Raw genomic sequence first — 44,893 nt, 5'->3', positions numbered from 1 at the left:
TGACGGTGCCGGTCAGGGTATAGCGGTTAGGGTTGCTTCCCCGCCACGACGGCAGAGAGATATCAATACGGCCATCACCCGCTGGAGTGATGATGCCGCCTGCCGCAATCAGCGCCGGGGATGCCCAACTAATATTTTGCACCGGGTAGGTATTTTTCAGCGTATAGCTGAGCGCCAGCACGCCGAGGCCCTTACCGGTGGCATTTTCCGGCAGCCCCAGCGTCAGGGTCTCCTGCTTGCGGTAGTCGAGCACGATGCTGTTATTACGCTCGACCAGGTCGTGGCGACTGCCGCTCAGCAGGCGGGAGGCACCGACATTATCCGGGTTGATCTGCTTGTGCCACGGCTCGCCGGGGCGGTAGCTCAGCGCGAGGGTGATTTGTGAGTCCTGTTGGCCATTTTTGCCCGCACGGTGTTCAGCACCGAGTGTCAGCAGCGGGATCGGCGTGTAGCTGACGCCGCCGGTAAACGCCCATGGATCCTTCTGACGCTGGTCCTTGCCGAACAGCGCCACTTCATCGCCCTGATACTGCTCAAACATCAGTTTTGCGCCAAGCTGCGGATACGCCGGCAGCCAGCCTTCGACGCGGATATCATAGCCGTTGGCCGGGCGTTCATCGTAGTCAGCGAAGTCGCGCGACGGGTGCCAGTTACTCAGGCGGAAGTAGCTGTTGCCGGAAAGGTGCAGGTAGTCGCGCCACGCCTCGACGCCAACGCCCGCCCGGCGATTGTCGCCAGTAAAGTCGTTATCATAGAAGGTATTAACGCCGAACATCCAGTCGCCGGTAAAGGCACGCGCGCCGAGGCCGAGGTTACCGGTGGTGCGTTGCTCGAGGCGGCGCAGGCCGAGCTGGGTGAACAGCAGGGCGCTGTCGTTTTCATACAGCGGCAGCAGCACATCGGCCTGGCTGCCGTTAAGAGTAAATTTATCATCGAGATTCAGCTGGATGCGGGCGGTGCCAAACTGGTTCAGCCAGCCCGAGACTTCGTTGTTCAGTGCTCCGGTGGCGGCGGAGCGCGCCATGCCGGACACGGCCGCGGTGGAATCCTGCTCACTCAGCAGCGCGGCGGCGCTGGCGAGGTGACCGGTCTGCTGCTGATAACGCGCCTGTTCTTCCGGCGTCAGGTTGCCGGACTGGTACCACTTAAGCGCGTTGTCGTCCGGTGCGGCAACAGCACTGTGGGCATAAAAGGGGGCGGTGGCGAGGGAGACCTGGATTGCCAGCTGGGAAAGAACCATAAACTTGCCGATCCCGCTGCGCGGATTTTTTGCAAAACCTGAAAGCGTGCGCTTTTTCATTTGTCTGCTCTGCATAAGATATGTCGTTAATACCCGGTGAAATAGCCGTCCGATAGCACTGGAGCGGGTTTCGCCCTGAAAATTCCGTTTAACCCCGTTCTGGCCGAACAAGGTGGACAGCAGGAAGAAGCGACACATCAGTAGCTTGGAATTAAAAATTAAAATTTATTTATGCGAGCTGACGGGTAATCTCAGGATCGTGGCTGGCAGAGGGCGAAGGGTTGGCAGGCGGCAGAGTGGCGAGCAGCAATATCAGCAGGGCGATAACATCGCCCTGCATGGAGACCGCAGTTTAACGCCAGCTATTAACGCCGCTGGCATAAAGATCGACCACCGGCATAACGGCAACTTTGTCATCATAAAAGAATACTGAGTTACTGAATGAGTAAATCTTTCCCGTTATTCTGACCGTTACCTTATTAGCGAGAGCGTTAACAATAGCATCTGGTCGATCGGCAGTCATAAAGGGGGACGTCTGGGTTAATGCTTTCAGTGGGTCGCCGGTAATATTGTGGTTAAGGTAATAACGATAGACATCGGTATCAGTGGCACCCGCATGCTGATATTGCGTGATATAGAGCCATACACTGTCGGAAAGCTGTTGCTTACGGTATAGCCGATCATCATAAGGTTTGTGGGTAAGGTAGAAGTTTATAGCCATTGCCGTAATGATAATAACAAGAATGGCGGTGATGCTCCTGTGCGCCCACTTAATAACCATGCCGGTTTGCATAATCTGGTCCTTGCTGTATCCAGAACTGATCCTGTGGATCATCACCGTATGGAGATTGTTGATACCAGTAATTCCATTCGGGTCTTGATGTACCTGCCTGAGTTTGAGCATATCCGCCAGCCATAAGAAGTATATCTGGTGGAATACCGACGGTTGTACCCGTAGCACCATAGTTGAAATTACCAAAGTTAGCCAAGGAACGATCTCGCTGTTTATAATCCCAGGGGCCACGATTTCGGACTTTTTTAAAGAACCACAGGTAGGTATGCGGTAGCGCCATACCGCGAGGTTGCCGCTTTTCTTTCGCCTCTTGTAAATTACTAAACAGTTCATCGAAACTATCGGATGGCATTCGTGGGATAATGGCCATAAATCAATCCATGATTAAAAGCTGTTGGTTGTAAGGGGTCGGAGAGCTGAGAGTAAATAAATATCATTATTATAACGATATTTAAATAGTTTATTTTATTACCATGATTATGGTTTTTTATAAAATTATTTATACGACATATATTATGTCCAGACCATGCATTTGCTTACTGCACAAAGGTCACGCCGGTAAATCCCACCAGAATGCCGAAAATGGCCGTTTAAGCCAGCACAGAGCGAGCGGGAGTTATCTATTCACCGATCAGCATCGTTGACATGGCCTGGCGCGCATGCCCCGGTGAGAGGGGTGTCAGCAAATCTGGCTTGAAACAGACAGCAATACGCGGGTACGAGCTAACGGATTCTGCCGCCATACCTGGCTGGACTGGAAACAATATACCTCCTGATGGGCAGGTTAAGTTCGTTAAAAATTTACGTTAAAAAATTGCATGATTGCTGCTTAGTGATTAATTGCCGGGTGATCCCGGCACAGTTTCAACCGTAACAGATTTACCAGTTATCAATAACACGTTGCCGTATTTCCGGCGGATAACCTTGCGCAAAAGAGGCATGCAGTTGGCGCTTGCTTTGCAGGGTATCGAAGACCACTTTTGCACCTTTGCTGGCAATATACTCTTCTTCTTCGTAGCATTGAGGCAGTCGAATAACCCGCTGATGGTCAAAGATGGCGCGACGGCCAACCGGGTGCACTCGGGTGGAAAGTGCCCAGACGACTTCATGAAGGTTAGTGGGATCGAAATCGTCATCCACCAGGTAAACGTTTGCTGAGTAAGCTGGGTGGATTGCAGGAACCGGATGAACATGGAACAACCGATAGCCGCTGAACATCACTCTGGACCGTCCCCCGATCTGACCGTCGGTTTTCTGCTAATGAACCAGTTTACTCTGGTTTCTGTCGCCGGGCTGGTTGAGTCACTGCGTTTTGCCGCGGACGAGTCTTTCAGCAGCCGGCAAATTTTCTGCCGTTGGGAATGGATGACCTGCGATAACCAGCCGGTGACAGCCAGTTGCGGCTTGACGGTGTCGCCTACCGCAGCACTGGATTTCTCCAGGCCGTGGGATTACTTTGTAGTGGCCGGAGGTTTACTGGAAGAGACACGTCAGCCGCCGCAGTGGCTGTTGCAGGCGCTGCGTGAGCTACACGCGCGCAATATACCGATTATTACGCTGTGCAGTGGCGCGTTTGTAGCGGGCAACGCCGGTATGCTTGATGGTCGGCATTGTGCGATTCATTTTACTACACGTGATGAGTTTCGATTACGTTTTCCTGAGTCTATTCCGGTTATCGACAAAGCCTATATTAAAGACGGTGGTATTATTTCCTGTCCGGGTGGCACGGCCATCGATCTGGCCGCGGATTTGATCCGTTATCACTGTGGTCTGGTGCGCTCGCAGAAAGTGTTAAAATATCTGCTGGTGGAAGAACCTGCCGCGCCAGTGAAATAAACGCAGAAAAAAACAGTGTTAACGAACCGGATGTGTATGAAAACGAACGGGTAAGTAAAGTGATCGAGTTTATGAAGCATCATCTGGATGCGCCGATGCCGCTGGCAGAAGTGGCGTCATTCGCCGGGAACACTGTTCGTTAGAGGGGATTAATAAGCAAAATTAGCGATGGATGCTTAAAGCAGCCATAGCGGCTCTGACGCCTGATATTCATTATCCCGGTGAAGTTAAGGTCAGTCTGTAGGGTTATAAAAAGTCCATCGGCAGATAAAGACTGTTAATTAACTGATGATTTATTTTGGCTATTTTAAATGGTTCATAAGGGATATTCCTCCGGTGCAGACGGTTCGGATAAAATATTGCTTTCTTTTTTATAATTGATGTAATCAGTTTTTTGGGGAGGCAGAGACGCCTCCCAACAGGGTTATACTGAAACTTTGTTTGTCACCTTTTTCGTTGTCAGAGTACGGGTTGACCACCAGCAGACCAGCGAACCGAGACTGACCATTGCCGTGCCTTGCCAGAACGACACCGTAAGCTGCGAGCTAAGGATAAAGGCGGCCAGAATCGCCGATATTATCGGGATAAAGTAGGATGCGGCAGCCAGAACGGTGACATTACCGTGCAGAATACCAATATTCCAGGCAGCATAACCAAAACCCATTGCCATTGCTGCCAGCGCCAGACTGATCCACACCTGCGGGGATAACACGAAGGGCGGCTGCGGCGAAAGCAAGAATTTTGCCCATAAGGTTAATGCCGTCAAAATAAAGAACAGCGTAATGCCGTTATTACCCTGAGCAATTTTTTTAGTTACTACACAATATATTGACCAAATCAGCGCGCCGCTAAATGCCAGTCCATAACTTAGCGGGTTATCCATAACATTTCGGGTAATTTCATCCAGTGAAAAGCCTTGCTCACCACCCAATACGCGACAAATACCGGCTACAGCGAGAATGACGCCAGGGATAATTAACAGGCTGGTTTTCTGGCGGTTAACAATAACCGCTAAAACAATGGTCATACTCGGCCAGAGATAATTCACCATGCCGACTTCAATTGCCTGACGACTGTTGTGCGTGAAGCCCAGTGACAGCGACAGACAAATTTCGTAGCAGACAAAGAGCACACTGCCGATAAGCAAATAATTGCGGGGAAATTTGCGCAGATTGGGAAAGCCGACGGTGAACAGCAGTAATACTGAGCTACAGCTGTAAATTAACGCCGCGCCGCCAATCGGGCCGAAGCCTTCACTGACGCTTTTAATTAATCCGACAATGGCGCTCCATAACAGAATGGCGATCAAACCGATGAGCGTCGCTTTTTTTTGGGGCATATCCCGCTACCTCTGTACACGTAATCTCAATTCGCATTGCTGGCGCAAACCTTATCACAATACAGACTGCTGCCATGACAAACTAAGGGATGACAGTAATAAAAGAGGTGAGGGAATCATGGTGGAGAGTAAACATACCGGGATCACAGATGGACGCGCTGCGGTAAAAGGGCGATAAAATCGCCCTTTGCAGAATAACAGCTTAACGCAGATTTAACCGATAATACGCCTCATTCCAGCGCAGCGCATCGCGGAATGACGGGATGGTGGTGTCGTTATCAATCACCAGTACCTCAATACCGTTCATTTCCGCATACAGACGCATATCGTCAACATCCAGTGCCTGACTGAACACCGTATGGTGCGCACCGCCACCGAGGATCCACGCTTCGGCGGCGGTCGGCAGTGACGGCTGGGCGCGCCAGATAGCACGGGCGACCGGCAGTTTGGGCAACGGCTGCGGTTGTTCGATGGCATCCACCACATTCACCAGCAGGCGGAAACGGTCGCCAATATCAATCACGCTGGCGTTAACCGCGCGTCCGGCAGGCGCGGAGAAGATCAGACGCGCCGGGTCGGCTTTGTCACCGATGCCAAGATACTGCACATCAATCAACGGTTTCTCTTCACGCGCAATCGACGGACACACTTCCAGCATATGCGAGCCGAGCACCAGGTCATTATTCGGCGAGAAGTGATAGGTGTAATCTTCCATAAACGACGTTCCGCCCGGCTGGCCGTGCGCCATCACTTTGAAAATATGCAGCAGCGCGGCGGTTTTCCAGTCGCCTTCACCGGCAAAGCCGTAACCTTGCGCCATCAGGCGCTGAACGGCCAGACCCGGCAACTGCGTCATACCATGCAGCGTCTGGAAATTGGTGGTGAACGCTTTACAGCCTTCGGCTTCGAGGAAGCGTTTTAATCCCAGTTCGATGCGCGCGGCATCCAGCACATTCTGGCGCTTCTCACCGTTGACGGCGGCGGCAGCACTAAATTCATACTGGCTTTCATATTCATCGATCAGCGCGTTCAGATCGCCTTCGCTGACCTGGTTAATCACCTCGACCAGATCGCCGACGCCCCAGCCGTTGACCGCATAGCCAAACTGAATCTGCGCGCCGACTTTATCGCCGTCGGTGACCGCCACTTCGCGCATATTGTCACCAAAGCGCGCCACTTTCAGCTGCTGACTGGCGTGTCTGGCCGCCGCGCCGCGCATCCATTTGCCGATACGCTGGTGGCTGACCGGATCCTGCCAGTGACCGGTGATCACGCTGTGTTGCAGATTCATGCGTGCGCCAATAAATCCGAACTCGCGGCCGCCGTGCGCGGTCTGGTTCAGGTTCATAAAGTCCATATCCATGCTGTCCCACGGGATCTCAGCATTGAACTGGGTATGGAACTGCATCAGCGGCTTATTCAGAATCGACAGGCCGCCAATCCACATTTTGGCCGGAGAAAAGGTATGCAGCCAGGTAATAATCCCGAGACAGTTCTGATCGTAATTAGCCTGGCGGCACAGCGCCAGCGCTTCGTCAGGGCTTTTTACCAGCGGTTTCAGCTGCAATGTAAACGGTAAGCTGGCTTCGCGATTCAACCCGTCAACCACCTGCTGCGCGTTCTGCTCAACCTGGCGCAATGTCTCCGCGCCATACAGATGCTGCGTGCCAATCACAAACCACACGCTGAGCGCGTTTAACTGTTCCATAAAACCACTCCTTACTTAACGGATGAAGTGCGCGGGGCATACTGCGGTTCAGCAGCCTCACACCAGTGTTGATAGCGTTGATAAAGTTGCTGAAAACGCGCCACGCGGGCGTCGTCAGGTTGCAGAGTTTCCGCGACCGGGCTGGCCATTTGCTGTTGTGCAGCGGGAATATCGTGATAAACACCGGCGGCGACGGCGGCAAAAATCGCCGCGCCCAGCGCACAGCATTCGTCGGAGGCGACAATATCCAGTGGACGATTCATCACATCGCAGCACACCTGCATAATCGCCGGGGATTTACGCGCGATACCGCCCAGCGCCAGAATATTTTCTACCGGGATTTGCTGCTGCTCGAAGCACTCCATAATCGCGCGCGCGCCAAACGCGGTGGCGGCGATAAAACCGCCAAACAGCGTCGGCGCATCGGTGCCAAGATTCAAATCGGTAATCACGCCTTTCAGTCGCTGATTGGCGAACGGAGTACGACGGCCGTTAAACCAGTCGAGCACCACCGGCAAATGATCCAGCTGTGGGTTGGCGACCCAGGCATCGGTCAGCTGACGCAGCAAATCTTGCTGGATATCCTCGAGCTGCGCTTTCAGTTGCGGATGCTGACGGGACGCTTCAATCAGTGGCCAGCTCAGTAAGCGACTGAACCAGGCATACATATCGCCAAACGCCGACTGACCGGCCTCCAGGCCGATCATGCCCGGCGTCACGCTGCCATCGACCTGACCACAAATGCCTTTGATATCGCGCTGACCGACGCGATCGCCATCGGCGATTAAGATGTCGCAGGTGGAGGTCCCGATCACCTTCACCAGCGTATACGGCTGTGCACCGGCACCGACCGCGCCCATATGGCAGTCAAAAGCGCCGCCGGACAGCGTCACGCGGGTGGGTAAACCGAGTCGTTCAGCCCATTCGGCGGTCAGTGTTCCCACCGGGATATCGGCTGTCCAGGTATCAGTAAACAGCGGGAAGTCGAGATCGTGGGTCAGCAGCGGATCGAGCGCATTAAGAAAACCGGCGTCGGGTAAGCCTTGCCACTGCGGATGCCACAACGATTTATGTCCCGCCGCGCAACGCCCGCGCCGGATATCGGCCGGAGCGGTCGTCCCACTGAGCAATGCCGGCACCCAGTCGCACAGTTCAATCCACGACACGGCGGCTTCGCGTACCGCCGCATCTTCACGCGAGACATGTAAGATTTTCGCCCAGAACCATTCTGAGGAGTAAACGCCGCCGATATAGCGCGAGTAGTCCGGGAAGTCGCCGCTGCGGCACAGTTGAGTGATGGCTTCGGCTTCTTCAATTGCCGTATGATCTTTCCATAACACAAACATCGCGTTCGGGTTGTCGGCAAACTCCGGACGCAGCGCCAGCACCCGGCCTTCGCGGTCAATTGGCGCGGGCGTCGAGCCGGTGGAATCGACGCCAATCCCGACCACGCTGGCGCGCTGTTGTTCGCTTAAGCGCGACACTACCGCGGTAATCGCCTGCTCCAGCGCATCAATATAGTCCTGCGGGTGATGACGGAAGCGGCTGGCGTTCGGGTCGCAATATTTTCCCTCTTTCCAGCGCGCATAGGCGACTACCTGTTTCTGTAACTCCGTACCGCTCTGACAATCCACCGCCAGCGCGCGAACTGAATCACTCCCAAAATCCAAGCCAATTGTAATGGCACCAGCACGCATGAGGCTCTCCTGTTAATCCCCGAACACTGCTGATTACCCTAAGAAGCTGGCGCAAAAGCAGTTAGTCATCTGCGGCTGCATATATGCACTTTTCTGTCATCCTCCGGCGTTCTGTGATTGACCTCAAAAGTTAACTGACGGTTAAAATAGCTGAATGTATGGACATTTCTGCTGTAATTCCACGATGTGATAACGCTCTACAATTTTTGCTTCTTTTCTCGCTACAACTAGCCCAGCGGTTGTTCAGCTATTGTGCGATTACTCTGCTAATTAGCTGATTTAACGTTGATGACAGCGGTATGTCATCAACTGGAATCGTTTACACCGATTCGCTTACCTCATGCAAAAAACATTATCGAGCCGGAGAGCATCATGCATAAATTCACTAAAGCGTTAGCCGCCGTTGGACTGGCTGCCGTTATGTCACAATCAGCTATCGCCGAGACCATGAAACTGGGTTTTCTGGTCAAGCAGCCTGAGGAACCCTGGTTCCAGACCGAATGGAAATTCGCCGATAAAGCCGGCAAAGATCTCGGTTTTGAAGTGATCAAAATTGCCGTGCCGGACGGTGAGAAAACCCTTAATGCCATTGACAGCCTGGCAGCCAGCGGCGCAAAAGGTTTTGTGATCTGTACGCCGGATCCGAAACTCGGGGCGGCGATTGTCGCCAAGGCGCGCAGTTATGACCTGAAAGTGATTGCAGTGGACGATCAGTTTGTGACCGCTAAAGGCAAACCGATGGACACGGTGCCCCTGGTGATGATGGCGGCGACCAAAATCGGCGAGCGTCAGGGTGAAGAGCTGTACAAAGAGATGCAGAAACGCGGCTGGGATGTCAAAGAGACCGGCGTGATGGCGATTACCGCCAACGAACTGGATACCGCACGTCGTCGTACCGGTGGTTCGATGGACGCCTTGAAAGCCGCCGGTTTCCCGGAAAAACAGATTTATCAGGTGCCAACCAAATCCAATGATATCCCTGGCGCGTTTGATGCCGGTAACTCATTGCTGGTGCAGCATCCGGAAGTGAAAAACTGGTTAATCGTCGGTATGAACGATAACACCGTGCTGGGTGGCGTGCGTGCGACGGAAGGACAGGGCTTTAAAGCGCCCAATGTGATTGGTATCGGCATTAATGGTGTGGATGCGGTGAGCGAGCTGTCGAAAGGCGCGGCCACCGGGTTCTTCGGCTCATTGCTGCCAAGCCCGGATGTGCACGGCTACAAGAGCAGCCAGATGCTGTATGAGTGGGTGACCAAAGGGGTCGAGCCAGCAAAATTCACCGAAGTAACGGATGTGGTGCTGATTACCCGTGACAACTTTAAAACCGAACTGGCGAAAAAAGGGCTGATGTAATTCCGTCAGGGTTATGCGGGCCTGCCTGTCAGGCCCTTAGCGATCCGCTTAGTTATTAACAGGGAGAATACCATGAACACTGAACCCGCCTTTCTGTCGTTTCATGGCATCAGTAAAACCTTTCCGGGCGTCAAAGCGCTGCAGGATATCGGTTTCGCGTGTCATGCCGGTCAGGTCCATGCCCTGATGGGCGAAAACGGCGCGGGCAAATCGACATTATTAAAAATTCTCAGTGGCAGTTATCAGCCGAGCGGCGGTGAGATCCGGATTAAAGGTCAGCCAATGCGCTTCGGCCATACCACCGACGCGCTGGATGCCGGGGTAGCGATTATCTATCAGGAGCTGCATCTGGTGCCGGAGATGACGATTGCCGAGAATATCTATCTCGGCCAGCTGCCGCAGCGTGGTGGCTGGGTGAATCGTAAGTTGCTGCGCTATGAAGCCGGGCAACAGCTGAAAAATTTGGGGATGGATATCGACCCGGATACGCCGCTGAAGTATCTCTCGCTGGGTCAGTGGCAGATGGTGGAAATTGCCAAAGCGCTGGCGCGTAACGCCAAAATTATTGCGTTTGATGAGCCGACCAGTTCGCTGTCGGCGCGTGAAATTGAACAGCTGTTTCGCGTTATCCGCAATCTGCGTGAACAGGGACGGGTGGTGCTGTATGTCTCGCACCGCATGGAGGAGATCTTTGCGCTGAGCGATGCGATTACGGTGTTTAAAGATGGCCGCTATGTGCGCACCTTTACCGATGTGGCAAATACCGATCATGACCAGCTGGTGCAGGCGATGGTCGGGCGCGATATCGGTGATATCTATGGCTACACGCCGCGTACTCGCGGTGCGGTGCGTCTGCAACTGAACCAGGTACATGCGAAGGGCGTACGCACACCCATTTCACTTAGCGTGCGCGCCGGGGAGATTGTCGGCTTATTCGGGCTGGTGGGCGCCGGGCGCAGTGAACTGATGAAAGGGCTGTTTGGTGCCACTCGCCTGAAGTCGGGTGAAGTCAGCCTCGACGGCGAAACGCTGAATATCCGTCAGCCGTCTGATGCGATCCGCGCCGGATTGATGTTATGCCCGGAAGATCGTAAAGCCGACGGTATTATTCCGGTGCACTCGGTGCGCGACAATATCAATATCAGCGCCCGCCGCCATAACCTGACTGCCGGTTGTCTGATCGACCGCGCGTGGGAGGCGAAAAATGCGGAGGCGCATATCCGCTCGCTGAATATCAAAACGCCGTCCGCCGATCAGCTGATTATGAACCTCTCCGGGGGGAATCAGCAGAAAGCGATTCTGGGTCGCTGGCTGTCGGAAGAGATGAAGGTGATTTTGCTGGATGAACCGACGCGCGGCATTGATGTCGGGGCGAAACATGAAATTTATAACCTGATTTATGCACTGGCAGAGAAGGGCATCGCGGTGCTGTTTGCCTCCAGCGATCTGCCGGAAGTGATGGGGCTGGCCGACCGCATTATCGTGATGCGTGAAGGTGAAATTGCCGGCGAACTTAGCCATGACCAGGCGACCGAGCAGAAAACCCTGCATCTCGCGATGCCGAAAACCTCTCAAGCGGCCGCTGTGGCCTGAATCCAGGAGTGCTGTTATGTCTTCATCAACCACCTCGAACACCACGCCATCGGCAGCGCGCAGCGGGATCAATCTCGGGCGCATCTGGGATAATTTCGGCATGCTGGTGGTATTTGCCGTGCTGTTTATCGGCTGCCTGATTTTTGTGCCGAACTTTGGCAGCTTTATCAATATGAAAGGTCTGGGGCTGGCGATGTCAATGTCCGGCATGGTGGCCTGCGGGATGTTGTTCTGTCTGGCGTCCGGTGATTTTGACCTGTCGGTCGCCTCGGTGATCGCCTGTGCCGGAGTGACCACGGCGGTGGTGATCAATCTCAGTGAAAGCCTGTGGATTGGCATTGGTGCCGGCCTGCTGCTGGGTGTTGCCTGCGGCTTTGTGAATGGTTTTGTGATTGCCAAACTGAAAATTAACGCGCTGATTACCACGCTGGCGACGATGCAGATTGTGCGCGGCCTGGCGTATATCTTCTCCGACGGTAAAGCGGTCGGGATTGAAGATGAGCGTTTCTTCGCATTGGGTTATACCAACTGGCTGGGTATTCCGGCACCGATCTGGCTGACTATTGCCACCATGATTGTGTTTGGTTTTCTGCTGAATAAAACCACCTTTGGCCGCAATACGCTGGCCATCGGCGGTAATGAAGAGGCCGCGCGTCTTGCCGGAGTACCGGTGGTGCGTACCCGCATTATTATTTTTATTCTCTCCGGGCTGGTTTCCGCTGCGGCGGGAATTATTCTTGCCTCACGGATGACCAGCGGCCAGCCGATGACGTCGCTGGGTTACGAGCTGATTGTGATCTCCGCTTGTGTGCTGGGCGGCGTTTCGCTGAAAGGCGGCATCGGCAAAATTTCCTATGTGGTGGCCGGGGTATTGATTCTCGGAACGGTCGAGAATGCGATGAATTTATTGAATATCTCGCCATTCTCACAGTATGTGGTACGCGGTTTGATATTGTTAGCGGCGGTAATTTTTGACCGCTACAAACAGAAAGCGAAAACTCATTAACCTGATGCTACCGGGAGGCAGGTCTGTCTTCCGGTTAGATTATCGCCGGAGGGGCTATGTATCATCGTCTGCCTGGATCTATTCAGTCGAATCCATTGTTGCCGGGCTATCCATTTAATGCCTGGCTGGTGGCGGGGCTGACGCCGATTACCGCTAACGGGCCGCTGGACTTTTTTATCGACCGACCGCTCGGCATGAAAGGTTTTATTCTTAATCTGACGATCAAAGGCAGCGGCCGGGTATTTGATGGCGAAGCGGCCTTTGACTGCGAGCCGGGCGACCTGCTGCTGTTTCAGCCGAAAACACCACATTATTATGGCCGTTCATCAGAAAGTGATTGCTGGTTCCATCGCTGGATTTACTTCCGCCCGCGTGCTTACTGGAGTGACTGGTTGCAGTGGCAGGATCAAAATCAGGGCGTGGGCCGGCTGCGACTGCCGGAGGCGTTGCGCGGTGAGTTTGACCGGCTGATGGCTAATATTGAGCAGACGCATAATTCCGGACGGCGCTTTGCCGAGGAGCTGGCGATGAACCTGCTGGAACGCTTGCTGCTGCGTGCGGTGGAAGAGGATCCGCGTTCTCATCAGCAGGTGCGTGACCCGCGGGTTATCGAAGCCTGCCAGTACGTCACCGGCAACCTGGCAGGAGAAGTGAAAATTGAAGAGGTGGCGAAATTTGTTTGTCTGTCGCCATCGCGGCTGGCGCATCTGTTCCGTGAGCAGATGGGCGTCAATCTGTTGCGCTGGCGTGAGGATCAGCGGGTGATCCGCGCCAAACTGTTGTTGCAGACCACGCAGGAACCGATTGCGACCGTGGGGCGTGAAGTGGGCTACGACGACCAGCTCTATTTCTCGCGCGTGTTCCGTAAACGCGTCGGCGTCAGCCCGAGTGACTTCCGTCGCCGCAGCCAGGATGCCCATGACGCGCTGGTGGCACAGGAGATCTGGGAAATGCCGCGTTCCGGTACTAACCGTTAATTCAGCACAATCCGGCTTGTTCTCCTCAACTTATTGGTTTTAAATCATTGGGTAAAGCCGGGTCGGTGAAGGCATATCGCTGCACCGGTCAGGCTTTGGCTGAACAAGAGGAATGCTAATGAGTGATAAAGTCCGTGTTGGTCTGGTGGGCTATGGCTTCGCCAGCAAAACATTTCATGCCCCGCTAATTGCCGGTACTTCAGAAATGGAGCTGGCGGCGGTTTCCAGCAGCGACGCAGCGAAAGTTCACGCCGACTGGCCTGCCATGCAGGTGGTATCCGACCCGCAGGCGCTTTTTGACGATCCGACTATCCAGGTGATTGTCATTCCCACGCCAAATGATACCCATTTCCCGCTGGCAAAAGCCGCGCTGAATGCCGGTAAGCATGTGGTGGTTGATAAACCGTTTACCGTGACACTGTCAGAAGCGCGCGAGCTGGATGCGCTGGCAAAAGCCAAAGGGTTGCTGCTCTCGGTATTCCATAACCGCCGCTGGGACAGTGATTTCCTGACGCTGAAAGCGCTGCTGGCTGACGGCACGCTCGGTGAAGTGAGTTACCTCGAATCCCATTTCGACCGCTTCCGTCCGGAAGTGCGTCAGCGCTGGCGTGAGATGAAAGGAGCCGGAAGCGGTATCTGGTTCGATTTGGGTCCTCATGTGATTGATCAGGCACTGCAACTGTTTGGCAAGCCGCTGGCCATTAATGTCGATCTGGCTGAGTTGCGTCCGGGCGCGCAGACCACAGATTATTTCCACGCGGTGCTGACGTATCCGCAGCGTCGGGTGGTGCTGCATGGCAGTATGCTGGTGGCGGCGGAATCGGCACGCTTCCAGGTGCACGGTACACGCGGCAGCTATGTGAAATACGGTCTCGATCCGCAGGAAGATCGGCTGAAGGATGGTGCGCGTCCGCCGCAGGAAGACTGGGGCTATGATATGCGCGATGGCGTGCTGACGCTGGCCGAAGGCGATCTGATGGTGGAGAAAACCCTGCTGACCATTCCAGGCAATTATCCGGCCTATTATGCGGCGATTCGCGATGCGGTGAAGGGTTCCGGCAAGAATCCGGTGAGCGCCGAAGAGGCGATCGAAGTGATGGAGCTGATTGAACTGGGCTTGCAGTCAGCGGAGCAGGGACAGACGCTGACACTGTAGGGCTTTTCGCCTTATCGTTTTTTTTGTCGGGGCGGCGTTTTCGCCGCCCGTGCCGAGGATAGCACTCCGCATACCGTCAGCACGGGAGCCGATAACGGCTCCCCTACAATGATGCCAGTTTTATCGAGCTTTGCGTTAACTCAGTGCCGCTACCTTCGCACGAATCTTCTCTTTCTCCGCTTCACTCAGAAACGCAATTTTCAGGCCGTTTTCTTGCGCGGTACGGATTTGCTGCGCGCTAAGACCCGCAGCCGGTGCGGCAACCTGGTATTCATGTGCCAGCTCAATCCCCTGAACTGCCGGATCATCGGTGTTAATGGTCGCCAGTACGCCATGATTCAGGAAAGTCGCCAGCGGGTGCTGGCTTAACTGTGCCACGGTGCTGGTCTGAATATTTGAGGTCAGGCAGGACTCGATACCAATCTGATGCTCAGCGAGGAAATCCATCAGCGCCGGATCGTCAACAGCCTTCACGCCGTGGCCGATGCGCTCGGCTCCCAGCTCGCGAATCGCCTGCCAGATACTCTCCGGACCGGCGGCTTCACCGGCATGCACCGTAATGCGCAGTCCGGCATCGCGTGCCTGGTTGAAGTGGCTAAGGAACTGACTGCCGGGGAAGCCCAGTTCATCACCGGCTAAATCAAGTGCGGTGATCGCGTCGCGATGCGCCAGTAATCCTTCCAGTTCACGCAGGCAGGCTTCTTCACCAAAGGTACGGCTCATAATGCCAATCAGGCGCACCTCAATATCATGCTGCTGACAGCCAGCTTTAATCCCGTCAATCACCGCCTCAACCACACCAGCCACCGGCAGATTGTGGGTCATCGCCATATAGCCCGGCGAGAAGCGCAGTTCGGTATAGTGAATGCCGGCGCGCGCCGCATCTTCCACATTCTCCTGCGCCACGCGGCGACAGGCATCCAGCGAACCGAGCACTTTAACGCCCCAGTCCAGTTTTTGCAGAAAGCTGACCAGGTCCGGCTCGTTTTGGGTGACCTGTACGTGCGGACGCAGCGTGTCCAGCGTAGACGCGGGCAGGGTAAGATTAAATTCGCGGCCTAAATCGAGGATGGTTTGTGCGCGGATGTTACCGTCAAGATGACGATGAATATCGGTAAGGGGAAGTCGGGTATCGATCATTTCGCACTCGCTTTGTTGTTTTAAGTAAAGTGCAGAGAAGTATAAAAACATCTTGCGCAAATACGCCAGAAATTTGCGCAACGCAACGGCTTAACTGCTGGTTAATTGCTCGCGTCAGGTTTATCCGCATCACACTGTGAGTTTATTGATGAGGTTTCGCTTGAGCAGAGATCAGGCTCTGTGGGAATTCTGGTTATCTTCAATCATTACGGTAAGACAAATTTATGCAAAACGGCCTGGTAAATTATAACGGTGAACGGCAGGACCTGGTTAATGGCGCTTATCATCTGGGTAACGGTTATCGTGCTTATCATCCTCAACTGATGCGTTTTAGTTGCCCGGACAGCTGGAGTCCGTTTGGCGCGGGCGGTATTAACCCTTACGCCTATTGCGGTGGCGACCCGATTAACCGTTCCGATGCCAGCGGGCATTTTAGCTGGCAGGCCGGGCTGGGTATTGGCCTGGGGGTTGTTGGCCTGCTGGGGGCGATCTTTAGCGGCGGCACCTCCCTGGTGGCGGCTGGCAGCCTTGATGCGGCGCTGGGATCGGCCAGCCTGCTGTCACTGATTAGCGGCGGTGCCGGGGTGGTGGCAGATGTCAGCGGGATTGCCAGCACGCTGCTGGGTGGTACCCATGCCTCTGCCGGGTCGGCGCTGGGGTGGGTGTCTTTTGCCTGCGGTATTATCAGTGCGGGGCTGACCCTGAGTTCAGCATTGCTGGCAGGCCGGCAGGCAGCACCGCAGGAACTGATTATCTGGCGGGATGAAGAACGCTTCCGTCCCGTTTTTAGATCGACGGTCACTCATAGTGCAATTCCGAACAGTAGCGAAAGAGATATCGAGTTCGTTTTTGACGATCGATATAAAAACGGTAAGCGGCTTAATGTTGTCGCGCATGGTGGCTTTGATGATTCTGCTGGCTATGCCCGGGTTAGCAACGGAGTGACTGACTTTACCGGCGATCAGTTTGCCAGTCATTTAGCGGAAAAGGGATTTGCAGACTTTAAAGATTATCAGTTCGCCCGGCTAATCGTGTGTGATTCGGCAACCGGGGTAGAGGACAGTTTTGCCGCCTCTTTTGCCATTAAGAGTGGTCTGCCAACCAAAGGCTATTGTGGTACTGTCTCGACCCTGGCTCATCTGCGGCGCTGTGTGAATTACACCGACCCCGTGAACTTTCCCTCTTTTCCGAGAACGACGCCATTGACGGCGATGATTTCAGTTGAACAGCTTAATGAGAGTTTACAAGCTTTAAAAAGCAAAATGCCTGAGATATTCCGTGTCGTTAAAAACGCAGCTGAACATCCGTATCATCCTTTTTATTTTGACCGGATGGGCAAGTACGTTAAGGGTTTTGACAGATTAGAATAGAGAGTAAAGCCGGTTTCGCGGCTAAAATCCGGCGCAACCAACATCTTTTTAGCGGCAGGACGCAGGCGCATACGGGTCAGATAATCTGCCAGTTGCGGGCGCTGCTGGAGCAGGCGGGCAAAGCCGGATTGCTGAATATGGTGCAGGCTTATCTGCGGCTGGAACATTGTGATGGCAGTGAGATGCAGTGCCTCAATCCATGCCAGATAGCTGGCCTGCGGCGGATGCCAGTTAAGAGCAGGGAAATGCTGATTAAGCTGATGCGTGACATAGTGCAGATTACTTTGCAGATACCCGCGCAGTTCCTGGAGGCAGAGGTAAATACTGCGCAGGGCTGACTGGTTACGATTCGCAGTGAATGGATTATTGAGTGCGGGAGTCAGTTCGGCGTAAAGAGAGGAAAGGTTGAATGCGGATGAAAAGAGTGTGAATCAGTGAGAAGGGGCGACAAAAATGCCGCCCCTGAGGTTTATTCCGCCGGTGCGCCTTCCGGCATAGCCGTCATCCCCCCCAGCATATAGCGTGACAGGAACTGATCGAGCGGCATTTTCTCACCGTTCATCGTGACCTGTCCGGTGCCATACTGCAGACTGGTGACAATATTGTCATCCTGCTGCGTGGTCAGTTTAAACATCTGACCCATCGCCGCGACGCCTTTCACCTGCTGCTCGGCCAGTTTCGCTGCCTGCTCCTGCGGGTGGCCTTCTGCCATCGCCACATGGGTCATCAGCTCGGTCGCCATATCCATCGAAACAACCAGCTTACCGTCGAGGGTTTTCAGCACGCGATCGGCAGCCTGATTGATATTCTGTGCCTGGCCGGTGGCGGTTGCCGGATCTTTAAAGTGAACCGACAGATTAAAGCTGCTCTCACCTTTGTCGTTTTTCCAGCTCAGCGGTGCCACGTTAATCACCGGATCGCCTTTCAGCAGCGTCGGCAGGTTAGCCACCAGAATCTGGTTCACTTCTTCCTGATAACGCTGCGGATCTTCTGCAATTCCAGGCTGGTTCAGCAGCGCCTGCATCTGAGCATTGTAATTCTCAGAGAAGGTTTTCAGCGCCGCGCCGTCAAGCTGGGACAGTTTCATCACCAGCTTGCCCTGACCAAAGGACTGATTCTGCATCTTCAGATTGTCGAGGGTGTAATCGATGGTGCCGGAGACCGCTTTATCATCAGAATCAAAGCTCGACGTGCCTTTTAACCCTTCCAGCGTCACCGCTTCTTTGCCATTGACACTGGCGGTCAGTTTTTTCAGGTTGATACCCTGATCGCCAATACGAACGCCCTGCGGGCTAAGATGGGTATTGGCGGTCGCTTTCACGCCGTTCAGCGTAAACAGCACCGGCATATCCAGCTGATTTTTGGTGGTGATGGCAATACTGTCGATATCGCCATCAAAGCTGACTTTATCACCTTTGGCATCGGCATCAATATTCAGCGTGCCGCCGTTCCAGGCAAAACGCTGGCCGCTTTCGGCATTCTGATAATCAACCGGTAACAGTTTAATCGCCGAAGAGGTGGCACCGCTGTAGCTGACGCGGGTATCGGCCTGAACCACGGATTGACCTTTGGTCAGCTCAAACAGCTGTTTCACCGCATCGGTATTATCCAGCTCGCTGTGAACTGACGCCATACCCGGCAGCAAATTGAATTTTTTCAGCTGAGCCAGCGGGAACGGGCCATGATCGATCTTTTCATTGAAGACGATGCTCTGACCTGGCTTCAGCAGTGAGTTATCCTCGGTTTGCGAGCTGGCCTGAACCACCAGTTTGGCGGTACTGCTGAACAGACCGCGCTGGTAATCCTGATAGCTCACTTTCAGACGGCTGTCCGGGGCAATATTACTCAGCTGCGCATTGGCGTTCTGCACCAGGGTATCCATATGGGTCTCAAGTTGCTTACCGGTAAACCAGGCACCGCCGGTCCAGATAACGCCCAGTGCAACTACCACACCTACTGCAATCTTGGTCTTTTTCATCTTGATTCGTCGTCCTTTCACTGATTTCAACCGCTGCCCACACAGTCCTGTAACCGGCAGCGAAGAAAAACGCCCGGCGGACGTTTTCGTTAATGGCTTGAATAATAATAGCAATTGCCAGAGCTGGCGTCAGCCCATTGTCAGAAATGGTTGTATGCCCGGGCGATACGTCCGTGACCACTGATCTTAACTGGCGACTCATTGGCGGCAATAAAACAGCTCTCTCCAGGCTGTAACATCAGCTGCTGCTGTTGCCTGCTAATCGTCGCGTTTCCTTCGATACAGAACAGGATCGCCGCGCTCTGTTGCGAAAGGGTGACGGGATCGTCGGTCAGGGTATGGATCGAAAACGCAAAGTCATCCACCGGCACAGGGAAATTCAGCGTATTGCCGTCAACTTGCGGCGGCATCAGCAACTGTTGGTAAGGGCTGGGGGTAAATTTAACGTTAGCCAGCAATTCCGCGATATCAATATACTTGGGTGTCAGGCCAGCACGCAGTACGTTATCGGAATTGGCCATCACCTCCAGCGCCACACCGCGCAGGTAAGCGTGCGGCGTTTCAGCAAACAGAAACATGGCTTCGCCCGGTTGCAGCTCAATCACATTGAGCAGCAGGGGCGAGAACAGGCCGCTGTCATCGGGCCAGAAACGACAAATCTCTTTAATGGTGTCCCAGGGCTGACCGTGCTGGCTGTTCAGTGCGGCTTTCAGCACGCCGAGCGCCCGCGATTTTTCCTCGCCCGCTAAAGACAGCAGGTGGGCAAACAGTTTTGCGAGGTTGTCGGCATCCACGTGTTGCAGGAAGTGAGCAATCGCCGGATGTGCGCCAGCGACCGGTTGCAGCAGCGACACAATTTCATGTAATTCACGAAAGCCGTTAATGGCAAGGAAAGGTGTCAGGGCATAAACCAGTTCAGGCTTATGGTTGGCATCTTTATAGTTACGGTCTGCGGCAGAGAGAGCAATTCCGGCGGCATTCTCTTTGGCGAAACCGGCAACGGCGGCCGATTTACTCGGATGAACCTGAATGGAAAGCGGCTGCCCGGCACACAGTACCTTAAACAGAAAGGGCAGCTCACCAAAGCGCTGCGCCACTTTCGCCCCCAGCAGGTGAGATTGATCCGTATCGATCAGCGCACGCAGACTGACTTTCTCGCCGTCGAGCTCAACCCGCGAAGGGCTTTTCGGGTGGGCGCCCATCCACAGCTCTGCCATCGGCTGCTGCTGCGGGTTAGGGATGCCATACAGATCGGTTAAAGCGGTTTTGCTGCCCCATGCGTAATTTTGCAGCGAATTAATCAACTTCTGCATCATGTCTTCCTGTTCAGCGCAATGTCACTGCGGTCATTAAAGCAGAATCCAGGATTAAAAAACCAGTTGATGTGCAATAAGCACGATTTAGTCTCATAATGTTAAATACTTGTGTGGCAGACTATCGTGCGCCCTTGTTGCCCAGAGCGGATGAAAGGGCCATTTAATATCAAATGTATGTGCTAAAGGAGACAGGAATGGCGGCCAATCGCGTTGAAAAAGATTCAATGGGACCCATTGATGTACCGGCTGATAAACTTTGGGGCGCTCAGACTCAGCGCTCACTTGAACATTTTCGCATCTCCACGGAAAAAATGCCGACTGCGCTGGTGCATGCGCTGGCACTGACGAAACGTGCCGCGGCTAAAGTTAACAGTGATTTAGGACTGCTGGCTAATGAGCGCGCTGTCGCCATTATCAAGGCCGCAGACGAAGTCCTCGACGAGCAACATGTCAACGAATTCCCGCTGGCAATCTGGCAGACCGGCTCCGGTACCCAGACCAATATGAATATGAATGAAGTGCTGGCGAACCGTGCGAGTGAAATTCTTGGCGGCGAACGCGGTATGTCACGTCTGGTTCATCCTAATGATGACGTCAATAAAAGTCAGAGCTCTAACGATGTGTTCCCGACGGCGATGCATGTTGCTGCGGTGATTGCGGTGCGCGAACATCTGATTCCACAGCTCAATACGCTGAAAGAAACGCTGCACAAGAAAGCTGAAGCCTACAAAGACATCGTTAAAATTGGCCGTACTCACCTGCAGGATGCCACGCCGCTGACCCTTGGCCAGGAGATCTCTGGTTGGGTGGTGATGCTGGAAAATAGCCTGAAGCATATCGAACAGAGCATTCCACACGTGGCGGAGCTGGCGCTGGGTGGTACTGCGGTCGGTACCGGTCTGAATACCCATCCGGAATATGCGGTGCGTGTGGCGAAAGAACTGGCGGAACTGACGGGTCAGCCGTTTATCACTGCGCCGAATAAGTTTGAAGCGCTGGCGACCTGCGATGCTCTGGTTCATGCCCACGGCGCGCTGAAAGGTCTGGCGGCCTCGCTGATGAAGATTGCGAACGATGTGCGCTGGCTCTCGTCTGGCCCACGTTGCGGCATCGGCGAAATTGCGATCCCTGAAAACGAGCCGGGCAGTTCCATTATGCCAGGTAAAGTTAACCCGACGCAGTGTGAAGCGTTGACCATGCTGTGTTGTCAGGTGATGGGTAATGATGTGGCGGTCAATATCGGCGGCGCTTCCGGTAACTTCGAGCTGAACGTCTACCGTCCAATGATTATTCATAACTTCCTGCAATCGATTCGCCTGCTGGCTGACGGTATGGACAGTTTCAATCATCACTGTGCGGTAGGTATCGAGCCAAACCGCGATCGTATCACTCAGCTGCTGAATGAGTCGCTGATGCTGGTTACCGCACTGAACACCCATATCGGTTATGACAAAGCGGCAGAAATTGCCAAAAAAGCGCATAAAGAAGGGCTGACGCTGAAAGGTTCTGCACTGAAACTGGGTTATCTGACTGAAGAAGAGTTTGATGCCTGGGTGCGTCCGGAAGATATGGTCGGCAGCATGAAATCGTAATCTGAAGTTAATCAGATTATTGTTAATCAAGCGGGAGCGATCCCGCTTTTTCTTTGGCTAAACCAGCCGGTCACTGTACAGATGCAGACGTGGAATAATGGCAAACAGCTTTTCCGCCTGAGGTTTATAGCGGTGTTTCACTTGTTCAGCATCGTAATTCAGCAGTTCACCCAGCGTGGGCACCTGATTTTTATCCGCACAGAGCACCAACAGGGGCGAAGGGCAGGCAAGCTGCGTCTGTTTCTGCTGGTGGACATTCCAGGTTCTGGCAATCGGCTGCACTTTTACCGGCCGTTTTATCTTCAGGCGGGCGTCAGCGGGTAGGGAATGAATTGCTTCAATCTCTTCCAGTACTTTTTCTGCCCACTGTTCGCGTGTCCAGGGCGCGACGGCGCGTCCCGCTTTAAGGCTACGCTCCAGTTTTTCTAACACCTGTTGGCGGCTAAGATTCTTAATAATATGTTTGTTCGCCCAGCCAAAACGCACGGTATCGGGGGCATCCAGCAGGGTAATGGCGCGATAAGCATTAAGCGTAATCAGCCCGCGCAGGTGGGTATGTACAAACTCGAAGCGCTCCTCACTCTCCACACCGGATTCAACGGTAATAATCTGTTCCAGACGCTGCTTAAGGCTATTAATACGCCCGACCTGCTGGTGGAGCAGGGCAGACTGGGCATCATCAGCCTGAAAACAGAGCGCACCGGGCAGGCGTACCGCCGCTTTGGTACTCAGTTGCTCCGACTGATGCTGCATAAACAGACGACAATAGTGTTCCAGCCCTAAAGCCAGAGCCGCGCTGCCGAGATGTTGCGTCACCTCAATATTCGCAATCTCATCATGCTCTTTTCCCTTAATGACCGGCGGCAAGCTGAATACGCGCCCGGTCAATAAACGCAGCGATTGCAGCTGCTGTTGTAGTTGATTCAGTTCAGCTTCCAGTTGACTGACGCACTGGTGCAGTGCGGCGACAGCATCATATTGCTTCATAGAATACTCTTTAGTTACAACATACAAGAGACTATAACTTGTTTTGGTGCGCATATCAGCAACATGCGTCAATTTATTTCTACAGGAAAGAAGGGCGGATGAGTGATATCGTCCGCCCGACGGGATGCCAGCCTGTCATGCTGCTTTAGCAATTAAGAGATTGATTTATCGTCAATAAATTCAGATCTTATAACTGGCGTTTTTTCAACCGATAACCGACCGCCAGCGCCAACAGTAACAGCGCGCCGATAAAACAGGTGATGCCCGCCCAGCCATAACTATGCCAGAACACGCCACCCAGCGTTCCGGCCACGCTGGAACCGGCATAGTAGCTAAAGAGATACAACGAAGAAGCTTGTCCTTTGGCGCGGCGGGCACGTGGGCCAATCCAGCCGCTGGCGACCGAGTGCGCGGCAAAAAATCCGGCGGTAAACAGCATCATACCGGGGAATATCAGCCAGAGTGTGTTGCAGGCGGTAATCAGTAGACCTGTCAGCATTATGGCGGTTGAAAACAGTAATACTGTGCCGCGACCAAAACGCGCCGTCATCGCCCCCGCTTTGGGTGAACTCCATGAACCGGTGAGATACACCACCGAAAGCAAACCCACCACCGCCTGGCTAAGAAACCATGGCGCACTCAGCAAACGGTAGCCGATATAATTAAACAAGGTGACAAAAGCGCCCATCAACAGGAAACCTTCGGCGAACAGCAGCGGTAAACCCTGATCGCGCCAGTGCAGGCGGAAATTGATCAGTAAACTGCGCGGTTTAAGTGAAGCAGGGCGGAAATGACGCGAGGCGGGCAGAATTTTCCAGAACATCAGCGCCGACGCCAGTGAAAAGCAGCCAATTACCGCCACCGCCACGCGCCATGAAGAGAAATCGGTAATCACGCCGCTGATCAGTCGGCCGCTCATGCCGCCAATGGAGTTACCGCTGATATATAACCCCATCGAGAAAGCCACTACGCTGGGATGAATCTCCTCGCTGAGGTAAGTCATGCCGACCGCCGCGACGCCGCTCAAGGACAGTCCAATCAGCGCCCGCATCAATAAAATCCCATGCCAGCTGGTCATGGTGGCCGACAGCAGGGTGCAGATAGCCGCCAGTAACAACGCGGTAACCATCACCGATTTACGCCCGATAGCATCCGAAAGCGGGCCGGTAAACAGCAGTCCAAGCGCCATCAGTCCGGTGGAGATCGACAAAGAAAGACTGCTGGCTGCCGGTGATACGCCAAATTGTTGCGAAAGCACCGGTAAGATGGGCTGCACGCAGTAAAGCAAGGCAAAGGTCGCCAGTCCGGCGGAAAACAGCGCCAGGGTAACGCGCATAAACTGTGGCGTGCCGCGCTTGATAAACAGATTTCGGTCAGAGGCAGAATCGGAGAGGCGTTCCACGTCAGAGTCGTCCAACGTTACGGCCTGGGATGAGCGGTTCACAACGGTTCCTTAAAAATTTATTAGTCTGTTAACCTTAAGGAAGCTGGATTATGATGTCTAATATATTAATAATCTCGAATAATACTTAAATCATATGAATATCGAGTTACGCCATCTGCGCTACTTTATTGCGGTTGCCGAAGAGCTGCATTTCAGTCGTGCTGCCCAGCGACTGAATATTTCTCAACCACCACTGAGTCAGCAAATTCAGATACTTGAACAGCAAGTTGGCGCACGTCTGCTGGCACGTACCAACCGCAGCGTGCAGCTCACACCGGCGGGTCAGCAGTTTTTGATCGACGCCCGGCAAATTCTGCTCAATGTCAGTCAGGCGGTCGACAAAGCCGCACGTCTGCATAACGGCGATGAAGGTGAACTGCGTATCGGTTTTACCTCTTCAGCGCCGTTTATTAAGCGGGTGTCGGATGCGTTATTCACTTTTCGCCAGCGCTATCCGCAGGTTCATATCCAGATGCAGGAGATCAACACCCGTCAGCAGCTTGAGCCGCTGAATGAAGGCCGTCTCGATCTCGGTGTGATGCGTAATACGCCGCTGCCGGACACGCTGGATCATCATCTGATTCTGCGGGAGCCTTTATATGCGTTAATGCATCGCGCACATCCCCTGGCGCAGCAGCAAACGGTTTCCGTGCAGGCGCTGGCTAATGAACCCTTTGTCTTCTTTGATCCCCAGGTAGGTACCGCGCTGTACAGCGAAATACAGGGTTTACTGCAACGTTATCAGATTCAGCCTTATATCACTCAGGAAGCCGGGGAAGCGATGACCATTATTGGACTGGTCTCTACCGGACTGGGCGTATCGATACTACCGGCCTCGTTTAAGCGAGTGCGGCTGGCGGATGTCGTCTGGATTCCGATTGAGGAAAACGACGCGCTTTCCGAGGTCTGGCTGGTCTGGGCACGGCAGCGTGAACGCAGTGCGCTGATGGAGCATATGATGGCGCTGTTGCTGTAGCGCGATCATATTTGCTCCTTTTACGAGCGCTGCACCGGGATTTGTGTGCAGTAAATCACAAATCGAATCAAATATTTGACGACACAGATTAAGTGTTTCACCATAGCGAAAAGGGTTTATTTAGAAGCGCGAAAATAAGCGGGAGCAGGGGTTGTGATAGCGGATAGTCAGCCTGGTCATATTGATCAGATTAAGCAAACCAATGCTGGCGTTGTGTATCGCCTGATAGATCAACATGGCCCTATTTCGCGCATTGAGCTTTCCAGACTGGCGCAACTGGCGCCCGCCAGTATTACCAAAATTGTGCGTGAAATGCTGGAAGCTCATCTGGTTCAGGAAACCGAATTTCAGGATATCGGTAGCCGTGGCCGCCCGGCTACCGGCTTAATCCTCGACACTGTTGGCTGGCATTACCTGTCGGTACGCATCAGTAAAGGGGATATCACCCTGGCACTGCGTGATTTAAGCAGCGCGTTAGTCACTGAAGAGCAGCTGCCGCTGCCACAGGAAGACAGCGAGCCATTGTTAACCCGCATTATCAATCATATTGACCAGTTTTTTATCCGCCATCAGCATAAACTTGAGCGCTTAACCGCGATTGCCATCACGCTGCCCGGTATTATTAATACCCAAACCGGTATCGTGCATCGCATGCCTTTTTATCCGGTAGTGGATATGCAACTGGGGCCGGAGCTGGAAAAACGCACCGGTCTGCCCATCTTTATTCAGCATGATATCTGCGCCTGGACCATGGCTGAATCCCTGTTTGGCGCGTCGCGCGGCGCACGCGATGTGATTCATGTGGTGATTGATCATAACGTTGGGGCCGGAGTGATCACTGGCGGACGCCTGTTGCACAACGGTAACAGCACACTGGTTGAGATAGGTCACACTCAGGTCGACCCGTACGGCAAGCAATGTTACTGCGGCAATCATGGCTGTCTGGAGACGGTGGCCAGCATCAGCAGCATTCTGACCCAGGCGGAACAGCGGATGCCATCCTCGCCGAATTCACGGTTACATCATCAGCCACTCAGCATTGACGCGCTATGTGATGCCGCGTGCCAGGGCGATCAACTGGCGACTGATATTATTATCGGGGTAGGGAACAGTGTCGGCCGCATTGTGGCGGTGATGGTGAATCTGTTTAATCCGCAAAAAATCCTGATTGGTTCACCGTTAAATCGTGCGTCAGAGATTCTCTATCCGGCGATCGCCGCCTGTATTCGCCAGCAATCACTGCCAGCCTACAGTTCGCAGATTGCTGTTGAGCCGACACAGTTCGTTAATCTTGGCACCATGCCTGGCGCGGCGCTGGTTAAAGATGCACTGTATAACGGTTCCTTACTGGTCAAACTGTTACAGGGCTAATCTGATTCGCCTTATCGACAAAAGCTTGCGCTAACGCAAACCTGAGCCGCACCGGCTCCTCTACAATTTTCCGACAGCAACCATTAGTTAAATTCATTAATTGCAGGTTATTGGCCTGTCGGAGATGCACGCATGTTGAGTCGTATATTTGTGACCGGTACAGATACTGCTGTCGGTAAAACTGTGGTTTCCCGCGCACTGCTGCAAAAGCTGGCGATCGAATACCCCCGCGTGGTGGGCTACAAACCGGTAGCAAAAAATAGCCAGCAAACCGAAGAGGGGTTGCGCAATAAAGATGCACTGATTCTGCAAACCTCTTCGACGCTGCAACTGCCTTATCAGGCGATTAACCCGATTACCTTGCAGGAAGATGAAATCAGCATCAATCGCGACCAGCCTGTCAGTTACCGCCAGCTCAGCGAGGGTTTACAGCATTTATGCCAGCAGGCGGATGCAGTGGTGGTTGAAGGCACTGGCGGCTGGCGCTGTTTGATGAATGATTTGCGCCCGCTATCCGAATGGGCAGTGCTGGAAAAACTGCCGGTGGTGATGGTCGTGGGCATACAGTCCGGCTGTATCAGCCATGCGTTGTTAACTGCCGAATCGATTATCAATGACGGTTTACCGCTGCTGGGTTGGGTGGCGAATCGGATTAACCCCGGCCTGGCGCACTACGCAGAAATTATCGAGGTACTGTGCGATAAAATCCCGGCACCGCTAATCGGCGAATTGCCGTATTTACCGCGCGCCGAACAGCGCGACCTGGCTAAGTATCTGGATTTATCGGCCGTGGAACAGACTTTTGGTCACTCTCGCACCGCCTGACGCCCGACCTTCCCCGAACTATTACGGTGAGGCTTAGCCTCACCGATCCTTCCAGACAAAACCATCACTTTGTGGTGTGTTTATCATGATGATTTTATTTGTATTTTTTCCATTTCCACCCTGAATAGTTTGCGCTATAAATAAATTCTCTGAGTAACAGGAGGATTTATGAACGGCAATATTGCAGGCTTTAACGGGCAGCGGCTGGATGCTTATGGTCGGCGAAGCACGCAGTTTCGAGCTGAACTTTTCACAATCTGAGGAGCATCTTTCTGCTGCGGGCAATGTCGCTGCCGGTCAACGCGAGTCATGGAAACAGGCACGGGCCTATATCGACGATCCGGCCAGTTTTACTCATAATATTGTTGGCTACCGGATTGAATCGGAAGATTTACATTACGTGAAACGGGAAAAAAACAATTACTTTGTTAATAAATTTAAACCCAAAAAATGGACATTCAGAACCAACTTCCGCGAGCACCCGGATGTCCCTTACTACGCCAGCGACGTGGCAAGATATCAGTATGAGAGAGTCTCGGCAGAACATGATTTTACTACCATGCCAGAGGTCATAAAAAGAAAACGCATAGCTAATGAATTAACGCCGGATGAAACCGAAGGCCTGGAGGGCGATGAAATATTTGCCGCATTTTTCCGCACGCCAGTAGGGAAATCTACCCAGCGAATTATGGCCGGATTTAACAGGACATCATTTGCAGTGGATCGTAACGATGATGATTTCTATGTCCGGCTTAATCGCCTGGATATTTAAAACAGGTCGAAAACAGGCCGTCAACTTTATTATTCGACTTCAAACGTATTAATAACGTCATCATTTTATATTGGAGAGAGTTATGAAAACCATTTCTGGCTTTAATGGTTTGCGCCTTGATCCCGTCAGTGGATATTATCATCCGGGCAACGGCTACCGTAGTTACAATCCGTCACTGATGCGTTTTACCGCACCGGACAGCTGGAGCCCGTTTGGCGCGGGCGGAATGAATGCTTACGGCTATTGCGCGGGTGACCCGATTAATCGTGCTGACCCGAGCGGTCATTTTAGCTGGCAGGCAGCGCTGGGTATTGGCATGGGGGTTCTGGGGGTTGTCGGGGCGCTGTTTACCGGCGGAAGTTCATTGATAGCCGTCGGGGGTTTAGAAGCTGCCATGGCCAGCGCTTCTGCCACGACCATGCTGATTGGCACCGCTAATTTGGTGGCTGATATCAGCGGTATCGCCAGTATCGCCAGCGCGGGCAGTAATCCACGCGCCTCGACGGCGCTCGGTTGGCTCTCCTTTGCCAGCGGGCTGTTATCGCCAGGCGCAGGCTTGCTGGTCGGCGGGAGCCGCTTATTACGCAGTGCTGCTGCGGATGGTGCGATGGTTTCAGATGCACAACATTTCGAGTTAATTTACGGAGAACCCTCCGAGAGCTTACTTGGCGCGGGTAACAGCAAACGACAGTCCTGGGAACAAGCACGTGCCTGGATTGATGATAAGAATAATTTTTTTCATTATGACCGGGATTACTCTGTAGGTTCAAAAGATCTTCAAAACAGAGGTAATAACTTCAGTAACACATTTGAAAGAAAAAAATGGACGTTTCACCATAACTACAGAGAAATAAAAGATGTGCCTTATTATGCAAGCGACGTGGCAAAATATCAGTATGAATTTATATCAAAAAAATATAATTTTTTCGGCGAGGTGCCGGAAACAATTGAAAGGACCACAATGACAAATGAAAGGACACTGGCAATGACAGATGGGAAATCCGGGCAGGAACTGTTTGACTCTTTTTTCAGAACAGAAACGGGGAAATCAACACTGCGTATTATGTCAGAGATCAAACCCGGTTTAACCGCTTACGCCGTTGAACGCCGTGTGAGACCAGCAGATGATTATGCTGTCGATTTTATTGTCCGACTTAATCCCATGAGATAACGCCCCATTTTTACAGCGGAGTTAATTATGCACGGCCCTGTTTCAGGTTTTAACGGACTGCGCAGCGATCCTGTCTGCGGTAATTATCATTCGGGTAACGGGTATCGCGACTTTTACCCGCATTTGATGCGCTTTAATGCGCCGGACTGTTGTAGCCCGTTTGGTCGCGGAGGGATAAATACCTATGCTTATTGTGCGGGAGATCCGGTAAACCGGGCTGACCCGAGTGGTCATCACAGCGTCTGGGGATGGCTGGGAATGGGTATCAGCGTGGCGCTGGGTATTTTGCTAACGCCGGTGTCAGCAGGCTCATCACTGGCCATGGTGTCCGTGGTCACTGCGCTGGTATCGACCGGGCTGGCGGTCGCGCAACAATTTGTGGCGGAGTCTGCCCCGAAAACAGCAGCTATCCTCGGCTGGGCAGCGTTAGGAATGGGGATAGTGAGCGGAGTGAGTTCAGCCGTGCTCTCCCGGATGTTGCCGGAGGAAAAGTCACTGTTAAGCCTGCTAAAAGGCCTCATTAACCGGCCATGTGGCGGACTGATGATTGAAGAAACCGGCGTCACAGGCAGAACTACTGAAACCTGCGGTGCTTTCGCTCCTCCCCAGCGGATATATCCACTGGGGGTGGTACCGGATGGCGAGGGGGGGCATTCTCTGAGTTTTGCGAAAGGAAGAAGGGTAAATGGAATCCCTCATCTTGATGTTTATGGTCACGGCGGATATGGGCCGGATGGTGTGGGATATTGCCATGTAGATGAACGGTCACTGAATGCTACAGAGTTAAATGAACATTTATTGCAACATGTTGAAAATTACTCTGAATATGATTCAGTACGGCTTATCACCTGCTTTTCAGCGGATGAAGGATATCAAGGCGAGTCTAGTCTGGCCTCTCAATTTGCTCAGTTATCACAAAAAAACATCATAGCGTTCAACGGGATTGTTAATAAAAGATTTTTGAGTGGCTTAACTGGAGTGATCATGGATGGTGCAGCGGTTAACCGATTTAAAGAATTTAATGATGATTTATTAGAGGTCAGACGATTTCTGAATGAAAGATATCCTCCCTTGAATACTAAGATGGAGGTGGCAGGTACCGCCAGACTATTTAAACCTTTTTAATAAAGAAAATCCGTAAGGTTTCCATTAAAAATTAATATTAAAGGACGCATCATGAAAAGGAATATTTCAACCATAGCCATGCTAATTTCTGCACTTACCCCTGCTATTGCATTTTCTGAATTGAATGACAGTAATACAGAAAATAACCCGCAGCCAAAACCTGACATCAGAGTGTTATCTGAAAGCAGAAGTGCTGATAATTACTGGACAGCAGAAAGGTTACGCGCCGCGAAACCGATGCCAGAGCCGGAAGTATCAGACGAAGAGCGGGAGCAAACGCCTTCACCAGATTCTCTCGCGAATCCGGAAAATGAAACAACTTTTATACTGGAGCCTTCGAGGTCAGAGCCTGAGGAAAGCGCCGCCTGGGCACAAGGGCAACCGGAAGAGGCGAATGTTAATCAACGTCCGTTCTGGAATGCCGGCAAATTATTCTTTTCTGCACCGGATGGCGATTTTAATTGTACCGCTCAGTTTGTCGGCCATAAGCGGGTATTAATGACCGCCGCCCACTGCATCAGAGATCATAAAACCGGTGCCTGGTATAAGAATTTTGTGTTTTACCAACGCTACAAGAATAACAGCTGGGATAAATCATTCCAGACCCGCTGCATGGCCGTCTGGAGTGATTGGGTGACAGGGACTGACAAGCAGAACTGGAGTAAGGATTACGGCTTTCTGACTACCCATTTTGACTCTGGCGCGGGCTGGCTGGGGTTAATGTCTGGGATTCCTCATACTCAGTGGACAGCGATAGGGTATCCATCAAATTATATGGAGGGTAGCTATATGCAAAAAGTTAACGGGCGTTTGGGCGAAAAACAGTTCAATGGTGAAGTCAGAATGGACGGTAACCCGATGAAGAAAGGCTCAAGTGGCGGTGCCTGGATTGCCGAATTGAACACGGATAATGCCAGTGGCAATTACGCCGTGGGTATCAATGCCAAAATTTTAAGTAATTATCCTGACAGTACCTTTGGTCCGTATTTTGATGCAAAAGTTTTCGATCTGCATAAAGCCGCTAAAGATGCATGCTATCTGTAAATCAGAGCAGCAAAAATAGCGGCCAGATTAGCGACTGAAAATCGCCACCCTCACTATCTTTAACCGTGAGGGTATTATTGTTAACTCTGATTCAGCGCCCGGCGGGTGCGCCCGGAACTGAGGTAGTCGGCAATATAATCCTGCGAGATTTCACCGCTATAGCGTCCTTCTTCGTCCACGATCGGCATCCATACCAGGTTATGCTCATACAGCTTCGACAGCACCACGCGCAGGTTCTCTTCTGCACGTCCGGTAACGCTAAACTTATGCAGCATATCGGCACAGACGCCGGTAGCGCCGCGTGCTTCACGGCGTTTAACAAAGCCCAGCGGTTTACCATTATCATCGACGACGGTAACCGAGCGCATATCATTGTCATCCATGGTGCCAAAAGCCTGCATCAGCGGCGTTGATTTCTGCACGGTAATGGTCGGCTGTTGGTCGGTGACATCACCGGCCTGCACCAGCAGCAGGCGTTTCAGCGTCCGATCCTGACCGACAAAGGAGCCGACAAACTCATTCGCCGGTTTCGCCAGCAACTCATCCGGGCTGGCGCACTGCACGATTTTTCCCTGGCCGAACACCGCGATACGATCCCCCAGCTTTAGCGCTTCATCAATATCATGGCTGACCAGCATTACGGTTTTCTTTAGCTGGCGCTGCATATCGAGGAACTCATTCTGAATCACTTCACGGTTGATCGGGTCGACGGCACCAAAGGGTTCATCCATTAGTAACACCGGTGGATCCGCCGCCAGCGCACGAATCACGCCAATTCGCTGCTGTTGCCCGCCAGACATCTCTTTTGGATAACGATGCAGAAATTTCTTCGGGTCGAGCGCCACCATACTCATCAGTTCCGTGGCACGCTGCTGACAACGCTTTTTATCCCATCCCAGCATACGCGGTACGACGGTAATGTTCTCTTCAATGGTCATATTGGGAAACAGACCAATCTGCTGAATCACATAACCAATATTACGGCGCAGGGTGGTGGTATCGAGATTGCTGGTATCTTCGCCGTTAATCAGGATTTTACCGCTGGTTGCCGGGATCAAACGGTTGATCATTTTTAACGTGGTGGTTTTGCCACAGCCTGACGGGCCGAGCAGCACACACATTTCACCGGCTGGCACATGCAGGCTGACATTATCTACGGCGTTAAAAGTGCTGCCGTTTTTCTGGCTAAATTGTTTAGTGAGATTTTCCAGTTTTATCATTATCGAATCCCCTTAGGAGTCAGCGCCAGCTGCAAGCGATGCAGCAGCCAGTCAAGAATAATAGCCAGCAAACAAATCATTAACGCGCCGGAAATCAACATACGAATATCGCTACCACTGATGCCATCCAGCAGTAACAGGCCAAGACCACCGGCTCCAATCACTGCGGCGATGGCCATCACCCCGACATTCATCACCACTGCGGTACGAATACCGCCAAAAATAACCGGCAATGCCATGGGGATTTCCACCCAGCGCAGCCGTTGCCAGAACGTCATACCAATGCCACGACCCGCTTCACGCAGACCCGAAGGAATATTTTCCAGCGCGGTATGCGTATTACGCACGATCGGCAACAGCGAATAGAGAAACACCGCCGTAATCGCAGGCAGGGCACCAATACCCTGACCGATCAGCGAAAATAGTGGAATCATCAGGCCAAACAGCGCGATAGAAGGGATGGTCAGAATAAGGGTCGCGAGGCCTAACACCGGCGTCGCCAGCCATTTAAAGCGCACAATCAGAATGCCAATCGGCACGCCAATAATGATGGCAAATCCGACGGCCAGCCCCACCAGCCACAGATGCTGTAACGTCAGGTTAAGCAGGTAGCCCCAGTTGTTGAAAATATAGTGAAGGGTATCCATAAATTCTCCTTAAAGCAGGCCGTTTGATTTCAGAAAATCGCGCGCAACTTGCTGCGGAGATTGGTGGTCGATATCGACTCGTTTGTTCATTTCGGTAATCGCATCATCGGTGATCAGCGGTGACAGCTGATTCAGTGCTTCTGCCAGACCCGGATGGGCCTCCAGCGTGTCTTTACGCACTACCGGCGTCATGGCATAGCTGGGGAAAAAGCCTTTATCGTCCTCAAGTACCTTTAGTTCAAAACCTTTTACCCGACCATCAGTGGTGTAAATCAGACCGGCATCGACAAAACCATCGCGAATGGCGTTATACACCAGTCCAGGGTCCATCTGGCGGATCTGCGGGCGATCCAGCGCCAGTCCATAAGCTTGTTGCAGAGGTTTCAGGCCGTCAGAGCGACCGGCAAACTCCAGATCCAGTCCGAGCATCCAGTTGTTTTCCGGATCGGTTTTGCGCACCTGTTCAATTTTCGCCACCAGCTGCGACATCGTTGTAATATGCTCTTGTTCCGCGCGCTCGCGCTGCATGGCAAAGGCGTAGGTATTGTTCATCGGTGCCGGGTTCAGCCAGATCAATCCTTTTTCACCATCGAGTTTTTTCACCGTCTGATACGCTTCTTCCGGCGTCATACGCTGTTCAATATGGTTAAAAATAATCAGCGAGGTGCCGGTATATTCCCAGGTCATATCGATCTGCTTACTCAGCATCGCATTGCGCACGATAGTAGTGGCAAGATTGGTTTTTGCTTCGATTTCAAACCCTTTTTTCTTCAGCCACATTGTAGTCATCGCCGACATAATATGCTGCTCGGTAAAACTTTTGGTGGCCATAATAATCGGCGCGGCAGAAGCTGCGCTGCTTAACGCCAGCGAAGTGCCCAGGGCGAGGGCGGTGTAACGAACCCAGCGGGTTAATCTGTTGGCTTTTGCCATAACGGTGCTCCAGAAATGGTTTTAAACCGCGGTATGTGGGCTTAACAGACGCCCCAGACCGGCCAGTAACATATCGAGGATCAGCGCGAACAACGCCGTTGCCGCAGCACCCAGAATCAGTGTCGGAAAATCATTCAGATAGATACCGGGGAAAATCAGTTCGCCGTAGCTACTGGCACCGATCAGGAACGCCAGCGGGGCGGTTCCAACGTTAATCGCCGTGGCAATGCGGATGCCGGATAACATTACCGGCCAGGCGGCAGGCAGCTCCACCTGGCGTAAGCGCTGCATTTTGGTCATACCAATACCGTTTGCCGCTTCCAGCAGTGACGGTTGTACCGCACATAAACCGGAATAAGTGTTGCGCACGATCGGCAGCAGAGAGGCGAGAAACAGCGCGACGATAGCCGGGCGGTCACCGATGCCGATAATCACCATCGCCAGCGCCAGCACCGCCAATGGCGGCAGGGTGTTCCCGACGTTAAAGATTTGCATGACATATTCTGCCCAGCGACGGGCGAACGGTCGGCTAAGCATAATCCCGCTGGGTATGCCAACTGCCAGAGCGAACAGCATTGACCAGAACACCAGATACATATGTTGCTGACCGAGATAGATTAAATCCACCTGTCGCGACTTGATGGTCTCAACGCCAAGGCCATAAACCAGCAGGCCAAGCACCACAATAATGAACAGCACCGCAAGGGCTGCACGCTTAAGCAGCGTTGAGTTTTGCATGAGGATGGTTCTCCCTGATACCGCATTCATTGGGTCGCGCTTCCATTGGGAGCCGGAAGGTTACCCTTGTTATAAAACCGGGTGGTGAAACGACAGAACCAGCAAAAAACTCAACGCCAGATCCAATACCGAATTCACCGTTTTATGCAGAGAAAAAAACTCTTTTTAAGCCAATAACGCTGTTAATGGTCAAAAAGCGCCATTAAAGCTATAGCAGCCTGTCGCGCTTACTGGCAACTTTTACGGTAAAAATCAGCAGGATAGTTTTTAACCCGATCTGGCGCTATGCCGCGTAGCCACTGGGAAAACAGGAAATAATAAAAATTGGATGCGGCTTGAGTGACGTTGTCACGTTTATTGGCGCACAATACGAAAACTGTCGGCAGCAGGGATGAGCTAGCCTTAATCGAAGGCAACATAAGGGAAACTATGACGGAAAATATTCAACATCAGGTCGCGCATCGTCGGTGGATTTTATTTGCCGCCATGCTGGCAATGTTTATGGCAGCCATTGAAGTGACGATTGTGGCGACGGCAATGCCGACCATTATCGCCGAGCTGGGCGGCTTTTCACAGTTTGGTTGGGTATTCTCAATCTACCTGCTGACACAGGCGGTCAGCGTGCCGATCTATGGTCGTCTGGCGGATTTATGGGGCAGAAAACGGGTGTTCTTTATCGGCACATCCCTGTTTCTGCTGGGCTCAATACTGTGCGGTTTCGCCACCAATATGGGCTGGTTGATTCTGTTCCGCGCTTTTCAGGGGCTGGGCGCCGGGGCAATTATGCCGTTGACGTCGACGATTGTCGCCGATATCTACGCGCCAAAAGAGCGCGCCGGTATTCAGGGCTGGCTCTCCAGTGTCTGGGGGATCGCCGCCATTATCGGCCCGTTAACCGGTGCCTGGATTGTTCAGCACTTTAGCTGGGCGCTGATTTTTTGGGTCAATGTGCCGATTGGTATTATCTCAATGGTGATGCTGGCGCGCTGGTTGCCGGATATCAAGCCACAGCATCAGCACCGTCTTGATTTAGGCGGCAGTTTCTGGCTGATGATCTGCATATCGTCGCTGTTGGTCGCATTGTTGCAAGCAGAAGCGCTGGGGTATTGGTCACTGCTGTTTCTCGCTCTGGCGCTGATTAGCGGCTACGCGCTGGTCAGGCATGAAAAACAGGCCAAAGAGCCGCTATTTCCGCTGGCGATCTGGCGCAGCCGGGTGATTGTGGCGGGGAACGCCGGTAATCTGGTGATCGGCGCAGCGATGATGGGCATCAGCGCCTTTCTGCCTACCTGGATTCAGGGAGTCAATGGCGGCACACCACTGCAGGCGGGCAGTGCGCTGGCGATGATGTCAATTGGCTGGCCGCTCGCCAGCACCCTGAGTGGTCGTCTGATGTTACGGACGTCCTATCGCTTTACCGCCCAGCTCGGGGCGCTGTTACTGATAGCGGGTACCGCGCTGTTATTAACCCTGCAACGTGACAGTTCTCTGATCCATGCCGGTTGCGCAGCATTTGTTATCGGTACCGGAATGGGGATGACCAGCACCACCTTTCTGGTGTCGGTACAGAACAGCGCTGAGTTTCATATTCGCGGCATTTGCACCGCATCGATTATGTTCAGCCGGATGCTTGGCTCAGCGCTGGGAACGGCGTTAATGGGAGCTGTGCTAAATTATAATCTGATGCTGCGTCTGCCGGAGCAGTATGATCCGGTGCAGCAAATTATGTCGGAAGGCGAGCGACAGGCGTTACAGCATGAGACGCTGCAACAGATGATTACCCAGGTTGCTGCGTCACTGCACTGGGTATTTGTTGCATCGTTATTGATTGCGGCGCTCAGTATGGTGATTGCGCGGGCCATGCCGCCGAGAAGGCCGGAGTAGGGGCGACGCGATCGTCGCCCATTTCCAGATTAACTTGCCGGTGCATCCTGCGTGGTGCCGGCATCTGACGGTACATTGACATCGCTGTCATTTCCACTGCGTTTGTAGACGATTTTTTGCGTATCGTTTTCACAGTGACCGACTACCTGGCCGCCGGCCTGATTGGCCTGGTCATTTGGCACAATATCCAGCGTGAAACCTGATTCAGGCACGCCATTATTGATAATTTTTTGACTGATATCGGCTTTTACTGACTCACAGGAAGCCTGAACCGCCAAAGGAGCTGCAAAGCACAGCGCTGTTAAGATCATCGCAGACGTTTTCATCACATTATCCTTTTGTTAAAAACTGTCATAAGCATAGCAGCTGTTAATCGCTTAGGGGGTTACCGGACGCCCGGTGCGGCGATCGAGACAACGCAGGGTGTTCGGTTCCCAGTAGGCATTGACGTTGTAACTTTTATCACAGGCGTCACGGGTATCAAACGCACGATCAGTTTTATCAAACTCTTTTTCCACGCGGCTGTTAACTTTTTTACGCAGCATACGCGTGTCATCCCACTGTTCCTTGTCCTGGCGCGCTTGTTCGCTACTGAGCGCGGTATTGCCACTCTCAATAATAACGCGATCGGTTTTCGCCATGGCAGCCGGTTGAAAAGCCAGCATGCCGCCCAGCAAAGTGACCGGCAGAAGAGCAGTAATCAGGCGTTTACGCAGAATTTTCATCATTAGTTCCTTTCGTTATCACCGCAGTCAGCCACTGCTGCTGCGGTCAGGATCGCTTTATTATATCATTGTGGTTCAATTGCTCACCAGTCACAGTGCCGACTTGTTTACATTTCTGCGAGATCTTTTACCCAATGCTGAAAACCTCATTGCTGTTTTTTATCACCGCGATTGCCGAAATCGTCGGCTGCTTTTTACCCTGGCTGTGGTTGAAAAAGGGCGGTTCAGTGCTGTTGCTGATCCCGGCGGCCTGTAGCCTGGCGCTGTTTGTCTGGTTGCTGACCTTGCACCCGGCGGCCAGTGGTCGGGTCTATGCCGCTTACGGCGGGGTGTATGTGATGACGGCGTTACTGTGGTTACGCTGGATTGATGGTGTGCGTCTGACAAGTTATGACTGGCTGGGCGCGGCAGTGGCGTGTAGCGGAATGCTGATTATTGTCGCGGGCTGGAGTAAATAGCCCGGCGTCATCAGCATGACACCGGGCCAGGTCATTACGCTTTATGGATTTTCAGACCGGCCAGCGTCTGGCTGACTGGCATCATCTCTAAGGTATTGATATTGACATGTTTTGGCAAAGTCGCCACCCAGTAAACCGCTTCGGTGACATCTTCAGCGGTTAGGGCGGTGGTGCCATCATAGACTTTATCCGCTTTCTCGTCGTCGCCTTTAAAGCGGACATTAGAGAACTCGGTGCCGCCCACCAGCCCCGGTTCGATATCGGTGACGCGCAGCGCGGTGCCATGCAGGTCAGTGCGCAGATTAAGGCTGAACTGGCGCACAAACGCTTTGGTGGCACCGTAAACATTGCCACCGGCATAAGGCCAGCTGCCGGCAATCGAACCAATATTGATAATATGACCGATATTGCGCTCAACCATTGCCGGAAGCACCGCGCGGGTCATATACACCAGCCCTTTATTGTTGGTGTCGATCATATTTTCCCAGTCGTCGATATTGGCTTTATGCGCCGGTTCAATGCCTAACGCCAGACCGGCGTTATTCACCAGCACGTCAATATCACGCCATTGGGTCGGTAAACTTGCCAGCGCTTCGTCGATCGCGGCGCGATTGCGCACGTCGAATTGCAGCGTGTAGAGATTATCACCCAGCTCATCTTGCAGCGACTGCAAGCGATCAGAACGACGGCCGGTGGCGATCACTTTATGACCGTCAGCAATAAATCGGCGAGTAATACTTTGACCAAAACCGGCGGTCGCACCCGTAACCAGAATTATCATCTCACTGTTCCTCAACACATTTTAGGTTTCAGACACCTTATCACTTAGCACAGCAGCAGGTAAGGGCTGAATCAGTTTCAGTGTAAGCAAATATCTGCACATCGATGGTGCAAAAAACGCATAACGCGCGTTGCAATGGTGCAGATAAATATTGGGGCTGAGGAAAATTATTTAATGGCACTATTTTTACCTGCTATGCAAACGGTTGCGATAACAGGCAACCGTTTGCGTGCTGATTAAATAATTAAAAAGCCTGTTACGGACAAAAAACCCCCCAACTTACTGAATAGTAATAAATAAATAGCATAATCGTGACTGGCATAGCTTTTGCATTTCTGATTAAAGAGATCCCCGTCTGCGATTAATCAGAGAGAGATTATCCTTTCTCAAAAAGGAAGTGCCATGCCAGTGAAATATACCCAAGCCATTCGCGGCAGCTTTTTTGATATTACTGCCACTGTCGAACATCCCGATCAATTGCCACAACAGGCGCGCTACATTGCCGATGGATTGTTGCTGATTGACGGCGGGCGAATTGTCAGCTTACAGCCGTGGGAAGCAGGGCGCGGCCAGCTGACTGATGACCATCAGCTGATGGACTATCGCGGTAAACTGATCGTGCCCGGCTTTGTCGACTGCCATATTCACTATCCACAAACAGAAATGATCGGGGCTTTTGGTGAGCAACTGCTGGAATGGCTACAGCAGTACACGTTTCCGGTCGAAAGCCAGTATCACTGCCCACAGCACGCGGAAAAGATGTCAGCGTTTTTCCTTCATCAGTTACTCAGTAATGGCACCACCACCGCGCTGGTATTTGGCACCGTGCATCCGCAATCGGTCGATGCGCTGTTTAGCGCCGCTGAGCAGCTGGAGATGCGCCTGATTGCCGGAAAAGTCATGATGGATCGCAACGCGCCGGAGTATCTGACGGAAAGCGCCGCGCAAAGTTACCAGCAGACGCGAACGCTGATTGAGCGCTGGCATCATCGTGGACGCCTGAGCTATGCCATCACCCCGCGTTTTGCTCCCACCTCATCGCCGGAACTGCTCAACGCTGTGCGCAAACTGAAACAGGAGTTTCCGGACTGCTGGCTGCACACTCATTTAAGCGAAAATCCGCAGGAAGTTGCGTGGGTGAAGTCGTTGTTCCCGGAAAACAGCAGCTATCTCGATGTTTATCATCACTATCAGCTGACCGGCCGTCGCAGCGTCTTTGCTCACTGTCTGCACCTGGAAGAACAGGAGTGGGACTGCCTGCATCACACCGATTCATCTATCGCCTTCTGTCCGACCTCCAATCTGTTTCTTGGCAGCGGGCTGTTTAATGTGAAAAAAAGCTGGGACAAGCGGGTGAAAATCGGTGTCGGTACCGATGTCGGCGCAGGGACCACGTTTAATATCCTGCAAACCCTTGGAGAGGCGTATAAAGTGGCGCAACTGCAAGGTTACAAACTGGCCGCCTGTGAAGCCTTCTACCACGCCACGCTTGGCGGCGCGCAGGCGCTGGATCTCGATGACTGTATTGGCAATTTCAACGCCGGTAAAGAGGCGGATTTTGTGGTGCTCGACCCGGCGGTTTCCGCGTTGCAACAACTGCGCCAGGGTAACTGTCGCGATATCTGGGAACAGCTGTTTGTGCTAATGACGCTCGGCGACGACCGCAATATTGCTGCCACCTGGGTTAATGGCAAAAGCGTCTGGCAGCGCGCTGACCAGGAGAAAGCCGCATGATTCAATTTTTACTTAATCAGCAACCGGTGACTGAACAGCATATTGACCCGAACCTGACGGTGCTTAACTATTTGCGCCATCATCAGCGCCGCTGCGGTAGCAAAGAGGGCTGCGCGTCGGGCGATTGTGGTGCCTGTACCGTGACGCTGGGCAAAGAAGTTAACGGCGAGATGCGCTATGAAACCGTCAATAGTTGCCTGACACTGGTCAGCAGCTTACAGGGAAAACAGCTGATTACCGTCGAAGATTTGCAGCAGGGCGATCGGTTGCATCCGGTGCAGCAGGCAATGGTCGACTGCCATGCCTCTCAGTGTGGCTTCTGTACGCCGGGTTTTGTCATGTCACTGTTTACCTTAAAGAAAAATAGTCAGAGCTGGGATCGGCATCAGACCGAACAGGCGCTGGCCGGTAATCTTTGCCGTTGCACCGGCTATCGTCCGATTGTTGATGCCGCACGGCAGGCGTGTGAAAGTGCCACCCGTGACAGTTTTGATCGTCAGCAGGCCAGCGTGGTGCAGCAATTACAGGCGCTAAAAAATAACCGGCTACAACAAATCGACTGGCAGGATCATCGCTGCCTGATGCCCAAAACCGTGGCACAACTGGCTGAGCTGTATCAGCGCTATCCTGATGCCCGCCTGCTGGCGGGCGGCACCGACCTGACGCTGCAAATTACCCAGCAATATAAAAGTTTACCGTTGCTGATTGCGCTGGAGCAGATAGACGAACTCAAACAGTGTGTAGTCAATCAGCATGAAATCGTACTGGGGGCGGCAACCTCACTGACCGCCTGCTCTCACTTTCTGGCTGATAAGCTTCCGGTTTTTGCGCAAGTATTAGAGCGATTTGCGTCGTTGCAGATCCGTAATCAGGGCACGCTGGGTGGCAATATCGCCAACGCTTCACCGATTGGTGATACGCCACCGATGCTACTGGCGCTGGATGCCGCGCTTATTCTGCAATGTGGCGCAGAACAGCGCCGTCTGCCACTGACACAATTTTTCCTCCGCTACCGCAAAACTGCCTTACAACCGGGGGAGTTTATCCGTGCCGTGGTGATACCAAAGGTGACAGTGTCACATAACTTTCACGCCTGGAAGGTCTCTAAGCGGCTGGATGACGATATTTCCGCGGTGTTTGCCGCCTTTAATCTGCAAATCATTGATGGCGTGATTGTTAATGCCCGAGTGGCCTTTGGCGGTATGGCAGAGATACCAAAGCGCGCCAGCGCCTGCGAACAGCAACTTACCGGTCAGCGTCTGGATCTGCGTACGCTGGAATACGCCTGTCGCGCGCTTGCAGAGGACTTCCAGCCGTTAAGTGATTTTCGTGCCAGTGCCGACTATCGCCTGCAAGTGGCGAAGAACCTGTTACGGCGATACTGGCATCTGCTGTCCGGTGAACTGACCATTACGGAGGTCGCGCGCTATGTCTCGTAATCGTCCTGGAGTAAGCGCAGCGGTGATTGAGCAACAGTATCTGGCCGGGATTCAGACCGGAGTTGGCCGCAGTAATAAACATGAAAGCGCGGAAAAACATGTCAGCGGTGCCGCGATTTATATTGACGATCGGCTGGAATTCCCCGGCATGCTGCATCTCTGCCCGCGTCTTAGCGAGCACGCCCATGCACGAATTATCAGTATCAATACTGACCCCTGTTATGCCATTCCTGGCGTGGTTCGGGTGCTGAGCTGGCAGGATGTGCCGGGCGACGGCGATATCGGCCCGCTGGAGCCGGGCGATCCGCTGCTGGCCAAAGAGCGGGTCGATTATTTCGGCCAGGTGATTCTGGCTGTGGTCGCCGATACCCCGCAGGCAGCGCGAAAAGCCGCTCAGGCGGCGATCATTGAGTATGAGGTTCTGACGCCACTGCTGGATGTGAAGCAGGCACTGGAACAGCAGAGTTTTGTCCAGCAACCGCATCGTCACCAGCGCGGCGATGCCGATGCCGCACTGGCAGGCGCGCCGCATCGTCTTAGCGGAGAGTTTTATATTGGCGGTCAGGAACATTTCTATCTGGAAACGCAGATTGCGATGGTGGTGCCCGGTGAAGACCGCGCCTTGCAGGTCTTTTCGTCGACGCAGAACCCGACCGAAGTGCAGAAACTGGTGGCCTCGGTGATGGGGATCAGCATGAATAAAGTCACCATCGATATGCGTCGTATGGGTGGCGGTTTTGGTGGTAAAGAGACGCAGGCTGCCGGGGTCGCCTGCCTGTGTGCCGTCGCCGCTGGGTTAACCGGACGACCGGTCAAAATGCGGCTGGCACGCCGCGATGATATGCAGATTACCGGCAAACGCCATCCGTTCTGGGTGCGATATGAGGTGGGTTATGATGACGATGGCCGTTTCTGCGGCGTAAAAATAGATTTAGCCGCCGACTGTGGCTATTCGCTCGATCTGTCCGGTTCGATTGTCGATCGCGCCATGTTTCATGCGGATAACGCCTATTACCTCGGTGATGCGCTGATTACCGGCTACCGCTGCCGCACAAATACCGCCTCAAATACCGCGTATCGCGGCTTTGGTGGCCCGCAAGGGATGGTGGCGATTGAGCAAATTATCGATCATATTGCCCGTGAGCGCGGCGTCGATCCGCTGGAAATGCGTAAACGCAACTACTACGGTAAGCATCAGCGCAATATCACCCATTATCACCAGCAGGTTGAAGATAATCTGCTGGATGAAATCACCGCACAACTGGAACAAAGCGCCGATTATCAGACGCGTCGTGCCGATATCCGCGCCTTTAACGCCAGCAACCGCTTGCTCAAGCGTGGACTGGCGCTGACGCCGGTCAAATTTGGCATCTCGTTTACCTCCAGCTTTCTCAATCAGGCCGGGGCGCTGATACTGATCTATACCGATGGCACGGTACAGCTTAACCATGGCGGTACCGAAATGGGTCAGGGTCTGAATACCAAAGTGGCACAAATTGTCGCCGAGGTGCTGCAAATTGATATTGACCAGATTGCGATAACCGCGACCGATACTGGCAAAGTGCCGAATACTTCACCGACTGCCGCTTCCAGTGGCACCGATCTGAACGGCAAAGCGGCGCAAAATGCGGCGGAAATCCTGCGCGAGCGACTCACCGCGATGCTGTGTCAATTGCATCAGTGTGCCGCAGAGGCGGTCAGTTTCAGCAACGGTATTGTTAAAGTGGCTGATAAACACTTCACCTTTCCGGAAGTCGCGCAACTGGCATGGCTGAATCAGGTGCCGCTGTCAGCCACCGGTTACTATAAAGTGCCGGGGATCCATTACGACCGGGAGGCGGGACGCGGCAAGCCGTTCTACTACTTTGCTTATGGTGCCGCCTGCGCTGAGGTGGTGATTGATATGCTGACCGGTGAATATCGCCTGCTGCGCGCCGATATTTTGCATGATGTCGGAGCGTCGCTGAATCCGGCGATTGATATCGGGCAGGTCGAAGGGGGTTTTGTGCAGGGAATGGGCTGGCTGACCTGTGAAGAACTGGTCTGGAATGAGCAGGGGCGACTGATGACCGACGGACCTGCCAGTTATAAAATTCCGGCGATTACCGATGTTCCGGCTGACCTGCGCGTAACGCTGGTAGAGAATCGTAAGAATCCGCAAGACACCGTTTTCCACTCAAAAGCGGTGGGTGAGCCGCCGTTTATGCTGGGTATTTCAGTGTGGTGCGCGCTTCAGGATGCGGTGGCCAGCGTGGCTGACTATCAGCAGCATCCGCTGATGGATACCCCCGCCACGCCGGAACGGGTGTTGCGCGCCGTCACACAACTGGCAGGAGGCACTGATGATCTACCATGACTGGATCAGCGTTCTCAGTGAGTTGCGTGAAAAGCGCGAACCCTGCGTATTAGTGACCGTGCTGGATGAGAAAGGCTCGGTGCCGCGCGACCGTGGCAGTAAAATGGTGGTAACACCTGAGTGCACTTATCTCACCATTGGTGGCGGACATCTGGAGTTCAGCTGC

40 protein-coding genes and 1 pseudogene are annotated in these 44,893 nt (G+C 53.0%); 21 read left to right on the top strand and 20 right to left on the bottom strand.

Translation table 11 applies throughout. From position 1 onward, the window contains the following. The 4 genes from NG42_RS07270 to NG42_RS07260 form a co-directional block, all read right to left on the bottom strand. A partial coding sequence (locus tag NG42_RS07270; RefSeq protein ID WP_173581542.1) for an inverse autotransporter beta domain-containing protein occupies positions 1-1,300 on the bottom strand: 1,300 nt, incomplete at its 3' end. A gap of 292 nt (positions 1,301-1,592) precedes the next feature. Then, the gene (locus NG42_RS21900; protein WP_052898692.1) at positions 1,593-2,033 is read right to left on the bottom strand and encodes a hypothetical protein; all 441 of its coding nucleotides are present in this window, start codon (positions 2,031-2,033) and stop codon (positions 1,593-1,595) included. Further along, a complete protein-coding gene (locus NG42_RS21895) occupies positions 2,011-2,403 on the bottom strand; it encodes a polymorphic toxin type 44 domain-containing protein (protein ID WP_072133196.1) in 393 nt (130 codons plus the stop codon). The genes NG42_RS21900 and NG42_RS21895 overlap by 23 nt, the downstream gene beginning before the upstream one ends. 509 nt (positions 2,404-2,912) lie before the next feature. Further along, positions 2,913-3,251, bottom strand: coding sequence for a UbiD family decarboxylase domain-containing protein (locus NG42_RS07260; RefSeq protein ID WP_053115723.1), 339 nt, complete (start codon positions 3,249-3,251; stop codon positions 2,913-2,915). On the opposite strand from NG42_RS07260, the gene NG42_RS07255 reads away from it, so the two are divergent. Further along, positions 3,219-3,869 (top strand): GlxA family transcriptional regulator, encoded by a 651-nt coding sequence (locus NG42_RS07255; protein ID WP_241488320.1) that lies wholly within the window; start codon positions 3,219-3,221, stop codon positions 3,867-3,869. The genes NG42_RS07260 and NG42_RS07255 overlap by 33 nt on opposite strands. A 424-nt stretch (positions 3,870-4,293) precedes the next feature. Here NG42_RS07255 and yddG read toward each other — a convergent pair whose 3' ends face one another. The 3 genes from yddG to NG42_RS07240 all read right to left on the bottom strand — a co-directional run bounded on the left by yddG (position 4,294) and on the right by NG42_RS07240 (position 8,613). Beyond that, complete coding sequence (gene yddG, locus NG42_RS07250; protein WP_052898613.1) at positions 4,294-5,208, bottom strand: aromatic amino acid DMT transporter YddG; 915 nt, start codon at positions 5,206-5,208, stop codon at positions 4,294-4,296. Positions 5,209-5,410: 202 nt separating this feature from the next. Further along, positions 5,411-6,916 (bottom strand): L-arabinose isomerase, encoded by a 1,506-nt coding sequence (gene araA / locus NG42_RS07245; RefSeq protein ID WP_052898612.1) that lies wholly within the window; start codon positions 6,914-6,916, stop codon positions 5,411-5,413. An 11-nt stretch (positions 6,917-6,927) separates the two neighbouring features. Next, positions 6,928-8,613 (bottom strand): ribulokinase, encoded by a 1,686-nt coding sequence (locus NG42_RS07240; RefSeq protein ID WP_052898611.1) that lies wholly within the window; start codon positions 8,611-8,613, stop codon positions 6,928-6,930. 372 nt (positions 8,614-8,985) lie between these two features. Between NG42_RS07240 and NG42_RS07235 the strand changes: the two genes are divergently transcribed. The 5 genes from NG42_RS07235 to NG42_RS07215 all read left to right on the top strand — a co-directional run bounded on the left by NG42_RS07235 (position 8,986) and on the right by NG42_RS07215 (position 14,701). Then, positions 8,986-9,969, top strand: coding sequence for an arabinose ABC transporter substrate-binding protein (locus NG42_RS07235; protein WP_052898610.1), 984 nt, complete (start codon positions 8,986-8,988; stop codon positions 9,967-9,969). Between the two features lie 72 nt (positions 9,970-10,041). Beyond that, positions 10,042-11,562, top strand: a complete 1,521-nt coding sequence (gene araG, locus NG42_RS07230; protein WP_052898609.1) for an L-arabinose ABC transporter ATP-binding protein AraG — start codon at positions 10,042-10,044, stop codon at positions 11,560-11,562. A gap of 16 nt (positions 11,563-11,578) precedes the next feature. Beyond that, positions 11,579-12,568 (top strand): L-arabinose ABC transporter permease AraH, encoded by a 990-nt coding sequence (gene araH / locus NG42_RS07225; protein WP_052898608.1) that lies wholly within the window; start codon positions 11,579-11,581, stop codon positions 12,566-12,568. Between the two features lie 56 nt (positions 12,569-12,624). Continuing rightward, a complete protein-coding gene (araC, locus tag NG42_RS07220) occupies positions 12,625-13,545 on the top strand; it encodes an arabinose operon transcriptional regulator AraC (RefSeq protein ID WP_052898607.1) in 921 nt (306 codons plus the stop codon). A 118-nt stretch (positions 13,546-13,663) separates the two neighbouring features. After that, positions 13,664-14,701, top strand: a complete 1,038-nt coding sequence (locus NG42_RS07215; protein ID WP_052898606.1) for an oxidoreductase — start codon at positions 13,664-13,666, stop codon at positions 14,699-14,701. Between the two features lie 135 nt (positions 14,702-14,836). On the opposite strand, the gene add is transcribed toward NG42_RS07215, so the two are convergent. Next, positions 14,837-15,841, bottom strand: a complete 1,005-nt coding sequence (gene add / locus NG42_RS07210) for an adenosine deaminase (RefSeq protein WP_052898605.1) — start codon at positions 15,839-15,841, stop codon at positions 14,837-14,839. A gap of 224 nt (positions 15,842-16,065) precedes the next feature. On the opposite strand from add, the gene NG42_RS07205 reads away from it, so the two are divergent. Further along, complete coding sequence (locus NG42_RS07205) at positions 16,066-17,211, top strand: RHS repeat-associated core domain-containing protein (protein WP_052898604.1); 1,146 nt, start codon at positions 16,066-16,068, stop codon at positions 17,209-17,211. A gap of 191 nt (positions 17,212-17,402) precedes the next feature. Here NG42_RS07205 and NG42_RS23390 read toward each other — a convergent pair. From NG42_RS23390 to manA, 3 genes and pseudogenes are all read right to left on the bottom strand, one after another. After that, a pseudogene (locus NG42_RS23390) lies at positions 17,403-17,522 on the bottom strand (transcriptional regulator); the annotation flags it as partial. 158 nt (positions 17,523-17,680) lie between these two features. Beyond that, the gene (locus NG42_RS07195; protein ID WP_052898602.1) at positions 17,681-19,189 is read right to left on the bottom strand and encodes a YdgA family protein; all 1,509 of its coding nucleotides are present in this window, start codon (positions 19,187-19,189) and stop codon (positions 17,681-17,683) included. A gap of 140 nt (positions 19,190-19,329) precedes the next feature. Then, positions 19,330-20,502: a mannose-6-phosphate isomerase gene (gene manA, locus NG42_RS07190; RefSeq protein ID WP_052898601.1), complete on the bottom strand. Its 1,173-nt coding sequence runs from the start codon at positions 20,500-20,502 to the stop codon at positions 19,330-19,332. Between the two features lie 197 nt (positions 20,503-20,699). Here manA and fumC point away from each other — a divergent pair, with 197 nt between their 5' ends. Beyond that, positions 20,700-22,097: a class II fumarate hydratase gene (gene fumC, locus NG42_RS07185; RefSeq protein ID WP_052898600.1), complete on the top strand. Its 1,398-nt coding sequence runs from the start codon at positions 20,700-20,702 to the stop codon at positions 22,095-22,097. Positions 22,098-22,154: 57 nt separating this feature from the next. Here the strand turns inward: fumC and tus are convergent, their stop codons facing one another. Together tus and NG42_RS07175 are read right to left on the bottom strand one after the other, a co-directional pair. Continuing rightward, positions 22,155-23,084 (bottom strand): DNA replication terminus site-binding protein, encoded by a 930-nt coding sequence (gene tus / locus NG42_RS07180; RefSeq protein ID WP_052898599.1) that lies wholly within the window; start codon positions 23,082-23,084, stop codon positions 22,155-22,157. A gap of 187 nt (positions 23,085-23,271) precedes the next feature. Next, the gene (locus NG42_RS07175) at positions 23,272-24,528 is read right to left on the bottom strand and encodes an MFS transporter (protein ID WP_052898598.1); all 1,257 of its coding nucleotides are present in this window, start codon (positions 24,526-24,528) and stop codon (positions 23,272-23,274) included. Positions 24,529-24,622: 94 nt separating this feature from the next. Between NG42_RS07175 and NG42_RS07170 the strand changes: the two genes are divergently transcribed. The 7 genes from NG42_RS07170 (at position 24,623) to NG42_RS07140 (ending at position 31,812) form a co-directional block, all read left to right on the top strand. Beyond that, the gene (locus tag NG42_RS07170) at positions 24,623-25,504 is read left to right on the top strand and encodes a LysR family transcriptional regulator (RefSeq protein ID WP_052898597.1); all 882 of its coding nucleotides are present in this window, start codon (positions 24,623-24,625) and stop codon (positions 25,502-25,504) included. 153 nt (positions 25,505-25,657) lie between these two features. Beyond that, on the top strand, positions 25,658-26,875 hold the full coding sequence (gene mlc, locus NG42_RS07165) for a sugar metabolism global transcriptional regulator Mlc (RefSeq protein ID WP_052898596.1): 1,218 nt from the start codon (positions 25,658-25,660) through the stop codon (positions 26,873-26,875). A 132-nt stretch (positions 26,876-27,007) separates the two neighbouring features. Further along, entirely contained in the window at positions 27,008-27,700 is a 693-nt protein-coding gene (gene bioD, locus NG42_RS07160; protein WP_052898595.1) for a dethiobiotin synthase, read from the top strand. Between the two features lie 214 nt (positions 27,701-27,914). Beyond that, positions 27,915-28,472: a hypothetical protein gene (locus NG42_RS07155; protein ID WP_156322047.1), complete on the top strand. Its 558-nt coding sequence runs from the start codon at positions 27,915-27,917 to the stop codon at positions 28,470-28,472. An 82-nt stretch (positions 28,473-28,554) separates the two neighbouring features. Further along, positions 28,555-29,643, top strand: a complete 1,089-nt coding sequence (locus NG42_RS07150; RefSeq protein WP_053115721.1) for an RHS repeat-associated core domain-containing protein — start codon at positions 28,555-28,557, stop codon at positions 29,641-29,643. A 27-nt stretch (positions 29,644-29,670) separates the two neighbouring features. Then, complete coding sequence (locus NG42_RS07145) at positions 29,671-30,768, top strand: RHS repeat-associated core domain-containing protein (RefSeq protein ID WP_072133195.1); 1,098 nt, start codon at positions 29,671-29,673, stop codon at positions 30,766-30,768. A 51-nt stretch (positions 30,769-30,819) separates the two neighbouring features. After that, the gene (locus tag NG42_RS07140; protein ID WP_156322045.1) at positions 30,820-31,812 is read left to right on the top strand and encodes a trypsin-like serine peptidase; all 993 of its coding nucleotides are present in this window, start codon (positions 30,820-30,822) and stop codon (positions 31,810-31,812) included. A gap of 80 nt (positions 31,813-31,892) precedes the next feature. On the opposite strand, the gene osmV is transcribed toward NG42_RS07140, so the two are convergent. Genes osmV through osmY form a run of 4 tightly spaced genes read right to left on the bottom strand, consistent with a single transcriptional unit; the run spans position 31,893 to position 35,350 of the window. Beyond that, entirely contained in the window at positions 31,893-33,032 is a 1,140-nt protein-coding gene (gene osmV, locus NG42_RS07135; RefSeq protein ID WP_052898592.1) for an osmoprotectant ABC transporter ATP-binding protein OsmV, read from the bottom strand. Then, positions 33,032-33,679, bottom strand: coding sequence for an osmoprotectant ABC transporter permease OsmW (gene osmW, locus NG42_RS07130; protein ID WP_052898591.1), 648 nt, complete (start codon positions 33,677-33,679; stop codon positions 33,032-33,034). The genes osmV and osmW overlap by 1 nt, the downstream gene beginning before the upstream one ends. A gap of 9 nt (positions 33,680-33,688) precedes the next feature. Next, positions 33,689-34,612 carry a glycine betaine ABC transporter substrate-binding protein gene (locus NG42_RS07125; RefSeq protein ID WP_052898590.1) on the bottom strand — a complete coding sequence of 308 codons (924 nt, stop codon included), beginning with the start codon at positions 34,610-34,612 and terminating at the stop codon, positions 33,689-33,691. A 21-nt stretch (positions 34,613-34,633) separates the two neighbouring features. Continuing rightward, positions 34,634-35,350, bottom strand: coding sequence for an osmoprotectant ABC transporter permease OsmY (osmY, locus tag NG42_RS07120; RefSeq protein ID WP_052898589.1), 717 nt, complete (start codon positions 35,348-35,350; stop codon positions 34,634-34,636). Between the two features lie 429 nt (positions 35,351-35,779). Between osmY and NG42_RS07115 the strand changes: the two genes are divergently transcribed. After that, positions 35,780-37,234 carry an MDR family MFS transporter gene (locus NG42_RS07115; protein ID WP_052898588.1) on the top strand — a complete coding sequence of 485 codons (1,455 nt, stop codon included), beginning with the start codon at positions 35,780-35,782 and terminating at the stop codon, positions 37,232-37,234. Between the two features lie 29 nt (positions 37,235-37,263). Here the strand turns inward: NG42_RS07115 and NG42_RS07110 are convergent, their stop codons facing one another. Further along, positions 37,264-37,560: a DUF1161 domain-containing protein gene (locus NG42_RS07110; protein WP_173581477.1), complete on the bottom strand. Its 297-nt coding sequence runs from the start codon at positions 37,558-37,560 to the stop codon at positions 37,264-37,266. Positions 37,561-37,611: 51 nt separating this feature from the next. Then, positions 37,612-37,959 (bottom strand): DUF1283 family protein, encoded by a 348-nt coding sequence (locus NG42_RS07105; protein ID WP_052898586.1) that lies wholly within the window; start codon positions 37,957-37,959, stop codon positions 37,612-37,614. A 134-nt stretch (positions 37,960-38,093) separates the two neighbouring features. On the opposite strand from NG42_RS07105, the gene NG42_RS07100 reads away from it, so the two are divergent. Continuing rightward, positions 38,094-38,417, top strand: a complete 324-nt coding sequence (locus NG42_RS07100) for a YnfA family protein (protein ID WP_052898585.1) — start codon at positions 38,094-38,096, stop codon at positions 38,415-38,417. A gap of 34 nt (positions 38,418-38,451) precedes the next feature. Here NG42_RS07100 and ydfG read toward each other — a convergent pair whose 3' ends face one another. Next, positions 38,452-39,198, bottom strand: coding sequence for a bifunctional NADP-dependent 3-hydroxy acid dehydrogenase/3-hydroxypropionate dehydrogenase YdfG (gene ydfG, locus NG42_RS07095; protein ID WP_052898584.1), 747 nt, complete (start codon positions 39,196-39,198; stop codon positions 38,452-38,454). Between the two features lie 402 nt (positions 39,199-39,600). On the opposite strand from ydfG, the gene guaD reads away from it, so the two are divergent. The 4 genes from guaD to NG42_RS23385 form a co-directional block, all read left to right on the top strand. Then, positions 39,601-40,932 (top strand): guanine deaminase, encoded by a 1,332-nt coding sequence (guaD, locus tag NG42_RS07090; RefSeq protein WP_052898583.1) that lies wholly within the window; start codon positions 39,601-39,603, stop codon positions 40,930-40,932. Beyond that, the gene (gene xdhA / locus NG42_RS07085) at positions 40,929-42,371 is read left to right on the top strand and encodes a xanthine dehydrogenase small subunit (RefSeq protein WP_052898582.1); all 1,443 of its coding nucleotides are present in this window, start codon (positions 40,929-40,931) and stop codon (positions 42,369-42,371) included. Before guaD ends, xdhA begins: the two co-directional genes overlap by 4 nt. Beyond that, positions 42,361-44,727 carry a xanthine dehydrogenase molybdopterin binding subunit gene (gene xdhB / locus NG42_RS07080; protein WP_052898581.1) on the top strand — a complete coding sequence of 789 codons (2,367 nt, stop codon included), beginning with the start codon at positions 42,361-42,363 and terminating at the stop codon, positions 44,725-44,727. Before xdhA ends, xdhB begins: the two co-directional genes overlap by 11 nt. Next, positions 44,714-44,893, top strand: a 180-nt coding sequence (locus NG42_RS23385; protein WP_052898711.1) for an XdhC family protein, incomplete at its 3' end; no start/stop codon positions are given. The genes xdhB and NG42_RS23385, both read left to right, overlap by 14 nt.

The organism is Winslowiella iniecta (genome assembly GCF_001267535.1).
Classification (GTDB): Bacteria; Pseudomonadota; Gammaproteobacteria; order Enterobacterales; family Enterobacteriaceae; genus Erwinia; species Erwinia iniecta.
Note: the sequence above shows the minus strand (reverse complement) of the source record. Positions and strands in the feature narration are given on the sequence as shown.

What these genes read in the sequence shown, in the direction of transcription:
- NG42_RS07255 (WP_241488320.1), top strand. Translation starts at nt 3,219, where the DNA reads ATGAACATGGAACAACCGATAGCCGCTGAACATCACTCTGGACCGTCC.
- osmW (WP_052898591.1), bottom strand. Translation starts at nt 33,679, where the DNA reads ATGGATACCCTTCACTATATTTTCAACAACTGGGGCTACCTGCTTAAC.
- NG42_RS07140 (WP_156322045.1), top strand. Translation starts at nt 30,820, where the DNA reads ATGAAAAGGAATATTTCAACCATAGCCATGCTAATTTCTGCACTTACC.
- ydfG (WP_052898584.1), bottom strand. Translation starts at nt 39,198, where the DNA reads ATGATAATTCTGGTTACGGGTGCGACCGCCGGTTTTGGTCAAAGTATT.
- NG42_RS07240 (WP_052898611.1), bottom strand. Translation starts at nt 8,613, where the DNA reads ATGCGTGCTGGTGCCATTACAATTGGCTTGGATTTTGGGAGTGATTCA.
- NG42_RS07105 (WP_052898586.1), bottom strand. Translation starts at nt 37,959, where the DNA reads ATGAAAATTCTGCGTAAACGCCTGATTACTGCTCTTCTGCCGGTCACT.
- yddG (WP_052898613.1), bottom strand. Translation starts at nt 5,208, where the DNA reads ATGCCCCAAAAAAAAGCGACGCTCATCGGTTTGATCGCCATTCTGTTA.
- add (WP_052898605.1), bottom strand. Translation starts at nt 15,841, where the DNA reads ATGATCGATACCCGACTTCCCCTTACCGATATTCATCGTCATCTTGAC.
- araA (WP_052898612.1), bottom strand. Translation starts at nt 6,916, where the DNA reads ATGGAACAGTTAAACGCGCTCAGCGTGTGGTTTGTGATTGGCACGCAG.
- araC (WP_052898607.1), top strand. Translation starts at nt 12,625, where the DNA reads ATGTATCATCGTCTGCCTGGATCTATTCAGTCGAATCCATTGTTGCCG.
- NG42_RS07205 (WP_052898604.1), top strand. Translation starts at nt 16,066, where the DNA reads ATGCAAAACGGCCTGGTAAATTATAACGGTGAACGGCAGGACCTGGTT.
- NG42_RS07260 (WP_053115723.1), bottom strand. Translation starts at nt 3,251, where the DNA reads ATGTTCAGCGGCTATCGGTTGTTCCATGTTCATCCGGTTCCTGCAATC.
- tus (WP_052898599.1), bottom strand. Translation starts at nt 23,084, where the DNA reads ATGAAGCAATATGATGCTGTCGCCGCACTGCACCAGTGCGTCAGTCAA.
- NG42_RS07150 (WP_053115721.1), top strand. Translation starts at nt 28,555, where the DNA reads ATGAAAACCATTTCTGGCTTTAATGGTTTGCGCCTTGATCCCGTCAGT.
- guaD (WP_052898583.1), top strand. Translation starts at nt 39,601, where the DNA reads ATGCCAGTGAAATATACCCAAGCCATTCGCGGCAGCTTTTTTGATATT.
- xdhA (WP_052898582.1), top strand. Translation starts at nt 40,929, where the DNA reads ATGATTCAATTTTTACTTAATCAGCAACCGGTGACTGAACAGCATATT.
- NG42_RS07100 (WP_052898585.1), top strand. Translation starts at nt 38,094, where the DNA reads ATGCTGAAAACCTCATTGCTGTTTTTTATCACCGCGATTGCCGAAATC.
- NG42_RS07155 (WP_156322047.1), top strand. Translation starts at nt 27,915, where the DNA reads ATGGTCGGCGAAGCACGCAGTTTCGAGCTGAACTTTTCACAATCTGAG.
- araG (WP_052898609.1), top strand. Translation starts at nt 10,042, where the DNA reads ATGAACACTGAACCCGCCTTTCTGTCGTTTCATGGCATCAGTAAAACC.
- NG42_RS07145 (WP_072133195.1), top strand. Translation starts at nt 29,671, where the DNA reads ATGCACGGCCCTGTTTCAGGTTTTAACGGACTGCGCAGCGATCCTGTC.
- fumC (WP_052898600.1), top strand. Translation starts at nt 20,700, where the DNA reads ATGGCGGCCAATCGCGTTGAAAAAGATTCAATGGGACCCATTGATGTA.
- manA (WP_052898601.1), bottom strand. Translation starts at nt 20,502, where the DNA reads ATGCAGAAGTTGATTAATTCGCTGCAAAATTACGCATGGGGCAGCAAA.
- osmV (WP_052898592.1), bottom strand. Translation starts at nt 33,032, where the DNA reads ATGATAAAACTGGAAAATCTCACTAAACAATTTAGCCAGAAAAACGGC.
- NG42_RS21895 (WP_072133196.1), bottom strand. Translation starts at nt 2,403, where the DNA reads ATGGCCATTATCCCACGAATGCCATCCGATAGTTTCGATGAACTGTTT.
- NG42_RS07215 (WP_052898606.1), top strand. Translation starts at nt 13,664, where the DNA reads ATGAGTGATAAAGTCCGTGTTGGTCTGGTGGGCTATGGCTTCGCCAGC.
- NG42_RS21900 (WP_052898692.1), bottom strand. Translation starts at nt 2,033, where the DNA reads ATGCAAACCGGCATGGTTATTAAGTGGGCGCACAGGAGCATCACCGCC.
- NG42_RS07195 (WP_052898602.1), bottom strand. Translation starts at nt 19,189, where the DNA reads ATGAAAAAGACCAAGATTGCAGTAGGTGTGGTAGTTGCACTGGGCGTT.
- araH (WP_052898608.1), top strand. Translation starts at nt 11,579, where the DNA reads ATGTCTTCATCAACCACCTCGAACACCACGCCATCGGCAGCGCGCAGC.
- osmY (WP_052898589.1), bottom strand. Translation starts at nt 35,350, where the DNA reads ATGCAAAACTCAACGCTGCTTAAGCGTGCAGCCCTTGCGGTGCTGTTC.
- NG42_RS07125 (WP_052898590.1), bottom strand. Translation starts at nt 34,612, where the DNA reads ATGGCAAAAGCCAACAGATTAACCCGCTGGGTTCGTTACACCGCCCTC.
- NG42_RS07170 (WP_052898597.1), top strand. Translation starts at nt 24,623, where the DNA reads ATGAATATCGAGTTACGCCATCTGCGCTACTTTATTGCGGTTGCCGAA.
- NG42_RS07235 (WP_052898610.1), top strand. Translation starts at nt 8,986, where the DNA reads ATGCATAAATTCACTAAAGCGTTAGCCGCCGTTGGACTGGCTGCCGTT.
- bioD (WP_052898595.1), top strand. Translation starts at nt 27,008, where the DNA reads ATGTTGAGTCGTATATTTGTGACCGGTACAGATACTGCTGTCGGTAAA.
- xdhB (WP_052898581.1), top strand. Translation starts at nt 42,361, where the DNA reads ATGTCTCGTAATCGTCCTGGAGTAAGCGCAGCGGTGATTGAGCAACAG.
- NG42_RS07110 (WP_173581477.1), bottom strand. Translation starts at nt 37,560, where the DNA reads ATGAAAACGTCTGCGATGATCTTAACAGCGCTGTGCTTTGCAGCTCCT.
- NG42_RS07115 (WP_052898588.1), top strand. Translation starts at nt 35,780, where the DNA reads ATGACGGAAAATATTCAACATCAGGTCGCGCATCGTCGGTGGATTTTA.